Source organism: Streptomyces sp. NPDC020875, from assembly GCF_040641415.1.
GTDB lineage: Bacteria > Actinomycetota > Actinomycetes > Streptomycetales > Streptomycetaceae > Streptomyces.
Genome location: NZ_JBFADP010000008.1, coordinates 115,344 through 165,249 on the forward strand (window position 1 = coordinate 115,344; position 49,906 = coordinate 165,249).

Genomic DNA, 49,906 nt, shown 5'->3' on the forward strand with positions numbered 1-49,906 from the left:
GAGATCGCGAAGGCGCGTGTGGAGATCGAGTTCAACCGCAAGGACAAGAAGGAAGAGGAGGCGTAGCCGTGGACATCGACGTGAAGCTCCTGAAGGGCTTGGCACAGGAGAAGGAGATCCCCTTCGATCTGCTGGTCGAGGCGATCGAGTCGGCCCTCCTCATCGCGTACCACCGCACTCCCGACAGCCGCCGGTACGCCCGGGTGGTGCTCAGCCGCGACACCGGCCATGTGACGGTCTGGGCCAAGGAGGACCCGTCGGACGTGCCGGAGGGGCAGGAGCCCAAGGAGTTCGACGACACCCCGACGGACTTCGGCCGGATCGCCGCCACCACCGCCCGCCAGGTCATCCAGCAGCGGCTGCGGGACGCCGAGAACGACGTCACCTTCGGCGAGTACGCCCGCCGCGAGGGCGATATCGTCTCCGGCCAGGTCCAGCAGGGCAAGGACCCGAAGAACGTCCTGGTCAAGCTGGACGACAAGCTGGAGGCCATCCTTCCGGCTCAGGAGCAGGTCCCGGGCGAGGACTACAGCCACGGACTGCGGCTGCGGACCTATGTCGTCCGGGTGGCCAAGGGTGTACGCGGCCCCTCCGTCACGCTCTCGCGGACCCACCCCAACCTGGTGAAGAAGCTCTTCGCGCTGGAGGTCCCCGAGATCGCGGACGGCAGTGTGGAGATCTCCGCGATCGCCCGCGAGGCCGGTCACCGCACCAAGATCGCGGTCCGCTCGGTCCGGCCGGGTCTCAATGCCAAGGGTGCCTGTATCGGCCCGATGGGCGGCCGGGTGCGCAATGTGATGGCCGAACTGCACGGCGAGAAGATCGACATCGTCGACTGGTCGGACGACCCGGCCGAGATGGTGGCGAACGCGCTCTCCCCGGCCCGGGTCAGCAAGGTCGAGGTGGTGGATCTGGCCGCGCGCTCGGCCCGGGTCACCGTCCCCGACTACCAGCTCTCCCTCGCCATCGGCAAGGAGGGCCAGAACGCCCGGCTCGCCGCCCGGCTGACCGGCTGGCGGATCGACATCCGTCCCGACACCGAGCAGTCCGGTGACGCCGGGGAGCCGGACCGCCGCTGAGGCCGGGACCGGACCGCCGCCGTCGGAGACCGGTACCGGAACCCGATGGGGACCGGTGCCGGGGCCGTTGACCTGTGGGTTCACCGGCCAGGCGGCAGGCGCCCGGCGCACGCCGGGCGCGTACCCCCGGAGATCGACCGGCCACGCGCCGTAGCCGATCAAGACAGATGAGTGTTCGATTTTTGCCCCAAAGGGGTGAGGTCGCTACGGGGAGGTAGACTTAACCGTGTCTGGCCGGACGTATGTCGGCGCATGCCCAGAACGCACGTGTGTGGGTTGCCGCCAGCGGGCGGCCAAAAGCGATCTCCTGCGCATCGTGAAGATCGGGGACGAGTGCGTCCCCGATGATCGCGGTACGCTGCCCGGCCGGGGTGCGTACGTCCACCCCGTAGTGGACTGTCTCGATCTGGCGGTCCGCCGCCGGGCGTTCCTCCGGGCCTTCCGGGCCGGGGGGCCGCTCGACACGGCCGGATTGCGCCTGTCCGTACAGAAGACGGAGCGGGCCGCGGAGCAGGATGTGTAAGAAGAAGTACGGCACGGGTCCCCGTGCGGTCAGGTACCTCGCGAGTCGGAAGTAGGTCGAGATTGCGATGAGCACTCGATGAGTACGCGATGAGTACGCCCATGAAGTAGCGACGGTCCGGCGGTAACCGGACCTCAAAGGAGCGAAGTGGCTAAGGTCCGGGTATACGAGCTCGCCAAGGAGTTCGGTGTAGAGAGCAAGGTCGTCATGGCCAAGCTCCAGGAACTCGGTGAATTCGTCCGTTCGGCGTCCTCGACGATCGAGGCGCCGGTTGTGCGCAAGTTGACTGACGCGTTGCAGGGGTCCGGCTCCGGTGCCGGCAAGACCGCTGCCAAGCCCGGCGCGCCCCGTAAGGCCGCGCCCACCCCCGCCGCCCCCCGTCCGGGCGGTCCCACCCCCGGCGCGCCCTCTCCGGCCGCGCCCCGTCCCGCTGCCCCCAAGCCCGGCGCCCCGGCCCCCAAGCCGGCCGCCGCCGAGGCCCCCGGCAGCACCCCCTCTCCGGCCGCCCCGGCCCCCGGTCCCCGGCCGGGCCCGAAGCCCGCGGCCCGGCCCGGCCCGGTCGCGCCCGTACCCGCGGCGGAGTTCTCCGCCCCGGCCCCGGCGCAGCCCACCGCGCAGCCCGGCCAGTCCGGTCCCCGGCCCGGTGCCTCCGGTCCGCGCCCCGGCGCCCGTCCCGGCCCCGCCGGCGACCGCCGCGACGGCGGTCGTGACGGTGGCCGCGGCGGCGACCGCGGCGACCGTCCCGGGCGCCCCGCGCCCGGCCAGGGCGCCCCGCGCCCCGGCGGCAACCGTCCGGCCGGTCCCCGTCCGGGCAACAACCCCTTCACCTCCGGCGGCTCCACCGGAATGGCGCGTCCCCAGACGCCCCGTCCCGGCGGCCCCCGTCCCGGCGGTGCCCCGGCTCCCGGCGCGCCCCGTCCGCAGGGCGGCCCCGGCGGTGCCCCGCGTCCGCAGGGTCAGGGCGGAGCCCGCCCGACTCCCGGCGCGATGCCGCGTCCGCAGGCCCCCCGTCCCGGTGGCGGCCCCGCGGGCAACCGTCCGAACCCGGGCATGATGCCGCAGCGTCCGGCCGCGGGCCCCCGCCCGGGTCCCGGTGCCGGTCGTCCCGGCGGCGGCGGCGGTCGTCCCGGCGGTGCCGGTGCCGGTCGTCCCGGTGGCGGCGGCGGTTTCGCCGGCCGTCCCGGTGGCGGTGGCGGCGGCGGTCGTCCCGGTGGCGGCGGCGGTTTCGCCGGTCGTCCCGGTGGCGGTGGCCCCGGTGGTGGCGGCGGCGGCTTCGGCGGTCGTCCCGGCTTCGGTGGCCGTCCCGGCGGCCCCGGTGGCCGCGGTGGCACACAGGGCGCCTTCGGCCGTCCCGGCGGACCGGCCCGTCGTGGCCGCAAGTCGAAGCGGCAGCGGCGCCAGGAGTACGAGGCCATGCAGGCCCCGTCGGTCGGCGGCGTGATGCTGCCCCGCGGCAACGGCGAAGCCATTCGTCTGTCGCGCGGCGCGTCCCTCACCGACTTCGCCGAGAAGATCAACGCCAACCCGGCGTCCCTCGTCGCGGTGATGATGAACCTCGGCGAGATGGTCACGGCGACGCAGTCGGTCTCCGACGAGACGCTCCAGCTCCTCGGCGACGAGATGAACTACACGGTTCAGATCGTCTCCCCGGAGGAGGAGGACCGCGAGCTGCTCGAGTCCTTCGACATCGAGTTCGGCGAGGACGAGGGCGGCGAGGAATCGCTGGTCTCCCGTCCGCCGGTGGTGACCGTCATGGGCCACGTCGACCACGGTAAGACCCGGCTGCTCGACGCGATCCGCAAGACCAACGTGGTCGCGGGCGAGGCCGGTGGCATCACCCAGCACATCGGTGCCTACCAGGTCGCGACCGAGGTCAACGGCGAGGACCGCCGGATCACCTTCATCGACACCCCGGGTCACGAGGCGTTCACCGCCATGCGTGCCCGTGGTGCCAAGTCGACCGACATCGCGATCCTCGTGGTGGCGGCCAACGACGGTGTGATGCCCCAGACGATCGAGGCGCTGAACCACGCCAAGGCGGCCGAGGTGCCGATCGTGGTCGCGGTCAACAAGATCGACGTCGAGGGTGCCGACCCGACCAAGGTGCGCGGTCAGCTCACCGAGTTCGGTCTGGTGGCCGAGGAGTACGGCGGCGACACCATGTTCGTCGACATCTCCGCCAAGCAGGGCCTCCACATCGAGGAGCTGCTGGAGGCCGTGGTCCTCACCGCCGACGCGTCCCTCGACCTCCGGGCCAACCCGGAGCAGGACGCGCAGGGCATCGCGATCGAGTCCCACCTCGACCGCGGTCGCGGCGCCGTCTCGACCGTCCTGGTCCAGCGCGGAACGCTCCGGATCGGTGACACGATGGTCGTCGGCGACGCCTACGGCCGGGTGCGCGCCATGCTCGACGACAAGGGCGAGAACGTGGCGGAGGCCGGTCCTTCGACCCCGGTCCTCGTCCTCGGTCTCACCAACGTCCCGGGCGCGGGCGACAACTTCCTCGTCGTCGACGAGGACCGCACCGCCCGCCAGATCGCCGAGAAGCGGGCCGCCCGCGAGCGCAACGCCGCGTTCGCCAAGCGGGTACGCCGGGTGTCCCTCGAGGACCTCGACAAGGTCCTCAAGGCGGGCGAGATCCAGCAGCTCAACCTGATCATCAAGGGCGACGCGTCCGGATCGGTCGAGGCGCTGGAAGCGTCGCTGCTCCAGCTGGACGTCGGCGAGGAAGTCGACATCCGGGTGCTGCACCGCGGCGTCGGTGCCGTCACCGAGTCGGACATCGACCTGGCCATGGGCTCCGACGCGATCGTCATCGGCTTCAACGTCCGCGCGGCCGGCCGGGCCTCGCAGATGGCCGAGCGCGAGGGCGTCGACGTCCGGTACTACTCGGTGATCTACCAGGCCATCGAGGAGATCGAGGCGGCCCTCAAGGGCATGCTCAAGCCGGAGTACGAAGAGGTCGAGCTGGGCACGGCGGAGATCCGCGAGGTCTTCCGCTCGTCCAAGCTGGGCAACATCGCGGGTGTCCTCATCCGCTCCGGCGAGGTCAAGCGGAACACCAAGGCCCGTCTCATCCGGGACGGCAAGGTGGTCGCCGAGAACCTCAACATCGAGGGTCTGCGCCGCTTCAAGGACGACGTCACCGAGATCCGCGAAGGCTTCGAGGGCGGTATCAACCTCGGAAACTTCAACGACATCAAGATCGACGACGTCATCGCGACGTACGAGATGCGCGAGAAGCCGCGCGGCTGACGCCGGGCGGTCGGCCGGGGCCGGTCGGCGGAGATATTCCGTCGATCGGCCCCGGCCGCTGCGTGTACGGTTCCTGTGTCCCTGTCGAACACCGACAGGCGCCCTTGAACCCGAACCGGCGGGACATCCGGATCAATCCATGTTTGTGGGGACGCTCTCCTTCGACCTCCTCCTCGGCGACGTACGGTCGCTGAAGGAGAAGCGCTCGGTGGTCCGCCCGATCGTCGCCGAGCTGCACCGCAAATTCGCGGTCAGCGTGGCGGAGACCGGCGACCAGGACCTCTACCGCAGAGCCGAGATCGCCCTCGCGGTGGTCTCCGGCGACATACGACATCTGACGGATGTGCTCGACCGGTGCGAACGATTCGTCGCCGGACGCCCCGAAGTGGAACTGCTCTCGGTTAGACGCAGGCTCCACGGCGACGAAGACTGAAGGAGACGCCGCCACGACACCGTGGCCCGGCACAGCAGGTAAGAAGGAGAAGGACCAGTGGCCGACAACGCGCGGGCGAAGAAACTGGCGGACCTGATCAGGGAAGTCGTCGCCCAGAAGCTGCAGCGCGGCATCAAGGACCCGCGGCTCGGTACGCATGTGACCATCACGGACACCCGGGTCACCGGAGATCTGCGGGAGGCCACGGTCTTCTACACGGTCTACGGCGACGACGAGGACCGGGCCAGCGCCGCCGCCGGTCTGGAGAGCGCCAAGGGCGTACTCCGCAGCGCCGTGGGCGCCGCCGCGGGCACCAAATTCACCCCCACCCTGACCTTCGTCGCGGACGCGCTCCCGGAGAACGCCCGGACCATCGAGAACCTCCTCGACCGGGCCCGAGCCTCGGACGCCCGGGTCCGGGAGACCTCGTCCGGCGCGACCTACGCGGGCGAGGCCGACCCGTACCGCAAGCCCGACGAGGGCGACGACGAGGACGAGGGCAACACCTCCGCATGACGCAGCGCACCCCCGTGCCCGACGGCCTGGTCATCGTCGACAAGCCGTCGGGCTTCACCTCCCATGACGTCGTCGCCAAAATGCGCGGCATCGCCCGGACCCGCCGGGTGGGCCACGCGGGCACCCTCGACCCCATGGCCACCGGAGTACTCGTCCTCGGCGTCGAACGGGCCACCAAGCTCCTCGGCCACCTCGCCCTCACCGAGAAGGAGTACCTGGGAACCATCCGGCTCGGCCAGAGCACCGTCACCGACGACGCCGAAGGCGAGATCACCTCGTCCGCCGACGCCTCCGGGATCGCCCGCGCGGCCATCGACACCGGGGTCACCGCCCTCACCGGCGCGATCATGCAGGTCCCGTCCAAGGTCAGCGCCATCAAGATCGACGGCAAGCGGTCGTACGCCCGGGTCCGCGGCGGCGAGGACTTCGAGATCCCGGCCCGCCCGGTGACCGTCTCCGCCTTCACCGTCTACGACGTCCGGGACGCCGTCGCCGACGACGGCACCCCCGTCCTCGACCTCGTCGTCTCCGTGGTCTGCTCCTCCGGCACCTACATCCGGGCCCTCGCCCGCGACCTGGGCGCCGGACTCGGCGTCGGCGGCCATCTGACCGCCCTGCGGCGGACCAGGGTCGGACCCTACGGGCTCGACGCCGCCAAAACCCTCGACCAGCTCCAGGAGGAGCTGACCGTGATGCCCGTGGCCGAAGCCGCCGCGGCGGCCTTCCCCCGCTGGGACGTCGACGACCGGCGCGCCCGGCTGCTGGCCAACGGCGTACGGCTCGACATGCCGCCGTACGACCGCTCACCGGTCGCCGCGTTCGGCCCCGAGGAACGCTTCGTGGCGCTCGTGGAAGAAGAGAAGGGCAAGGCCAAGAGCCTGGCCGTGTTCGTCTGACGGCCGTCCGCCGCTGTCCCCCCGCCGCCCCTCCGCCGTCCGGCGAGGGGCGGCGGAGGTCGGTGGAGCGGCCGAAGTGACGGCCGGTTGCGGTCCTCCGCCCGGGACATGGCACCCTTAAGGCTGCGAATACTGGTCTGGTGAAACTGATGGTTCGGCGAGGAGCGGTCACAGTGCAGCGCTGGCGTGGCTTGGAGGACATCCCCCAGGACTGGGGGCGCAGCGTCGTCACCATCGGTTCCTACGACGGAGTCCACCGCGGGCATCAGCTGATCATCGGGCGGGCCGTGGAACGGGCCCGCGAACTCTCCGTACCGGCGGTCGTCGTCACCTTCGACCCCCACCCGAGCGAAGTCGTACGGCCCGGCAGCCACCCCCCGCTCCTCGCGCCCCACCACCGGCGCGCCGAACTGATGGCCGAACTCGGAGTCGACGCGGTACTCGTCCTCCCGTTCACCGCCGAGTTCTCCCAGCTCTCCCCGGCCGACTTCATCGTGAAGGTCCTCGTCGACAAACTCCACGCCAGGACCGTCGTCGAAGGCCCCAACTTCCGCTTCGGGCACAAAGCCGCCGGAACCGTCGCCTACCTCGCCGAACTCGGCGCCACCTACGACTACGACGTCGAGGTCGTCGACCTCTACGTCAGCGGCGAGGCGGGCGGCGGCGAACCCTTCTCCTCCACCCTCACCCGCCGCCTCGTCGCCGCCGGAGACGTCGCGGGCGCGGCGGAGATCCTCGGCCGCCCCCACCGCGTCGAAGGCATCGTCGTCCGCGGCGCCCAGCGCGGCCGGGAACTGGGCTACCCCACCGCCAACGTGGAGACCCTGCCGCATACCGCGATCCCCGCCGACGGGGTCTACGCGGGCTGGCTCACCGCCGACGGCGAACGCATGCCGGCGGCGATCTCCGTCGGAACGAACCCCCAGTTCGACGGGGTCGAGCGGAGCGTCGAGGCATACGCGATCGACCGCGTCGACCTCGACCTGTACGGCCTCCACGTGGCGGTCGACTTCCTCGCGTACATCCGCGGCCAGGAAAAATTCGCCTCGGTCGACGACCTCCTAGTGGCCATGGCCCGCGACGTGGCCCAGTGCCGGGAGCTTTTGGCGTAGCTCCCGGGGTTCTCGGTGTGGGGTTTCCCGTCTGGTGCGGGGCGGTTCGCGCCTCAGGCGCCGGCGGGGCTGTTGAAGATGTGACCGTTACTCCGGCGGTATGCGGGCGGTCTTGTCCGGCGTCGGGAGGGTCGGTGGCCTCCGGGTTCACCTCCTCACGGACGGCGGAAGTGGGGGTCTTCTTTGGGAGACCCGTTTCTTTTCCGCCGTCCTCCCCCAAAGCTGCCTTTGGGGGGACCCCCAGGGGGCGACCCTGCACCCCCCGACCACGCCGACTGGACTTGTCCCCTGGTGCTGGAGCCCGTCCCGGGGAGGGGAAGGGTGCCACCTGATGTGGTCGGTCCACCCGCTGCCCGGTGGTGGGCTTGTCGCGCAGTTCCCCGCGCCCCTGGTTACCTCCGTTGCCGCCCTCCGAAAGGGCGCCGCCCCAGGGCGGGGCTTCTCCTCTAGGGAGTGGGTTCCCCTCTCCTTATCCGGTGCGAGGGAGAGCATTTAGGGGCGCGGGGAACTGCGCGAACGGCCACGGGCGGGCCGCAGTCAAAACACCTCCAGAGGAAGCACCATCCATCCCGCCCGGAGGGCGCCCCCTTGCCGAGGACGGTGCGGGGGAGGTGGTTAGGGGCGCGGGGAACTGCGCGACCAGCCACGACGGTGGGGCGGACCGCGAACAGCATCAGGTCGCCGGGTGAGACCCGGCGTTGTTGGCCTCACCCGGAGGGCCAAGGCGCTGGGGGTCCCCCCATTGCCGAAGGCGTAGGGGGCGGAACTGCGCGACCAGTCACAGGCGGGCCGCAGGCCGCGAACTACATCAGGTCGCGCGGCGCGGCCCGGGGCGTGGCGCTCACCCGGAGGGGCGAGGCGCCACCGGCGTGAGGTGGCAGGAGACCCCCGCGTCGGCGACGCGGCCCGGTGGCGTGCCCCGGCACAGGTCGGCGACGGCGGCCGCCGCGCCGGACGCCAGTGACGGGCAGCGTGCGTGGAAGCGGCAGCCGGGTGGGGGGCGGGTCGGGTCCGGGGGTTCGCCGGAGAGGACCGTCGCGGGGAGCGGGGATTCGGGGAGTACGGAGAGCAGGGCCCGCGTATAGGGGTGCCGGGGCTCGGTGAGGACGGTTTCCACGGGGCCCGCCTCGACGACGCGGCCGAGGTACATGACGGCGACCCGGTCGGCGATGTTCCACGCCAGGCCGAGGTCGTGGGTGACGACGAGCGCGGAGAGCCCGAGTTCGTCGCGGAGCCGTAGCAGCAGGGCGAGGATCTCGCCGCGTACGGAGGCGTCGAGGGAGGCCACGGGCTCGTCGGCGACGAGGAGTTCGGGCTGGAGGGCGAGCGCGCCCGCGATGACGACGCGCTGCCGCTGGCCGCCGGAGAGTTCGTACGGGTAGCGGAGGAAGAAGCGGTCGGGCGGCCGGAGTCCGGCGAGGGCGAGCGCGCGGGCGACGGCGGCGCGTTCGTCGCCGGGTGTCCCGTGTACCCGCAGGCCCTCGGCGACGGCGTCGTAGACGGTGTGCCGGGGGTTGAGGGAGCCGGTGGGGTCCTGGAGGACGAGTTGGGCGCGGCGGCGGTACGCCTTGAGGGCGCGGGCGGTGTATTCGAGGGGCCGTCCGGCGAAGGTGACCCGGCCGGAGGTGGGGGTGACCAGTCCGAGCAGGGTTCTGGCGAGGGTCGTCTTGCCGCAGCCGGACTCGCCGACGAGGGCGACGATCTCGCCGTGGCCGACGGTCAGGTCGACTCCGTCGACGGCGCGCGCCGGGGGACGGCCGCGGCGTCCGGGGAAGGTGACGTGGATGTCTTCGGCGCCGAGCAGGGGGCCCGTCGTGGTGGTCACCGGGATTCCCCTCCGGCGTGGACGCAGGCCGCGTGGTGGGCGGCGCCGACCTGGACGAGGGCGGGTTCCCGTTCGGCGCAGCGGTCGTCGGTCCTGGGGCAGCGCGGCCGGAACGTACAGCCGCCGGGCAGGGCCGACGGGTCGGGCGGGTCGCCGGGCAGTCCCCGGGGCGCGCGCCGGGACGCGGGGTCGCCGACCCGGGGGAACGCCGAGGCGAGGGCCCGGCCGTAGGGGTGGTGGGCGGCGGTGTGGACCGTCCGGGCCGGGCCCTCTTCGACGATCCGGCCCGCGTACATCACGGCCAGCCGGTCGCAGGTCTCGGCGAGTACCGCCAGGTCGTGACTGATCATCAGCAGTCCGATGTCGTGGTCGGCGACGAGCCGTCCGATCAGCCGGAGGATCTGGGCCTGGATCATCACATCGAGGGCCGTGGTGGGTTCGTCGGCGATGATCAGCCGGGGTTCGCAGGCGAGGGCCATGGCGATCATCACCCGCTGGCGTTGTCCGCCGGAGAGTTCATGCGGATAGGCGGCGGCGCGGTCGGGGGGCAGTCCGACCTGGTGGAGGAGTTCGGTGACGCGTTCCCGGGCCCGGGCGGGGGGTGTGGAGCGGTGCAGCAGGATCGGTTCGGCGATCTGGTCGCCGATCCGGTGGACGGCGTTGAGGGAGTGCATCGCGCCCTGGAAGACGATGGACGCGCCCGCCCAGCGGACGGCCCGCAGCCGCCCCCAGCGCATGGTGAGGACGTCCTCGCCGGCGAACCGGATCTCGCCGCCGACGGAGGCGCCCGGCGGCAGCAGCCGCAGCAGCGCCATGGCGAGGGTGGACTTGCCGCAGCCGGATTCCCCGGCGACGCCCAGTTTCCGTCCGGCGGGCAGTTCGAGGTCGACACCCCGGACGGCGGGTACGGCGCCGGGCCCGGAGCCGTAGGTGACCCGTAGGTCCCGGACGGACAGCAGTGGTTCCGTGGTCATCAGCGGGCCCCCAGCTTCGGGTTGAGGACGGATTCCACGGCCCGGCCGCAGAGGGTGAAGGCGAGGGCGACGGCGGCGATCGCCAGTCCGGGCGGGGCGAGGTACCACCAGTGGCCGGAGGAGACGGCGCCCGCCTCCCGGGCGTCCTGGAGCATGCCGCCCCAGGACACCACGGTCGGATCGCCGAGGCCGAGGAAGGCGAGGGTGGCCTCGGTGAGGATGGCGGCGGAGATCCCGAGCGTCGTCTGGGCCAGGACCAGCGGCATCACATTGGGCAGGACGTGCCGGTTCATGATGTGGCCGTGGCCTCCGCCGAGGGCCTGGGCGCGTTCGATGTACGGCCGGGACTCGACGGCGATGGTCTGGGCCCGGACCAGCCGGGCCGTGGTGGGCCAGCTGGTGACGCCGATCGCCACCACCACCGTCCAGACGCCGCGTGACATCACCGTGGCCAGCACGATCGCCAGGACCAGGGTCGGCATCACGAGGAACCAGTCCGTGATCCGCATCAGGGCGGTGGAGAACCAGCCGCCGTAGTGTCCGGCGATCACACCGACGAGGGTGCCGATGGCGACCGAGAGCGCCGCCGCCAGCAGTCCGACGAGGAGGGAGATCCGCGCGCCCCACACCAGCAGCCCCAGCAGATCCCGGCCGAACTGGTCGGTGCCGAGGGGGAACGCGGCGCTCGGCGGTTCCAGCGGCCCGCCGGGTGCCCGGGTGACGCTTTGGACGTCGTCGCCGACGAGCAGCGGCGCCGCCAGGGCGACCAGCGCGATCACGGTGAGCGCCGCCAGGCCGAGCAGCCCGGCGCGGTGCGTACGGTACGCCCGCCAGAAGCGGGCGGCCGACGCGCGGCGCCGGGCGCGGGCGAGGGACGCCGGGGCGCTCATCGGGCCACCCGGGGGTCGAGGAACGGATAGACCAGATCGGCCAGCAGATTCATCACGATCATCGCTCCCGCGAACACCACGAAGAGTCCTTGGACGAGCGGCAGGTCCGGCACGCTCAGCGCCTGGTAGAACAGCCCGCCGAGGCCCGGCCAGGAGAACACCGTCTCCACCAGGATCGAACCGGCCGCCACCTGCCCCAGATTGATGAAGACCATGGTCACGGTCGGCAGCAGCGCGTTCGGTACGGCGTGCCTGCGGCGTACCACCGCGTCCCGCAGCCCCTTGGCGCGGGCCGTGGTCAGATAGTCGCCGCCCATCTCGTCCAGCAGCGACGACCGCATCACCAGCAGGGTCTGGGCATAGCCGACGGCGACCAGGGTCAGTACCGGCAGCACCATATGGTGGCCGATGTCGAGGGCCCGGGCGAGACCGGTCGTATCACCGGACTCCATTCCGCCGGTCGGGAAGAGCCCGGGGACCGGGCCCACGCCGACCGCGAGCACCACGATCAGCAGCAGCCCCAGCCAGAACGACGGCACCGACCAGAGCGTCAGCGCCAGCCCGGTGTTCAGCCGGTCGCCGAGTCCGCCGTGCCGCCAGGCCGCGCGGGTGCCGAGCCGGAGCCCGAGCGCCGAGTAGAGCACCACGGCCACCCCGGTGAGCAGCAGGGTCGCGGGCAGCTTCTCGGCGATCAGCTCCCCGACCGGGGCCCGGAACTGGTACGACATCCCCAGATCGCCGGTGAGCGCGCCCGCGCAGTACTCGGTGAACTGCCGCCACATCGGCTGGTCGAGACCGAACTGCCGACGTAGTGTCGCGAGTTGCTCCGCCGAGGTCGGGGTGCCGTGCGTCATCGCCTTCACCGGATCGCCGGGGACGATCCGGAACAGGAAGAAGCTCGTGACCAGGACAGCGAGCAGGGAGAACGCGGCCCCGGCCAGCCGGGACCCCAGATAGGGCAGATAGCCGCGGGCCCGGACGCGCAGCCGGGCGCCGCGCCCGGTCGCGGCCGTCTTCCCGGGGCCGGTGTCCGTGCCGGGCGCGCCGAGAGTGATCGCCGCGGCGGGCGGGGGAGGGGGTGTGGTCGAGGGAGAGGTCATCGGCTACTCACGGTCCTCCACGGTCGCGCGGCGCCGCAGTACGACGAGGATCGCGAGGACCACCGCGGGTACCAGCGCCGCGCCCAGGGCGAGCAGTATCGTTCGGGCGCCGGTGCCGTCCGGCGTACCGTCACCGGCTCCGGCGGCGGGTACGGCGGACCACCAGCTCCAGTAGCCGTCCTGGCCCCAGATGTTGCCCGCGGCCCCGGGCATCGTCGTGATGGACGCGATCTGGTCGGTGCGGTACGCCTCGACCGCGTTCGGATAGGCGAGGACGTTCATATAGCCGGTGTCGTACAGCCGGGACTGGAGCCGCTTCACCAGCCCGGCCCGGACGGCGGGGTCGTACTCGGCCGACTGGGCGGCGTACAGCTCGTCGTACCGCCGGTCGCAGATGAAGTTGTCGGTGGAACCGGTGTCCCGGGGGGTGGCGGGCAGGGCGGCGCAGGTGTGGATGGCGAGGGCGAAGTCGGGGTCCGGATTGACCGACCAGCCGTCGAACGCCAGGTCGTAGTCGCCCTTGAGCCAGGGGTCGGAGACATTGTCGAGACAGTCGACCCGCAGTCCGATGCCCAGCTCGCCCCACCACTCCCGCAGATACTTGCCGATGGCCCGGTCGTGGGCGTCGACGGCATGGCAGAGGAGCCGGAAGTCGAGCGGACGGCCGTCCTTCCCGGCCCGCCGCCCGTCGGCGTTCCGCCGGTATCCGGCCCGGTCGAGCAGGGCGGCGGCGCGGGCGGGGTCGTAGCCGATCCGCTGCCCGGCGGCCGGTTTCCAGAAGTACGCGGCGTACCGGGGCGGGATATAGCCGTCGCCCTCCACAGCATGCCCCTGGAACACCTTCTCCACCAGGGTCCGCCGGTCGACCGCGTGGAACAGGGCCTTGCGGACCGCCGGGTCCAGCAGCGCCGGATGCCCGCTGCCGAAGGTCTTCCCGTCGCGGGAGCGGGCCCCGGGGTTGGTGGCCAGGGCGAGGAACCGGCGCCCCGGGGCGTCGTTCACCCGGATGGACCGCTCGCCCGCCAGCGCCTTCGCCTGAGCGGGCGTCAGGCCCTGGACGAAGGAGACCTCGCCCTTGCGGAGCGCGGCCACGGCCGCGTCGCCGTCCTTGTAGTACTTCAGCAGCAGCTCGTCGAATTTCGGGGCGCCCCGCCAGAACGACGGATTGGCCCTGAGCCGCAGATACTGGTCGATCTTGAAGTCGGTGATCACGAACGGTCCGCTGCCGACCACCGGGAACCGTTTGTCGTTGTTGAAGGTGGAGAAGTCGCCGACCTTCTCCCAGATGTGCCGGGGGACGATCGGGACGTCCAGGGCGACCATGGTGGCCTGCGGCTTCTTCAGCCGTACCACCAGGGTGCGGGCGTCGGGCGCGGTCACCTGCCGGAAGTTGGCGGTGAAGCTGCCGGAGGCGGTCGCCGCGTTCTCGTCGGTGAGGATCTTGTCGAAGGTCCAGGCCGCGTCGTACGCGGTCAGTGCCCGGCCGTCGGACCAGCGGGCGTTCTGCCGGATGGTGTACGTCCAGGTCAGCTTGTCCGGCGAGGAGCGCCACGAGGTGGCGAGCCCGGGGATCGGGCGGCCGTCCGTGACGTCGTAGTTCGTCAGATACTCGTAGGCCAGCCGGTGGACGGTGGTGGAGACGAGCCGCTGGGCGCGGAACGGGCTGAGCGAGTCGACGCTCTGCGAGACCGCGATCGTCAGAACCTTCCGGCCGCCGCCTCCGCCGTTTGAGTCGCCGTCCCGGCCGTCGTCGGCGGCGGCCGGGAGCGGGGGGAGTACGAGCAGCGCACCGGCCACGGCGGCGGTGAGGAGCCGTCCCGTACCGGTCGCGCGGGGCCGCCGGGACGGGGGCGGGACCCCGGCCGCGGCGGCCGGGCGGCGGGCCGGGTCGAAGGCGGGGGCTGAAGGGACCGATGAGGACGACGGGACCTGGGTGACCATGGCGGTGACCTCGCGTCGGCTGGGTCGGGATCGCGGACGGGCCGAGCCGGGGATCTGCGGGCGATCCGGTCCGGCGCTGGTACATACCCCGTAGACGTCCCGTCGTACCCCCGCTGGGCTGCGGCGATACACCGAGGGCCCGGATCGTTCCGACGATCCGGGCCCTCATTGGTCCACTCCTCTGCCGCCCTACTGCTGAGGGGCCGGCGGTGGCTGCGGCGGCCATCCGGCGGGCGGAACCGCGCCCTGCGATTCGGCCTGTTCCCCCTCGGCGGGCCGCCCCTGCTGGGGCGGAAGCGGCGGATACCCCTGGGCCTGCGGCGGCTGCTGAGCCTGCGGCGGCTGCTGGGGCCAGCCGGACTGCTGCGCCGGGGGAGCGGTGGGCTGCCCCTGCGGCGGATAGGGCTGCTGGGGCGGCAGCTGTCCCCCGTACGGGTGCGGTACGCCGCCCTGCGGATACGGCTGACCGGGTGCCGGCTGGGCCGGATACGGCTGCCCCGGGACCTGCTGGCCGGGGATCTGCGGTCCGGGCGAGCCCGCGGACTGCTGCGGCGGATACGGCTGTCCCTGCTGCGGCGGTCCCGCCGGGGGATACCCGCCGGGTCCCGGCTGACCGGGCTGCCCCGACGGTCCCGGCACGCCGGGCTGAGCGGGCTGTCCGTAGCCGGGCTGGCCCGGCATCGGGGGCGCCATGGTCGGCGGCGGGTTGCCGTTCGCCGTCCACAGCCCCTGCTGCTGCTGGGCGCGGGCGAAGTCCTCGGCGATCAGCGCCGACAGATTGAAGTACGCCTCCCGGGTCTTCGGCCGCATCATGTCGAGGTCGACCTCGGCGCCCGCCGCCAGATGCTCGTCGAACGGCACCACGACCACACCGCGGCAGCGCGTCTCGAAATGCGCCACGATGTCCTCGACCTTGATCATCTTGCCGGTCTCCCGGACCCCGGAGATCACGGTCACGGACCGCTGCACCAGCTCCGCGTAGCCGTGCGCCGAGAGCCAGTCCAGGGTCGTACTGGCGCTGCTGGCGCCGTCGACGGAGGGCGTCGAGATGATGATCAGCTGATCGGCCAGGTCCAGCACCCCGCGCATCGCGCTGTACAGCAGACCGGTACCGGAGTCGGTCAGGATGATCGGGTACTGACGGCCCAGTACCTCGATGGCCCGCCGGTAGTCCTCGTCGTTGAAGGTCGTGGAGACCGCCGGGTCCACGTCATTGGCGATGATCTCCAGACCGGACGGCGCCTGGGACGTGAACCGGCGGATGTCCATGTACGAGTGGAGATACGGGATCGCCTGCACCAGGTCGCGGATGGTCGCCCCGGTCTCCCGCCGCACCCGGCGGCCGAGGGTTCCCGCGTCCGGGTTGGCGTCGATGGCCAGGATCTTGTCCTGCCGCTCGGTCGCCAGCGTCGAACCGAGCGCCGTGGTCGTGGTGGTCTTTCCGACCCCGCCCTTGAGGCTGATGACCGCGATCCGGTAGCACGACAGCACGGGCGTACGGATCAGTTCCAGCTTCCGCTGCCGCTCGGCCTCCTCCTTGCGTCCGCCCAGCTTGAACCGGGACGCGGCGCCCGGGTTCCGGCTCGACTTGGCCTTCTGCTTGTTGTTCCGCAGCAGCCGGTCCGACGACAGTTCGACCGCCGCCGTGTAACCCAGCGGCGCGCCCGGCACGGAACGCTCACGCTGGTCGTGGGTGACGGCCGTCGGCCAGCCGCCGCCGGACCGGGGGTCCACGGGCGGCTGCCCGGCACCCTGGCCGGGACCCGGGTCCTGTGCCTGCGGCGGCTGGTGGGGCAGAGGCTGCTGAGGCGGCTGGGCCTGCTGCGGCGGCGGTCCGGGCTGCGCCGGGTGCGGGAAGCCGTACCCCGGCTCGTGCGCGGCGGGCGGCAGCGGCGCCGACGGCGCGGTGTGCGGCGGCGGGAAACCGTAGCCCTGCGGGGGCCCGGACTGCGGTGCCTGATGGTCCGGCAGCGGCTGGGACTGCGGCTGCGCGGGCGGGACCGGCGGGACCCCGGGCGGTGTCTGCGGCTGGTGCTGGGGCTGCGGGAATCCGTACCCGGTGCCCTGCTGCTGCGGAAGCGGCTGTGCCTGTACCGGCGGCTGCGGCTGCTGCTGCGCGGGCGGGACCGGCGGGACCCCGGGCGGCGTCGCCGGGTGCGGATAGGCGTACCCGGACTGCTGCGGTACGGGCGGCACCGGCGGCGCGCCGTGCGAGGGCGCCGACGGCGGCGGGGCGGACTGGTCGGCGGTCTGCGGGGAGACCGGCCACTGCGGCTCCGACGCCTCGGCGGGCTGGAACGCGGGCGGCAGCGGCGGCAACGCGCCGCCCTGCGGCGGACCCGGTGTCCACGGCTGCGCGGGCGCGGGCGGCACCGCGTCCGGCCGGGCGTCCCACGGCACTTCGGCGGCGGGCGGCACGGAAGGCCCGTCGGGCAGGTGCGGCGCGACGGGCGCGTCAGGTGCGGCGACCGGGTTCACGGGGACGGCATCGGGCTCGAAAGCCGCGGGCGGTACGGCCGGTGGCACCGTGTCGAGGGGCTCGTCGGCGGCGCCGTCGACGGTACCCGGCACCTCGGGGTCGGCCTCCCGGCTCTCCTCGGTCTCGCCGGCGGAGTCCGGGAACTCCGGTACGGCGACGGGCTCGCCGCCGTCCGCGCCGTCCGCCGGTGCGTCCGAGGACCCGTCCGTCGTGGCACCGTCGACCGGCGCGACGGGCGCGTGCGCGGGGGCGGCCGCGCTCTCCTCCGTACCACCGGATCCGCCGTCGACCGCGCCGCCCGCCGCTTCCTCCTCGGCGGCGCGCTCCGCGGCTGCGGCAGCCGCCGCGTCCCGCTCCGCGATCTCCCGCTTCAGGGCCGCGGGCGAGAAGCGCATCGTGGCGCCGCTCTCCACATCGCCGCCGCCGAACGGCTCGGCCGCCACCTCCGGCGGGGCGGCCGGAGCCGTACCACCGTGGCCGTGGACCGAGTTGTCAGCGGCATCAGAGGAGTCCGCGGCGTGAACGGCGGGGGAGGCGGGGGCGGAGTCCGGGCCGGGGACGGGCGGCGGGAGCGGCGCGGCACCCTGCTGCGGCGCCGCCGGGTCGTAGCCGTACGCGGGCGGCGCCGGGGGCGTCCCGGGGCCGGGCGCGGGCGGGTGCCAGCCCTGCTGGGCCGGATAACCGCCGTCCACGGGCGGACCCGGCACCGCCACGGGCGCGCTGTGCGGCGGCGGTGGCGGCGGAGGCGTGGCGCCGCCCGAGGTGTCGCCCGGCGTGTTCTGCGTGTACCAGGCGGGCGGGGTGTAGTCGATGGTGAACTCACCCGTCATCTCGGCGGGATCCGCGTCGGACTCGTCGGCGGGAAGGTCCCAGCCCCCGCGGATCCCGTCCCGATCGCTGTTCACTCTGCCTCCTGGTGTGGTCGAGCACCGATGGGTCCCGGTGCGATGGGCGACCGCCGACTACCGATCGGCCCGGCCGGTACCGTCACTCGGCGACGGGGTGCTCGTGGGTACGGTCCGCCGCTGTCCTCCACCCTAAACGCCAGGGACGACAGCCCGGCAGCCCCGGCGCCGCCACCGGCCCGCGGCCCGGGCCCCGGTACGGTCCGGGGCCCGCCCGGCGCCGCGACCAGAAGGACGAAACGGTACGGAACGCCTCCAGAAGGCGCTTCGGTGCCCGGGTGAACTCCCGGTGAACAGCGCCCGGTCCACCGGTCGGCGACGCCGGACACCGGTAGTACGGAGAACGGCGCGCGTCCCGGGCGCACGGCTCGCACGCCGGGCTCACGGGGCGCCGACGGCCGTCAGGTGAGGTCGAACTCCCCGTCCCGGGCGCCCAGCACGAACGCCTCCCACTCCGCCGCCGTGTACCGCAGCACCGTGTCCGGGTCCAGCGACGAGCGCATCGCCACCCCGCCGCCCGGCAGATGGGCGATCTCCACCCGCTCCTCGTCCGCCTCGGTCCCGGGCGCGCTCAACCACTCGACGTCCGAGATGTCGAGGGCGTACAGCTCGTCCTTCTCCTGCGCGCTGCCCATGGGCCACGCTCCCCTTCGTTTGTGCGCGGACCGCCCCGCACCGGGACGGCCGGACCGTGCGAAGGCCGCCGGTCCGTGCAACTGAAGGGATTTTAGGCTCAACGGGGCCGGGTTCCGGGGGCTGTTCCCCGGAAGATCCCCGACACCCGCGACCCGGCTCCACGCCGTCCGCCCGCCCGGCGAACAGGTGTGCTACACCCGTTCTCGACCCGTACACGTGCCCGACCCGGACGCGCGATCCGTCCTCCGCGCGACCGGACCCGGCCGCCGACTGCCCCGTACGCCTCCGGAGCCGTACCGCCGTACCGCCGTACCGTACGAAACCCTCGTACCGTACGAAACGGACCTACGGGCCCGAGGCCCACGGAACCGCGCCCGCGACGATCCGTGCCCGGGTCAGTCCATCCTTCGGGCCGTGCCCAGCAGCCCGGTCTCCGCGTCCGTACCGCTCGTCATCACCCAGTTCCGCTCGCGGCCCGCGCACCAGAGCGTCACCCCGTCGGCCAGCGTCGGCAGCGCGCCGCTCTCCGCCTCCGCGAGACCGAGGATCCGGCCGATCTGCGCCGCCTCCTGCGGCGACACCCGCTGGACACCGACCAGGGTCGCCGCCCGGAGCAGCCGGGGCGCCACCGGGCTCAGATACGGCAGCAGCGTCAGTACCGACTGCCAGGGCGCCGAGACCACCCGGCCGCGCGGCGGCCGCATCCCGCAGTCCCGGATCACCACGACCGGACTGCCGACCGTCGCGCCCATCGGCGGCACCCGGCCCACCTCGTGCAGGGTGATGCAGTCGAGCCCCGCGCCCGCCGCCTGGGCGAGCGTCGTCCACGCCTGCGGACGCCCGGTCTCCACCGCCACCCGCGCGCCCGTCCCGGCCGCGCGCAGCGCAAGTACTTGTGCCGTCCACAACCCGCCGATCAGCAGGACGTCGTACGGGGTCGACCGGTGGAAGCCCACCATCAGGGCCCGGCCCTCGGCGTCGTCACCGATCACCACGCCGTCGTCGCCCACCGGCAGCGACAGCGCCCCCAGATCGGCGACGGGCATCGTATGACCGGGATGACGGGGCCCCGCCAGCCGTCGCGCGGAACGCGCCGGAAGCAGCCTCATCGCGCACCCCCCAGCGGCAGCGTCGCCAGCGCGCCCGGCAACTGCTCGCGGTCCAGCCGGACCAGGGACACCTTGCCGGTCCTGGCGTGCTGCTCCAAGGTGCGCCGCACCCCGATCAGCTCGGTGTCCGAACCGCCCGTCACCCGGACATGACCCGCCATCGACAGTGCTCCCCGGTGCGTGCCCCGCCGCAGCGTCAGGCTGAACGTGGTGGCGTACGCGGGCGCGGCCGTCAGCAGCGCCACCAGCTTCGGCAGCGGCGCCGCGCCCCGGCCCAGCTCGGGCCAGCGGCCCACCGCGTACGTGGTGTGCCAGCGGTCGTCACAGCGCCACACCCGGGCGGTCTCCGAGGTCCGCCGCTGCGGTACGGCGTCCGGGCGCGACGCCCGGGCCGCCAGCCGGGGGCTCGCGCAGGCGGCGGTCGCCAGGGTGGAGTTCAGCTCCTGCTGGTCCAGGACGACGGCCGAGAACCCGGCCCCCGTCGCCCGGCTCGCGATATGGTCCGCGACCCGCACCAGGCAGCGCTGGGCGCCCGTCACCCCGCCGCCGCGGGCCTCAACCGCCTCCCGGCACAGCTCGGGGTCGAGCTTGACCGCCACCCAGGTCATCCGGAGCGCCGGGGCACCGGTCTTCTCCTGAAGAGGCGTGTACGACAGCCTGGCCACCGACCGCTCCGGCAGATGCGGCGCGGGCGCGGACCGTACCTGCTGCACCAACTGCACCGAGTCGACGACGATGTCGTCCACCTCCAGCGCACCGCCCAGCAGGGAGAGCGGCAGGGCACGGGCACCGAACGCGGGGCGCAGAGCGGCGCCGCTCGCCTCGATCCGTACCACCGCCGTCAGGAAGGAGCCGTCACCGAGCATGCCGACCGTACGGCGGCTCTTGTCGATATAAGGACTGGGGCGGAGCCCGGGGACGCCCTCGACGACCGGGGCCAGTGAGAGATCCGTGTCGGCCGGGGCCGGAGCCGATGCCCTGCGGCGCGATCGCAGCGCCATCGCCGTGGTCGTCCAGTCCTGCGCCGACTGGCCCCTGCGGCGCAGAAAGGCGAGTACGACGAGGACCGCGGCCACCACGGCGGCGGGCACGAGCCACAACTTCCCCGCGACCGCCCCGACGGCGGCGATCACCAGCGCGATCTCCACCAGGGCCAGCTGCCGCAGCTGCAACGGGCCGAGCCGGCTCGTTCGGGACAGCGGCCGGAGCGTCGTCGTGGCGGGCGGGGCACCCGGGCCCGGACGGGGTATGCCGCCGTCCGCCCCGGAACGCGGTCCGCGGCCCCGTGAACCGCCGCGCCCACGGTCGTTGCGCGCGCCCCCCGCACGTCGTCCGGGCGTCCGCCCATTTCGCGCGCGCGTCGCCGTAGCCATCGCCGCGATGCCCCCTCGTGTCCGTAATTCCCAAATTCCGGTGGACGTTGACAGGGCGATCACCCTACCTGAGCGGTAAGTCACGAGCCCCAGCAGGCATAGTAGGGGCCGTACGACGGCGGGCCGATTCGGAGAACGACGGTGAAGCACGGCCCGGTCGCCAAGCGGGGAGAGGGACAAGCGGACAGATGGCATCACGTCGGGACGAACTCAACGCATACACCTTCGCCAAGCGACGGTTGATCGCGCAGTTCCTCCAGCCCAATACGACGGGATCGGAGGAAGGCGCGCCCAAGCCACTGCGCGCGGTCGTCCCCGGCGCCATCATCGGTGTGGTGATTCTCGCCGGATTCGGTGCGTGGGGGATGTTCAAACCGGTGGCGCCCAAAGGATGGGACAAGCCGCGCGAGAACGTGATCATCGCCAGCAAGTCCACCACGCGTTATGTGGTGGTGGAAACCGACGGGAAGAAGCAGCTTCATCCCGTTCTCAACATGGCCTCCGCGAAACTCTTGCTGAATCTCGACAAGGGCAAGGTCATCAAGGTCGACGAGTCGGTACTCGACAGCGGAAAGATTCCACACGGCGCCACCCTCGGAATTCCCTACGCGCCGGACCGGCTGCCGAAGGCGAAGGACGCGGGCAAGGCGAAGCGCTGGGCCGTCTGCGAGCGGCCGGGACCGGGCGGGCGGGCCATCCACAAGGCCGCGTTCATCTTCGCCGACCGTGAGAAGGGCAAGGTCGACGGCGACCACCGGCTGACGGGCGGCGAGCTGCTGTACGTCGAGTCGGACGAGGTCCGCTACGTCGTGGACGCGAGCGGTACCGCGTACCCCGTGGAGGAGAACGAGACCCTGCTGCGGCTGGTCGTCGGCGAGAACCGGCAACCGCAGCGGGTCTCCGAGCAGTGGCTGGCCACCCTCAAGAAGGGGCACCCGATCACCTTCCCGGACCTGCGCGACACGGTCGGCGAGGACGCGGGCGTCCCCGGCACTCTCGAGTCCGACGCCAACCGGGTCGGGATGGTCCTCAAGGCCACCCAGGGCACCAAGGAGCAGCACTACGTGGTCCTGAAGGACCGGGTCGCCCCCATCACCGACTTCGTCGCCACGCTCCTGCTCAACAGCCCCGACCCGGATCAGGTCCGACTGGGCCAGGGCGGCAAGGCCGTCAACGTCAGCGCCGGCGCCTTCCAGCCGGGCGAGGCGTTCGCCGGGGAGAAGAGGTGGCCGGCCGAATTGCCCGACGCGGTCAACACGCCCCGGCTCGGCGAGGGCAGCCGCAACACCGTCTGCAATGTGCTGCGCGAGGCGTCCGCCGGAGGCGCGACGACCCTCAGCACCTGGGCCGGGACCGACTTCCCGGCCGAACTGCCGACCGGTTCGAGCACCGCCTACGTCACCCCGGGCTCCGGACTGCTCTACCGCCAGCTCACCGGCAAGGCGGTCGGATCCGGCTTCCTCTTCCTGGTCACCGACACCGGTCTGCGCTACGCCATGCAGTCCAACAGCGACAGCGCCACCGACGACTCCGGCATCGGAACCACCGAGAAGGAGAAGAAGGAACAGGAGGCCCAGAGCCAGCTCGCCCAGCGGCAGCTCGGCTACAAGGACGTGACCCCGGTCTGGGTTCCGGCCGAATGGTCCGCCTTCCTGCCCACCGGCCCGAGGCTCTCGACCGGCGCGGCCAACGAGCCGCAGGGCTCATGAGGGCGGGCGGCCGGATGACACTCCCCTCCCCGGGCCGGGCCCTGACCGTCTGCGCGGCCACCGCCCTCGCCCTCGCGGCCGTACCCGTCACGGCGGGTGAGGCGACCGCCAGCGGTACCCAGTGCGAGTACCCGAGCAAGCCGTACAAGGGCCGCCCCTGGGCGCTCCAGCGCGTACTCCTCGACGAACTGTGGAAACAGTCCACGGGCAAGGGCGTCAAGGTCGCCGTCATCGACACCGGCGTCGACATCAAACACCCCCAGCTCAGCAAGGCCGTGGACGCGAAGAACGGCCTCAACCTCCTCCCGGAGAAGAACGACAAGGGAGAGAAGATCGAACGCGGCGCCGCCAACGGCACCACCGACGAGGTCGGCCACGGCACCAAGGTCGCCGGGATCATCGCGGCCCGGCCCGCCGCCGACACCGGCTTCGTCGGCCTCGCGCCCGGCGCCACGATCATCCCCATCAAACAGAACGACGCCGAGGGCAACGGCGACGCCGCGTCACTGACGAAGGCGATCAACGAGGCCGTCGACCGGGGCGCGGGAGTCATCAACATCTCCCAGGACACCGCCGACGCAGTCGCCCCAGCCGAGGCACTGAAGGAAGCCGTCGACCGGGCCCTGGCCGAAGGGGTCGTGGTGGTGGCCTCCGCGGGCAACGACGGCTCCGGCGGCAACATCAAGAAGACGTACCCCGCATCGTACGAAGGCGTACTGGCCGTCGCCTCGTCCGACCGGAACAACGAACGGGCCGCCTTCTCCCAGTCCGGCGACTTCGTCGACGTCGCCGCCCCCGGGGTCGACATGGTCACCACGGTCCCGCTCGGCGGCCACTGCGCCGACAACGGCACCAGCTTCTCCGCGCCCTACGTCGCCGGACTCGCCGCCCTCGTCAAGGCCAAGCACCCCAGCTGGAAGCCCCACCAGATCATCGCTCAGATCCAGCAGACGGCGGAGCGCTCCACCCCGGGCCACGACCGGCTCGTCGGCTGGGGGATCGTCGACCCCGTACGCGCCCTCACCGAGGACGAACGCCCCCTGGAGAAGCCCGTCGAGGCCGGCGGACTCGTCCGCGGCAAGGCCCCAAGCCCGGCCCGGTACGACCTGGGCGAGACCGCCCAGGAACGCAACGCCCGGCTCGCCACCTACGTCGTGATCGGCGGAGGAGTCCTGGTCGCGGTGATCTCCGGCGCCGCCGTCGCCCTCCGCGACGCCCGCCGCCGGGCGAGCCGGGTCGCGGGCGGCTGACTCGGGGAGATCCGAAGGAGACCCGGCGCCCCCCGGCCCGGCCGTACCACCGCCATGATGAGATGGTCGGGTGCGGCACCGGGGGACGTCCGGGAAGTGGTGGACCCACTAAGCCACTTGGGACTGTCATAGCCAGTCGTTAGAGTGGTAAGCGGTCTCTTTTCAAGAAGATCGAATCATCACACTGGCAATGTGGTGCAGCAGGAGCAAACGGGGAGGAAAGGGCATAGTGGTCTATCCAGCCGATGGCGGGGGCGGGGGCAGGGCCAGAGGTGACTTCGAAAAGGGTTACCTGGCACTGACCACCTTCCAGAAGCGGGTGAACACCCTGCTCGCCACTTTCAACGGAAGTGCCGCGGGCAAGTCCAAGGTTTCCGAACAGACCGTCAACCGCGGTTCCCTCAGCGGACCCGGCGGAGCATTCGCCGAAGCGGACGGTCTCTTCAACCAGTACAACCGGGTCCACCAGGCCCTGATCTCCCTCTCCCGCAGCCTGGGAGACCAGATCGAGGCCCTCAACATCGCGGTCTACTCCGCCGATGTCGGTACGGACAACGTCGACGAGGAGCGCCGCGTCCGCTTCGCCCAGATCCAGGCCCGCCTCGACCAGGAGCGCGCCGCCGAACGCGAACGCGAGCGCCCGAAGACGGACGCACCGGCGAACACCAACGACAAGAGCGCCGGAACGGAATGGCGGTGACACATGACTGACAACGACAAAGAGCCGGAGCTGACCCCAGCGGAACAGCACAAGCAGGACCTGGCGCGCGTCCAGGCCCAGCTCGGCATCACCGATATCACCCGCGCCGTCACCTCCGTCTTCGGCGGCAACGGAGCCTTCGCCCGAACCGACTTCGAGGGCCACGCGCTCAACGCCATGATCGACATGGTGCAGAGCGCCAACCCCGCCGACCTGGAGAACGCCGGCGACAACCTCTGGCTCGCCCGCAAGGCCCTCAGCGACGCCGCCGAGGAACTCCGCACCAACGTCGGCAAGGTCCACTGGGAAGGCCAGTCCGGCGAGGCGTTCCGCGACTTCGGCAAGGCCCTGGCCGACCACGCCGACAAACTGAGCACGTTCGCGGACGTCGCCGCCACCCAGATCCGCGTCGCCGGCACGGGCCTCGCCTCGGTCCGCAACTCCATGCCGGAACGCGACAACCGCCTCGTCAAGCACGACGCCAAGACGATGCCGGTCCCGGAACGCGTCGACACCAACCCGGACTACGTCGCCGCGAAGAAGGCCGAACAGAACCGCCAGGAGGCCATCAACCAGATGAACCGCCTGGCCTCCTTCTACGCGGTCTCGGAACAGGCCCTGGCGGGGCAGGAGGCGCCGAAGTTCGACAGGGTGCTGAAGGCGGATGTGCCACGGCCCTCGGGCGAGGTCGTCATCGGAGATTCGCCTGCCGAGAACCGGAAGGGAGGGTTGTCGGGTACCCCCGCGACTCCATCTGTCTCGGAGCGCCGGGAAGGTCCCAGATCCTATGGAGAGCCGCCCCGGGCCGAGGTCGGTGGCACGCCGCAGACGACTCCCGGCCGCGACCCGTCGATGCAGATCGACAGCGTCGCGCCTCCCGTGGCGCCGCCCACGAATCCCAACTCGGCGCCGCCTCCCATCATCGCCCCAGGTCCGGGCGGAGGCCCTCCGGTCGTTCAGACCCCGCCCATGGGGCCCCCGGTGGTCGCCACGCCCCCCAACACCTTCAAGCCCGGGCCTGGAGGATCGCCCCCGCCGTTCGTCTCGAAGTCCGCAGGCGGTCCTGGCCAGGGCGGCCAGAACCATGTGACTTCGCGCGCCACGCCGGGTCAGCCGTACGGGCCCGGACGTCAGCCCGTCATCGGTGGTGCGCCTCCGTCGTCGACCGGTGCCCAGAATCCCGTCGGGCGGCCCACCGGGCCGATGGGCCCTGGGGGCCAACCGTCGCCCATGGGACGAGCAAATCCGATGGCCACAGGTCCGGCCGCAGGCGGGCAAGGTCCGATCACGGGTCGTGGAGGGCAATCTGCACAGCCCATGGCCGGACGCCCGAATACGCCGTCCGCCGGATCTCGGGCGGGCCGTGACGGAATCGTCGGCGGTACACCTCAGCGCGCGACCGGAGGGACCAACGCGCCTCGGATCCCTCGTGGCACCATCGTGGGCGCGGACGGCCCGGTCAACGCCCGATCGGCGGCCCGGCCGCAGCCGGGTGTCATCGGCGGCGGGGCGCAGAGCGTCAACGGTGTCGTCGGGGCGCCTCGTTCGGGGAGCAACGCAGGTTCCCGTGGGAGCAGGGGGAACTTCACGACCGGAGGAGCGGGTTTGGTGGGCGGACGCCCCGGCCGAACGCCCTCGGACAGGGAAGAAGAGCGGTCCGAGTCGACTCGCCCCGACTATCTGACGGAAGACGAAGAGACATGGACGGCGCAACGGCGCAATGCCGGACCGCCGGTAATCGACTAAGGACTGGGAAGGTTCGAAGCCACGATGACGGCACGGATGATCCAGATGCGGAAGCGCAGTGCATCTCGCGTTCTTCGGCGAAGCATGGTGTGCACTTTGGTGGCCACCTGCGTCTGGACCGGTGGCGCTTTGGGCACGGCCTCGGCTGCTACAGGACCAGCCGACCAGTGGTACCTCGACGTCATGGGTGCCGACGAGATGTGGAAGGTCACTACAGGCCAAGGCATTACGGTTGCAGTGGTCGATACAGGTGTGAACCCTGCGACGCCGTCACTTCGAGGTCAAGTGATTAAGGGTCTTGATGCAACCGAGGCTCAGGGCGATGAAACCGACGACTATGACGGCCACGGCACCACCATGGCAGAAATGATTGCCGGTACCGGAAATGGTGGAGGGCTTCGGGGACTAGCCCCAGGAGCCAAGATCATGCCGATGCGGATCTCCAACACGGAGTTCCAGAACGAGAACAAGGTCAACGCCCAAGATTCGGCAGATGCCATTCGAGCGGCAGCCGACAGCGAAGCGAAGATTATTAATGTTTCCTTTGCTAGTGAGTACTCCACGGCGGAGGAAAGGGCCGCCGTCGAATATGCTCACGGCAAGGGGAAGCTGCTGTTTGCCGGTGCGGGAAACAATGCGAAGGAGGGGAACAAGCCCCAATATCCGGCGGCGTACCCTGACGCTATTGGAGTAGCCTCGGCTGGCAAGGACGGAACCGTCGGCGAGTTCTCGCAGCATGGTGACAATGTTGACATTGCGGCTCCCGGCAATGATGTCCCAGTCTGGTGCAACAGGTCATTTAAAGGCTATTGCAAGCGAAGCGGCACGAGTGCTGCCACCGCCATCGCCTCCGCCTCCGCCGCGCTCGTCTGGTCCGCCAACCCCGACTGGACCGCCAACCAGGTCCTTCGTGCCCTGATCGACACTGCCGGGCGAAGCTGGGCCAAGGGCACTCGCAGCAACTACCTCGGCCACGGCCTGATCCGCCCCGCGCAGATCATCCTCGACAAAAAGGGCGACCCCGGCGCGCCGGACATCAGCCCCCTCACCAACATGAAGACAGGCCCTCAGGCTTCCCCCGCCCCGTCTTCTGCACCAGCCTCGTCACAAGCGCCCAAGAGCGATTCCGCAGGCGAAGCCGCCGTGGCAGGCTCCAGCAAGACGAGCGAGAAGGATGACAGCAACACCGGCCTCATCATCGGAGGCGCCGTGGCTGTGGTCGTTCTCGCCGGGGGTGCCTTCTTCTTCCTGCGACGGCGCGCTGCCTGAGCGCGGCCCCTCGCAACACCAGCCACTACGCACAACCCAGAGAAACAACAGGGAAAGGAAGACCGGGATATGTCAGCAGTCCAGAAGGTCGGCGATCAGAGTCTCAAGGATTTCCAGGACGAGATCTCTCGGCAGTTCGAGGACGTTAAGGGACAGCTGCAGAACCTGCAGGGTGTCATCGACAGCCTGGAGGGTTCCTGGAAGGGAATCGGTGCCGGCGCCTTCGACGTCAAGCAGGCCGAGATCAACCAGGGCATGGTGCGCATCGCCAAGCTGATGCTCAACTTCCAGGAAGCGATCCAGGTCACCCGCACCACCGCGGGCAACACCGAAGACGAGGTCCGTGCCGCGCTGCAGGGCGTCGACGTGACCGCGGGCTTCTCGGGTGACGCTGGCGCGACCCGCGCCGCGACCTCGAACATCGCCGGCTACTGACAGGCGCCGCGACCCGGCGCACTACAACAGAACCAATTTTCAGAATGGCAGTTGGAGGACGACTCATGGCACAGGGCAATGACGGCGTCATGCTCGTGACGTACGCGTCGCTGGACCAGGCGGCGAGCACGATCGAGAAGCAGGCGCAGCGTCTGGACCAGACGCTCGAAGACCTTCAGAACAAGATCCGTAGCGTCTCCTCCACCTTCGAGGGTGAGGCCAAGACGGCTGCCGACGCGGCTCACAAGAAGTGGGACACCGAGACGCGGCAGATCCACAACGCGCTGAAGGGCATCGCCCGCGCGGTCCGCGAGGCGGGCCCGGCGTACTCGGCGGGTGACAAGAAGGCGGCGGGCTACTTCTAAGCCGTAGCCGACGGGGCATCGGGGTGGGCATGCGCGGGAGATGCCCACCCCGATGCTGTTCACTTTTCTAGTTGGGTTTTGTGTTGCCGCGACAGTCGGCGGACTGGGCAAGGGCGTCACGGTAGGAGAGGAGAAGTTCTCTTACCTTCTTTCCGTCCCGTTCCAGATCATCGTGGGCGATAATGACGACGTGCATCTGCATATCTCTACGGTGGGCCAACTCGGGGTCCGGGCATACTACTTCACTGACCCCGCCCTTTTCTGAGTATGCATAACTCTGGTCGGTGGAAATTACATCAACAAGGTCGGTGTAAGGGTCTTCGCGTACGGCTACTTTCTTCACCGTACTGTCCTTGTCGTTCCAGACTATGCGTCCCGAGATGGAACGCTCGCCGTCCACGACGAGTGTGCAGCGCCTGTAGGCGGACAAGTCTTTTGATCGAAGAGTGATTTTTTCTCCTGGCGGGAGAAGCGGCTCAAGGGCAGCTGTGGGGACCGGGTAGCCGCACAGATCCCTGGGCACTTGGTAAGATCTCTTCTGCGGTTCCTTTGCCTCGCTGCATCCCGATAAGGTGATCGCCAGGCAGGTGGCCGTCACGGTGGCGGCTAAGGTGATACTTCGGTGAATCACTTCTTTGGTACCTCAGTTGTCAGGTCGTCGGACATTTCTGCCGCGCTGTTCGTGGCGTCATTGAATCCGTTGTGGACGCCGCTGAGTGCCCAGTCCTTGACCTGGCTCTGATTGTCCAGGCCGTGAATTCGAGCTGCTTCCTCAGCCGCTAGTTGTACGCGGGCGGCACTTTCCTCCCTGCTGATGGACCAGATGGGTGAGGCTTCCTGGGATGCCTCTTGCAGTTGGTTCGTTTCGGACTGCTGGAAAACATGCTCGAGTACCAGGCTGCTGACAGTTCCCGCAGTGCCCCCGACCAGTGCGCCTGTGAGCGGAGTCGCGACAAAACTGACACCGGCGCCGATTCCGATACCGATGGCGCCCGACCAGGCGTTCTTTTGTTGTGCCACCGAGTTCTGGAAGTCCTGCACCGCCTTGTCGGCAGGGCCGAGAATGGCCTCCTGGCGTCCGATAGCCAAAGCACCGTCTACCTCGCCAGCGCGGCGTGAGATCAGTTCGACGATGTCCTGCGGTGGGTGGGGGTATCGCTGGGCCTGGGGAAGGTTCGGGTCGAGGTGGTAGTCCATCAGATGGCCGATGTATGCGGCCTGGCCGACCTGCACGGCCGCATTGGCCTCGGGTGACTGTCCGATGATGACCAAGAAGCGTGAGATCTCGTGCGGCTTCAGATTTGCTTCGGCCCCCGCGATCGGGAAGAGCTTGTCTGTGTTGCCGAGTGGATCGTTGGCCAGTCCTCGGTTGATGTCCGGCAGATACTCCGACACGATCTGGCCGAAGCTGTCCGCCATCTGCATATGGTCGGTCAGTCGCTTCGTGTCTGCGCTGATCGATTGGACGAGCTTCTCCACCAGCGCCGCCTGCTCCTTCGTGTGAGGCGGGGTGTCCACGGTCGGCATCTCGCCTGCCGGGTGGCCCGTGGTGGCTGCTTCCAGGGCTTGGGCCAGGAAGTCGTGGCCCGCAGGGCTGTCCTTGCCCGAGTGGTCCATGGGCCAGGTGCGCTCTTCGAAGATGTAGTCGAAGTTGCTGAGTTCGGCCTTCTCCTTCCCTTGCTTGAATTCGTGGTCGTCGGACGTGCCGACGAAGCTTTCTCCGAAGAACTGAGTCGCCGCCGCCGGGCTTCCCGAGAGGCCCTTGAGATAGCCGATCAGAGGGTCGACACCGGAGTCCCCTCCCGTGTAGTTGAGGACCGGGGTGACGTGGGCCCGCTCGAACGCGGTCCTCCGGCCGTTGTCGCCCTGTTGCCGTTCCTCCGCCATGAGTGCGGTGCCATAGTCCATGAGGAATTTGTCGTCGTAGTTGCCGAAGCGCATGAGGTTGCTCATCACCTGGAAGCCCAGGGGCGCGTTGATGCCGCCGCCGATCTGTCGGTCGCCCAGATCGATCATGTCGTTCTTCCACCGGGTCATGGCGGGGGTGTCGCTCTGGGACGCGGTGGCGAGGGTGAAGCTCAGGTACTGCTGCAGATCGTCGTAGTCGTCGCCATGGGCTCGCCGGACGTCTCCCGACCGGTGGTCGGTCCCGAGCCCGGCCCAGAACTCGGCCACTCCTCGTGGTCCGACCACGGTGGCGAAGCGTTCCGCGAACAGTTCGTCGTGGGCGTACCGCTTCAGTCCCGCGTTGAGGGCGGCGAACTCGTCAGGGGTCAGGCCCGCCGGGTCCTTGGCGATCTCCGCCAGCCGGTCGGCCGTCTCCAGTGCCTCCGCTCCTGCGTCCCGGTCGGCGTACTCGGCGTCGGAGAAGCCTAGGTCCGCCTGGGCGGCCAGCGCCTTCAGTACTCGTGCCGCGCTGGCGTCGATATCGGCGGCCTTGTTCAGCAGGGCCTGGATCTCGTCGCGGAACCCGATCGTCTCGTCCGGGGTGCCCTCGGGAACCCGCGCGACTTCGGCATCGGCCTCTGTCCCGCCGGCGGGGGACTTCGTGACGGTGAATCCGCCGAAGACGGTGGGAGCGACTACGATGTTCTTCGCCCGGCAGCGTGCCACCACCTCTTTGAGCTTCTTCTGGCAGGTCTTCAGCTCGGTCCGGGTGTCGCCGAGGATGTTGTGGATCGATGTGGCCTGGGTGTGCGCGTCCCCGAACTCTCCGGCGGTCTTCCCGATGAACTGACGGGAGACCGTCGCGTTCACCCCTGCCCAGTTAGCCTTGTGCGCCTGGCCGCGGAGTCCGTCGCGGGCGTCCCGTTCCAGCTTCTCCAAGTTGCGGACGACCTGCTGCCAGTCGCCGACGGCCTGGTCGAGGAGTTCGAAGCTCGCGTCGTGCAGGGCGGTGAAGTTCATGACGAGGCCCCACCGTTGTCGCCGTCCTTCCGCGCGTAGACCCCGTTCGGCGCCCCCTTCGGCGCGTGGTCGTCGTCGAAGCCCTGGTCCAGGGTGGCGATACTGCTCATGGACCGCTGGATCCACCCGTCGTCACCCTGGTGGGTCTTCTGGCTGAAATCCATATGGTTGGAGATATGGGCACAGGCGTCCATCAGCGACCTGAGCTGCTTTTCCCAGCGGTCCGCGACCTGTTGGAGCGCTCCGCCGAGCACGAAATCCTGCGAGCTGAGGTTCGCCGCGGCCCGTTCGGTGCCGGGGATCACGGCCTGCCGTGCCTCGGGCCATAACCGTTGGTAGAGCTTGAACGCGTGGTCACCGACCGCCGCGAGGTTGGTGTGTGTGACTTTGAGGTCCCCTACCCCGGCTTTGCCCGGTCGTTCGTCCTCGGGGAGGCCGTTGAGGCGCATTCCGGTGGAGCCGCGCTCCGCCGCGGACGCCTTGAGCCGGTCCCATTCTTCCCATGCCATCGAGGGCTCCCTCCTGTGGTGACGCCGGATCGGCGGTACGCCCCGGGGCGCGTCGGCACGGGCCTCCGAGGGGCGCGGCGGCGTCGGCGCCCATTACAACGAGTCGCCGCTCCCGGGGGCTCGGAGAACTCGCCGCCGACCGTGAAGCCGACCGGAGAATGGCGCAAAGCCGGACCCCCTTCAAGACCGCCCCGCCCCCGCCTCACCCGGACCCCCGCAAGACCGCCCCCACCTCACTCAGAGCCCCCCACCCGGAGCCCCCGGCCCCCCACCCAAAGCCCCCCACCCGACCCCCAGACCCCCCGCACATGCCGAAGGCCCGCGACCTGATCGTCGCGGGCCCTCGGTTCGGACACCCGTGTCCGTCCCCTCCTGGGTTACAGCGTGTCCTCCGGCATCAGCCCCGTCTGCACCAGCGGGTTCCCCCGCTGCCGCGAGACGAAGATGCCCCGCCCCTGCGGCATCGGACGCATCCGGACCCCGCCGAGGATGTCGCCTTCCTGGGGGTCGCCGGAGAGCAGTACGCCCTGGGCGCCGAGTTCCATCATCCGCTGCATGAAGGGCTCGTACGAGGCCCTGCTGGCGCCCGCCGCGCTGCGGGCGATGATGAACCGGACGCCGACGTCCCGGGCGAACGGCAGCTGCTCGGTCAGCCTGCCGAGCGGGTTGCCGCTGGAGGTGGAGACCAGGTCGTAGTCGTCGACGACGACATAGACCGACGGGCCCCGCCACCAGCTGCGGTCCCGGAGCTGCTGGGCGGTGACGTCGGCCGACGGTGTACGGCGCTGCATCAGGTCGGCGAGGGCGTCGACATGGTGCTCCATCGCGTTGGACATGGGCACGTACTCGGCGAGATGGGTCGCCGGGGTGACGTCGAGCAGCGCCCGCCGGTTGTCGATGACGAAGAACTTGGCCGAGTCGCCGTCGTACCGCTGGGTCAGCTGCTTGATCAGCAGTCGCAGCAGGTTCGACTTGCCCGACTCGCTGTCGCCGAAGACCAGGAAGAACGGGTCGCGCTCGAAGTTGAGCCAGACCGGTTCGAGGTTGTTCTCGTCGATCGCGAAGGCCACTCCGCGCTGCGGGTCGGCATGTCCCGCCGGGAGCCGGTCGGCGGGCAGCTCGCGCGGGAGGAGCCGTACGGCGGGCGCCCCGGGGGCCGTCCAGTGCCGGGTGACCTCCTGGGTCATCGCCGCCGTCGCCTCCGACAGGTCGCTGTCGGAGTTGATGCCGTCGATCCGCGGTACCGCCGCCATGAAGTGCAGCTTCTCCGGGGTGAGACCCCGGCCGGGCACCCCGGTGGGGACGTTCGCGGCGACCCTGCGGTCGAGTTCGGAGTCCATTGTGTCGCCCAGCCGCAGTTCCAGCCGGTTCATCAGGAGGTCCTTGAGGTTGGCCCGGACCTCCATGGAGCGGCCGGCCGAGAGGACGACGTGGATGCCGTAGCCGAGTCCCCGGGCGGCGATGTCGAGTACGGCGGGCTCCAGCGCCTCGTAGTCCGTACGGAAGTTGCCCCAGCCGTCGATGACCAGGAAGACATCACCCCAGGGCTGGTCCGTCACCGAGATGTCACCGCGCGCCCGCATCGTACGGAAGCTGGCGATGGAGTCGATTCCGGCGCTGCGGAAGTACTCCTCGCGGCGGGTGAGGATGCCGTGGACCTCGGCGACGGTACGCCGTACCCGCTCGGGGTCGAGCCGGGACGCGATCCCGCCGACGTGCGGCAGCCCGGCCACCGCCGACATGCCGCCGCCACCGAAGTCGAGCCCGTAGAACTGCACCTCGTGCGGGGTGTGGGTGAGGGCGAAGGCGGATATCAGACCGCGCAGCAGGGTCGACTTGCCGGACTGCGGGCCGCCGATGATCTGCATATGGCCCGCCGCGCCCGAGAAGTCGCGGTAGAGGGTGTCCCGGCGCTGTTCGAAGGGCTTGTCCACGACGCCCAGCGGTACGACGAGCCGCCCCGCGCCCTCGTAGCCGGGCCGGGTGAGGCCCCGGCCCTCCACATTGGCGAGCCCGGGGACGAGTTCGTCCAGCGTCGGCGGGTTGTCGAGCGGCGGCAGCCACACCTGGTGGGCCTCCGCGCCGCGCCCCTCCAGCCTGCGGACGATCACATCGAGCACCGTGTCGGCGAGGGCGTCGTCCTCGGGGGCCCGGGTGTCCGGTACGGCGGGCCGCGCGGTGGGCTGGACGTACCGTACGGGGACCGGCGCGGCCGTGAACCGTACCGGGCGCCGGTCGACGGGCAGCGCCCCGCCCGCGGTGACGACCCGGTCGCCGCCCTCCCGGTAGGTGCCGGAGACGTACGCCGCCTTGAACCGCACCATCTCGTCCGTACCGAACTTGAGATACCCGGAGCCGGGCACGTTCGGCAGGGTGTACGCGTCCGGGACGCCGATGGCCGCCCGGGACTCCGCCGCCGAGAAGGTCCGCAGACCGATCCGGTAGGAGAGGTACGTCTCCAGACCGCGCAGCCGGCCCTCCTCCAGGCGCTGGGACGCGAGCAGCAGATGGACGCCGAGGGAGCGGCCGATCCGGCCGATCTGGACGAACATCTCGATGAAGTCCGGCATCGCCGTCAGCAGCTCGCTGAACTCGTCGATGACCAGGACCAGCGACGGGATCGGCTGGAGCGGGGCGCCCGCCGCGCGGGCCTTCTCGTAGTCGTGGATATTGGCGTAGTTGCCCGCGTCCCTGAGGAGTTCCTGACGCCGATTCAGCTCGCCGCGGATGGAGTCGCCCATCCGGTCGACCAGGGTCAGATCGTCCGCCAGGTTGGTGATCACGGCCGCGACATGCGGCATCTGCGACATACCGGCGAAGGTCGCGCCGCCCTTGAAGTCGGCGAGGACGAAGTTCAGGGTCTCCGACGAGTGGGTGACGGCGAGCCCGAGGACCAGGGTGCGCAGCAGCTCGGACTTTCCGGAGCCGGTGGCTCCGACGCAGAGGCCGTGCGGTCCCATGCCCTCCTGCGCGGCCTCCTTGAGGTCGAGCATGACGGGTACGCCGTCCTCGCCGACGCCGATGGGGACCCGCAGCCGCTCCGACTGGGAGCGGGGCCGCCAGGTGCGGCTGACCTCGACGGAGGCCGCGTCGCCCAGATTGAGCAGATCGGTGAAGTCGAGATTGGCGAGCAGCGGCTGGTCGTCGTCGCCGCCGGTGGCCATCCGCAGCGGTGCCAGCTGGCGGGCGAGCGCCTCGGCCGCCTCGGTGCTCAGCCGGTCCGGCGCCCCGTCGTAGACCATTCCGTGGCCGGACTCCAGCCGGAGCGAGTCGGGGGTGACGACGACGGAGAGCCCGCCGCGCGGCCCGGTCACGTCACCGGGGACGACCTCGATCACGGTGACGCCCTGGATGCCCTCGGGCGCCGCCAGCGGTGAGGTGGGGGAGACCGACTGGCCGTCCAGGACCACCACCACATGGGGCTGGTCCAGCAGGGGCGTACCGCCGCCCTGGAAACGGGGGCGGCCGTCGACCCGGGCGGTGAGCAGTTCGTCCAGCTCCCGGGGGTCGACGGTGATCAGCCGGCGGCTGCCCGCGCCGTCGCCCGCGCCGTCGGCCTGGAGGTGCGGCAGCCATTTCGCCCACTCCCACCGGTCCACCGACTCCCGGCTGGCGGCGATCACCACGACCAGGTCGTCGGGGGAGTGCAGGGACGTCAGCGACGCGATCACGGACCGGGCGGTGGACCGTACGGACTCGGCGTGCCCGCTCACGGTGAGGTGGTAGAAGGCGCGGAGCGACACCGCGAGCGGCAGATCGTCGAGGGTGCTGTGCGCGGTGAGGAACTGCCGCATGGCACTGGCCGTCAGCGGTTCCAGATCGTCGACCGGCGCGGTCTCGGGCGCCATCACGGGGGTGGCCAGCTGCTGGCTGCCCAGACCGATCCTGACCTGGCCGAAGTCGGCGTCGCCGATCCGCCGCTCCCAGACCCGGCTGCCCTCGGCGACCAGCGCCCAGAGCTGTTCGGGCGAGGGGTGGAGGTAGTACTGGGCGTCCCGCTGGAGCCGGGCGGTCCGCTGCACCTGGCGGCGGGTCTGGTTCAGATACTTCAGATAATCGCGTCGCAGATCCGCCAGTTCCCCCTGGGTGCCGCGCCGGTAGCGGACCAGCATGGCGATGGCCATGGCGATCGTCGAAGCGATCATGATCATGCCCATGATCCGCATGATGGGGTTCGGTGTCATGAAGAAGAAGACCACCGAACCGCCCATGCCCAGCATCGGCAGCAACTGCATCAGCGCGCCCTCCTGCTGCCCGCGGGGCAGTTCCGGAGGGGGTTGCAACTGGAGCGGGTTGCCGGGCACCTCGGAAGGCAGGGCCCGTGGTGGGCGCTTGACGACGATCTGACTCACAAGCTCACCAATTCCCTTGCCGGACGGAAATGTTCCTATCGGCGCCCCCGTGGCGACGGTCCCGTCCGCGGTGAGGGATCCTACTTGCGCCCTCCGCGCGAGGTGGGGGGTAGGGTGACGCGACGGCCCTGCGCGCCGGTGCACCCACTGCGGAAACGCCATGGAAAACGGGTCATTCGGAGCGCAATGCCGAACTAGTGGAAAAGGCCAGGGCGCGAGGAATGCGGACCGTGAGTACGTATTCGGACCGTTCGGGCCGGGTGCAAAGCCGGACCTAAGGTGCGTGCCGCCGCGATCGGCCCCGGGTGTCCACCGATACGCGGGCGATCTGTGAAGCCTTCGTACGGAGTTCGTACGAGACCGGTGTACGCGGCGGACAAGACGGCGGCCCCCACCGTACGAACAGCGGTGGGCGACCGGTACGACGATCACAGCGGCGCGCTCGTCCGAGGCCCGCCCGTACGCCGCACACCACGGCGACGGCGGACGGCACCACGACGAACGGACCGGCCGACGGATCGGCGGACCGCTGGAGCGGCGGACGGTACGGCGGCGACCGGTGGACCGGCGTCCCCGGCGGACCACCGTCCGGCGGCGCCACCCGACGCGGACACCGGGCGCCACCGCGCACCGGGCCGACCGAACGGCCACCGCCCCCGGCGGCGGCGCGGCGGACACATCACGAGGGGATGCAGCAGGTGAGTATGACGGCCTCAGCGGCGGCGCACGGATCCGGTCAGCCGGGACCCGTGACCCCGGCCAGCAACGGAACCGGCTTCTGCCGGGTGACGGTCGTCGCACCCGACGGCCGGGTCGACGTCGCCCTCCCCGAGGACATTGCCGTCGCCGACCTCTACCCCGAGATCCTCCGGCTCTCCGGCCAGAGCCCCGACCCCGGCGCCCCCGTCGGCTACCACCTGGTACGCCGCGACGGCACCGTCCTCGACAGCGCCCGCTCCCTCGGCGCCCAGCGCATCCTCGACGGCGAACTCCTCTCCCTGCGCCCGTTCGCCGAATCCCTCCCCCCGGCCGTCTTCGACGACGTCTCCGACGCCGTCGCCACCGCCGTCGCCAAGGACCGCACCCTGTGGAGCGACGGCCTGATGCGCGGCGCCGGACTCTTCGGCGGCTCCGTCCTCCTCCTGCTGCTCGCCTTCGTCCTGTGGACCTCCGACCCCCGCAACGACATGCACGGCCTGCCGGGCGTGCTGGCCGGGGTCGCCGCCGTACTGCTGCTGGCGATCGCCGGAGTCCGCGCCCGGGTCTACGACGACCGGGCCTCCGCCGTCGCCCTCGGCGTCGGCGCCATGGCCAACGCCGCCATCGGCGGCAGCGGGCTGCTGCCCCCCGCCGACGGCGAGGGCATCGGCAAGCTCCAGTTCCTGCTCGCCTGCGCCGCCGTACTCCTGGTCGCCGTCGTCCTCACCATCGTCGCGCCCGGCGGCGACGGCCCCTTCGTCGCGTTCGTCTTCGCCGCCACGATCGGTCTGATCGCCACCTTCGTCGCGATCCTCCAGGAACTGACCCCGGTCGAGACCGCCGCCATGTGCGCCCCGCTCGCCGTCGGCGCCCTCGCCTTCCTGCCCGGCCTCTCCACCCGGTTCGCCCGGCTCCCCATCGGCTTCGACCCGCCCCGTACCACCGTCGGCGACTACGGCTCCGACGACGAGCCCGCCGGACCCGTCGACGGCGAGCGGATCGCCACCCAGGCCCGCCGCGGCCACGAACTCCTGGTCGGCCTCGTCGGCGGCTGTGCCCTGGTCGCCCTGGGCGCCGGAGCGGTCCTCGGCTTCTCCGACAACGTCTGGGGCCAGCTGCTCGCCCTCGCCACCGGTGTCGCGATGCTGATGCGCGCCCATCTCTTCCGCTACACGGCCCAGGTCGGCTGCGCCCTCGCGGCGGGCCTCGGCTGTCTCGTCCTGCTGGGCCTCGGTCTGGCGATCAACCCGCCGATCGAGCTGATGGCGGACGCCCTCAAGGGCGACACGACCGCCCTCGACATCCGTACGGTCTGGCTCACCGCCGCCGTCGCCGGGGTCGCCGCCCTGATCACCGCCATCGGGCTGATCGTCCCCCGGGCGGGGGTCACCCCGTTCTGGGGCCGCTTCCTGGAGATCGCGGAGACCTTCGTCCTGCTGACCCTGCTCCCGCTCTGCCTGGCGGTCTTCGACGTCTACCACTCGATCCGCGCCCTGACCTCGGACTGACCCCCGGCACCCGAGAGCCCGCCCCGGCGCCCTCCGGCTCCGGCCGGGGCCCGGCGCCGGTCCGGCCGAGGAGACTGGTACTCTGGCTGACGGCCGTTTGTGTACGCCCGCCCGGAGTCCCCGGAGCCCTCACGGGCCCCAGCGGGGAGCTGGGCGCAGCGCTCATCGGACCCTCGCCCCCGAGTCACGGAAGTCCCCCTGAGAAAACGCCAGGGGCACTCGCGGGCGCTTCGAATCATCTGAGGAGTACCGAGTGTCTCTCGACGCCGCCACGAAGAAGCAGATCATGGCCGACTTCGGCACCAAGGAGGGCGACACCGGCTCCCCCGAGGTCCAGGTCGCGATGCTCTCCCGCCGGATCTCGGACCTGACCGAGCACCTCAAGACCCACAAGCACGACCACCACTCCCGTCGTGGTCTGCTGATCCTCGTCGGCCAGCGCCGCCGGCTGCTGCAGTACCTGGCCAAGAAGGACATCCAGCGCTTCCGTACGCTGGTCGACCGCCTCGGCATCCGCCGTGGTGCGGCCGGCGGCGCCAAGTAAGACACCGTGAAGGGGAGCGGTTCCCGCGAGACGGGACCGCTCCCCTTCGCTTTTTGCCGTCCTTTTACCGACCTGCGGTATGCATATGCGGTACGTACCGGTTCTTTCGCCGGACGTGCCGCCGTACGTGCCCGCTGTACGTGCGCGACATACCGCCCGGCATTTAGTCTGGTCGCACCGGCCCGGACCGCGCGACCGGTGACGGCGCACGACAACCGTCCGGGCGGCACGAAGAGCTGCGGCAGACGCGGCAACGAACACAGCAGGAGAGGCCGACTCGCCGCCGCCGGTCCTCGGTAGTGGCTCCCGGGAGACTCGAACCCCGGAAGCTTCGATCGAAGACCGGCCCAGTACGAGGGCTTCTCCGCCCGTCCCCCGCCACACGGGCAGGGGACGTAAAGACGCAAACGTAACGCAACGTAACGGAGAACACGCTAGTGGAGAACGAGACCCACTACGCCGAGGCCGTCATCGACAACGGCTCCTTCGGCACCCGCACCATCCGCTTCGAGACCGGTCGCCTGGCCCGCCAGGCCGCCGGCTCCGCCGTGGCCTACCTGGACGACGACACCATGGTGCTGTCGGCCACCACCGCCTCGAAGAAGCCCAAGGACCAGCTCGACTTCTTCCCTCTCACGGTCGACGTCGAGGAGCGGCAGTACGCCGCCGGCAAGATCCCCGGCTCCTTCTTCCGCCGTGAGGGCCGTCCCTCCGAGGACGCCATCCTCACCTGCCGGCTGATCGACCGGCCGCTCCGCCCCTCCTTCAAGAAGGGCCTGCGCAACGAGATCCAGATCGTCGAGACGATCATGGCGCTCAACCCCGACCACCTCTACGACGTGGTCGCGATCAACGCCGCCTCCTGCTCCACGCAGCTGGCCGGTCTGCCCTTCTCCGGCCCGATCGGCGGCACCCGTGTCGCGCTGATCAAGGGCCAGTGGGTCGCCTTCCCGACCCACACCGAGCTGGAGGACGCCGTCTTCGACATGGTCGTCGCCGGCCGGGTCCTGGACGACGGCGACGTCGCGATCATGATGGTCGAGGCCGAGGCCACCACGAAGACCGTCGAGATGGTCAAGGCCGGTGCCGAGGCGCCGACCGAGGAGATCGTCGCCGCCGGTCTGGAAGCCGCGAAGCCCTTCATCAAGGTGCTCTGCAAGGCCCAGTCCGACCTCGCCGCCAAGGCCGCCAAGCCCGAGGGCGAGTTCCCGGTCTTCCTGGACTACCAGGACGACGTGTACGAGGCCCTGGCCTCCGCCGTCAAGGGCGAGCTGGCCCAGGCGCTCACCATCGCGGGCAAGCAGGACCGCGAGACCGAGCTGGACCGGGTCAAGGAGCTGGCCGCCGAGAAGCTCCTCCCGGCCTTCGAGGGCCGCGAGAAGGAGATCTCCGCCGCCTACCGCTCCCTGACCAAGAACCTGGTCCGCGAGCGCGTGATCAAGGACAAGGTCCGGATCGACGGCCGCGGTGTCACCGACATCCGTACCCTCGCCGCCGAGGTCGAGGCGATCCCGCGGGTCCACGGCTCCGCCCTGTTCGAGCGCGGCGAGACCCAGATCCTGGGCGTCACGACCCTGAACATGCTCCGGATGGAGCAGCAGCTGGACACCCTCTCCCCGGTGACCCGCAAGCGTTACATGCACAACTACAACTTCCCGCCGTACTCCGTCGGCGAGACGGGCCGCGTCGGCTCCCCGAAGCGCCGCGAGATCGGCCACGGCGCGCTCGCCGAGCGCGCGATCGTGCCGGTGCTCCCGACCCGCGAGGAGTTCCCGTACGCGATCCGTCAGGTCTCCGAGGCCCTCGGCTCCAACGGCTCCACCTCCATGGGCTCGGTCTGCGCCTCCACCATGTCGCTGCTGAACGCCGGTGTGCCCCTGAAGGCCCCGGTCGCCGGTATCGCCATGGGTCTGATCTCCCAGGAGATCGACGGCCAGACGCACTACGTCACCCTCACCGACATCCTCGGTGCGGAGGACGCCTTCGGCGACATGGACTTCAAGGTCGCCGGTACGAAGGAGTTCGTCACCGCCCTCCAGCTCGACACCAAGCTGGACGGCATCCCCGCCTCCGTCCTGGCCGCGGCCCTCAAGCAGGCCCGTGACGCCCGGCTCCACATCCTCGACGTGATGATGGAGGCGATCGACACCCCGGACGAGATGTCCCCGAACGCCCCGCGGATCATCACCGTCAAGATCCCCGTGGACAAGATCGGCGAGGTCATCGGCCCCAAGGGCAAGATGATCAACCAGATCCAGGAGGACACCGGCGCCGAGATCACCATCGAGGACGACGGCACGATCTACATCGGTGCCGCCGACGGCCCGGCCGCCGAGGCCGCCCGCGCCACCATCAACGGCATCGCCAACCCGACGATGCCCGAGGTCGGCGAGCGCTACCTGGGCACGGTCGTCAAGACCACCACCTTCGGTGCCTTCGTCTCCCTGCTGCCCGGCAAGGACGGACTGCTGCACATCTCGCAGATCCGCAAGCTGGCCGGCGGCAAGCGCGTCGAGAACGTCGAGGACGTCCTCGGCGTCGGCGCCAAGGTCCAGGTCGAGATCGCCGAGATCGACTCCCGCGGCAAGCTCTCCCTCATCCCCGTGATCGAGGGCGAGGACGGCGACGACGCGGCGGACCAGAAGGACGACGCTGCCAAGTGACGTCGCGCGGCTTCAAGGCGACGGCCCGCACCTCCTCGGAGGCGCGGGCCGTCGCCCGTACCCAAACACTTCTCAAGGGCACCGACGGCATCGGCACGGTCCGGCGCACCACCCTCCCGGGCGGACTGCGGATCGTCACCGAAACCCTGCCGTCGGTACGCTCCGCCACCTTCGGGATCTGGGCCCACGTCGGCTCCCGTGACGAGACCCCGGCGCTCAACGGCGCCACGCACTATCTGGAGCACCTCCTCTTCAAGGGCACCGCGCGCCGGTCCGCCCTCGACATCTCCGCCGCGATCGACGCGGTCGGCGGCGAGATGAACGCCTTCACGGCGAAGGAGTACACCTGCTACTACGCGCGGGTCCTCGACACCGATCTGCCGCTCGCCATCGACGTCGTCTGCGACATGCTCACCGGATCGCTGATCGAACAGGAGGACGTCGACGCCGAGCGCGGCGTGATCCTGGAGGAGATCGCGATGACGGAGGACGACCCGGGCGACTGCGTCCACGACCTCTTCGCGCAGACCATGTTCGGCGACACCCCGCTCGGCCGGCCCGTGCTCGGCACGGTCGACACCGTCAACGGGCTCGCCGCCGACCGGATCCGCCGCTTCTACAAGAAGCACTACGACCCCACCCACCTGGTCGTCGCCGCCGCGGGCAACGTCGACCACGCCACCGTCGTACGCCAGGTCCGCCGGGCCTTCGAGAAGGCCGGCGCCCTCACCCGTACCGACGCGGTGCCGCTCGCCCCGCGCGACGGCCACCGGACGATCCGCACCGCGGGCCGGGTCGAACTGCTCGGCCGGAAGACGGAGCAGGCCCATGTCGTCCTCGGCATGCCGGGACTGGCCAGGACCGACGACCGCCGCTGGGCCCTCGGCGTGCTGAACACCGCCCTCGGCGGCGGCATGTCCTCCCGGCTCTTCCAGGAGGTCCGGGAGAAGAGGGGCCTCGCCTACAGCGTGTACTCGTACACCTCGGGCTTCGCCGACTGCGGACTCTTCGGCGTCTACGCGGGCTGCCGCCCGGCCCAGGTCCACGACGTCCTCAAGATCTGCCGGGACGAACTGGACCGGGTCGCCACCGAGGGCCTCGCGGACGACGAGATCGGCCGCGCCGTCGGCCAGCTCTCCGGCTCCACCGTCCTCGGCCTGGAGGACACCGGCGCGCTGATGAACCGGATCGGCAAGAGCGAACTGTGCTGGGGCACCCAGATGTCCGTGGACGAGATGCTGGCCCGGATAGCCGCCGTCACCCCCGACGAGGTCCGCTCCGTCGCCGCCGACGTCCTGGGACAGCGGCCGTCGCTGGCGGTCATCGGCCCCCTCAAGGACCGCCAGGCCGACCGGCTCCACGAAGCGGTCTCCTAAGCTGGGGCCCGACGATCTGAGAAACGCCTCCCGGAGGAACAGAGACTGATGAGCAAGTTGCGCGTGGCTGTCATCGGGGCCAAGGGCCGGATCGGCTCCGAGGCGGTACGTGCCGTGGCGGCGGCCGACGACCTGGAACTGGTCGCCGCCCTCGGCCGGGGCGACCGGCTGGAGACCCTGGTCGAGACCGAGGCCCAGGTGGTGGTCGAGCTGACCACCCCCGCCTCCGTCATGGGCAATCTCGACTTCTGCGTCCGCCACGGCATCCACGCCGTGGTCGGCACCACCGGGTGGACCGAGGACCGGCTCGCCCAGCTGGGCACCGGCCTCGCCGCGTCCCCGGAGACGGGCGTCCTGATCGCCCCGAACTTCTCCATCGGCGCGGTCCTCACCATGAAGTTCGCGCAGGCGGCGGCCCGCTGGTTCGAGTCGGCCGAGGTGGTCGAGCTGCACCACCCGAACAAGGCGGACGCTCCCAGCGGCACCGCCACCCGGACCGCCCAGCTGATCGCCGCCGCGCGGGCCGAGGCCGGTCTCGGACCCCAGCCCGACGCCACCGTCACGGCCCTGGACGGCGCCCGGGGCGCGGACGTCGACGGAGTGCCCGTACACGCCGTACGGCTCCGCGGCCTCCTCGCCCACCAGGAAGTACTGCTCGGCGGCGAGGGCGAGACCCTCACCATCCGGCACGACTCCCTGCACCACAGCAGCTTCATGCCGGGAATCCTGCTCGGCGTCCGCCGGATCGGCTCCGTACCGGGGCTCACCGTCGGCCTCGAACACTTCCTCGACCTCGACTGAACCGGCACCACCGATCGACATGCGCGCGAAAATCACCTACTTCGTCACGGCCGCCGTCCTGGTCCTCTACTTCTTCCTGGTCGGCAGCCGGGGCGTGCTCCTCATCCAGCGGGGCACCCTGCTCACCGTCACCTTCGGGGTGGCCGTACTGATCCTGCCCGTCATCGGCGTCTGGTTCCTCTGGAAGAACACCCGCTTCGTCACCCGGGCCAACGCCCTCGCCGCCGAACTGGACGCCGAGGGCGGACTGCCGGTCGACGATCTGGCCCGTACCCCGGCCGGCCGGATCGACCGGGACGCCGCGGACGAGGTCTTCGCCCTGCGCCGGGCCGAGACCGAGGACTCCCCGGACGACTGGCGGTGCTGGTTCCGGCTGGCGATCGCCTATCACGACGCCCGGGACACCCCGCGGGCCCGCCGGGCGATGCAGCGGGCCATCGCGCTCCATGAGGGCAAGGCGTAGCACACCCGCCCAGGACCCGACCCGATTCGGGCCCGGACGGACGACGGCATGAGAAACCGCGCCGGACCATCATGGTCCGGCGCGGTTTCGGTACGTCCTACGGGTACGGCCCCGGGCCCATGAGCCGCGGCCCCTCCCGGGCCCGCGTCGAGCGGGTTTCCCCGTACGGTCCGGCGGCTTGGCTCAGTGCGTCCGCCCGTACTCCGACGCCCAGGCTTCCACGGTGTCGGCCGCGCGCTCGAAGGCGGTCTCCCGGGAGAGGAAGTCCGCGTTGTGGTCGGTGATCAGCTCCACCGGCTCGTCCCGGCCGGACCGGCTCAGCTGGAGCGCCTGTCCCTGGACGGTCCGCGGCAGGCCCAGCCAGCGCACCGGCCGCTGGACCGTCTGTACCCGGGTCACCCGGGACCAGGCGAGGGTCGAGGTGCCGAAGAAGCCGACCCGGCGCAGCCCGTGGCGGCTCACCCAGACACCCGCCCGCAGCAGCCGCAGCGAGAGGGCGATGATCACCAGTCCGAGGGCGAGACAGACGCCCGCCCCGGACATCGCGCCCGCCGCGGCGATGATCATGGCCGCGATCATCACGAACGAGGCGAGCAGCAGGAGCAGCGCCGCCGCCCCCACCCGCCAGGGGCCGGGCCGGTACGGCCGCCGCCACTGGTCGTGGTCGTCGAAGGGCAGCGCGATGTCATCCGCGTCCGCCGCCCGGGCGTCGGACGCGCGGTCGGCCGTCAGAAAGGTCAGGGGCACGGCTGTTCTCCACTCACCAGCACACTCGAATTGTGGGGGCTGTGACGGGTGAGGCTACCGAGGTGCCCCGGGACCGACCACCCCCGGGGGCCGTGCGGGTCACCGCCGTTCGGCGGCCTCGCCCTGTGACACGCTGCCGCGCTCGGCGTCCCGGGCGGCCCCGGACTCCATCGCCGGGAGACCGAACAGCAGGGCGCCGGCCAGACCGCCGACGATGGTCAGCCCGATCAGCGTACGACCCGCGAGCTGGGAGACCGAGGGACGTTCGCGTGGCGGGGGAGTGACGTTACTGCGGAACCGTTCGGCATCGGCCTCGGCCTCGGCGGCCCGGGCGACGAAGGAGAACGGGACGGCTTCCCGCCGGCGGAACATCGGATCACGCTCCTCGGATCAACGACTGTGATTGCTGTTACCCAGAGAGACGAACAGAACGGTGATTCGGTGCCGGATCCGGGTGAATCGGTCCGGAAATCCTCCCCGGGTGGTCGGCGGAGGGTGGTCTAAGGTGGGTGCCGCCCCCACCCCGCCCGAGGAAGGAACCTCTCAGGTGCCCGATCTGCCGGCCGATGCCGCGACCCCCACATTCCGCGGTGATGTCACCGTCGAGCTCGTCAAGCACTCCGCAGCAGACTCCGACGTGCTGTGGGCGGCCCGGGTGTCGACGGCCGGTGAGCAGTCCCTGGACGAGCTGACGAAGGACCCGGAGCGGTCCAAGGGGCTCATCAACTATCTGATGCGCGACCGGCACGGCAGCCCGTTCGAGCACAACTCGATGACCTTCTTCATCAGCGCCCCGATCCTGGTCTTCCGGGAGTTCATGCGCCACCGGGTGGGCTGGTCGTACAACGAGGAGTCCGGCCGCTACCGGGAGCTGGCCCCCGTCTTCTACGTGCCCGGCCAGGACCGGAAGCTGGTCCAGGAGGGCCGACCCGGCAAGTACGTCTTCATCGACGGCAGCCCCGAGCAGCACAAGGTCGTCTCCGAGGCGATGGAGGACTCCTACCGCCGGTCGTACGAGACCTACCAGGAGATGCTCGCGGCCGGGATCGCCCGCGAGGTCGCCCGTTCGGTCCTGCCGGTGGGTCTGTTCTCCTCGATGTACGCCACCTGCAACGCCCGCTCCCTGATGCACTTCCTCGGCCTGCGCACCCAGCACGAACGGGCCGCGGTGCCGTCCTTCCCGCAGCGCGAGATCGAGATGGTCGGCGAGCGCATGGAGGAGCACTGGGCCCGGCTGATGCCGCTGACGTACGCGGCCTTCAACGCCAATGGGCGCGTAGCGCCCTGATCCCGCCCACCCGAGAGTGGCCGGACCGTCCCCCGGTCGGACCACCGAGCGGTACAGATGTACGGATTATCCGGGTGGAATGTCCGCATTGCGGGCTTTCGTAAACTTCATCTAGGCTGATCAAACGGACCCGGCACTGCTTGAACCCCCGAGCAGGCAGTGCCGGGCTCCGCATGCCACGTCCTACGTCACGTCCCCTCAGGGGCCACACCGCACTGAGCAGCGAGTAGCGTGTTACCCATGGCTCCCATCCCCACTCCGCAGACCCCCTTCGGGCGGGTCCTCACCGCCATGGTCACGCCGTTCACCCCGGACGGCGCACTCGACGTCGACGGCGCCCAGCGCCTGGCGGCCCATCTGGTGGACGCCGGTAACGACGGTCTGATCATCAACGGCACCACCGGCGAGTCGCCCACCACCAGCGACGCGGAGAAAGACCGGCTCGTACGGGCCGTACGGGAAGCCGTCGGGGACCGAGCCTTCGTGGTCGCCGGAGTCGGCACCAACGACACCCGCCACAGCGTCGAACTGGCCCGCGCCGCCGAACGCGCCGGCGCCCACGGCCTCCTCGCCGTCACGCCGTACTACAACAAGCCCCCGCAGGAGGGTTTGTTCCGGCACTTCTCGGCGATCGCCGACGCCACCGAACTGCCCGTGATGCTCTACGACATCCCCGGCCGCAGCGGTGTCCCCATCGACACCGAGACCATCGTCCGGCTCTCCGCGCACCCCCGGATCGTCGCCAACAAGGACGCCAAGGGCGACCTGGGCCGGGCCAGCTGGGCCATCGCCCGCTCCGGACTCGCCTGGTACTCCGGCGACGACATGCTCAACCTCCCCCTGCTCTCGGTCGGAGCCGTCGGCTTCGTCTCCGTCGTCGGCCATGTGGTCACCCCGGAGCTGCGCGCCCTGCTCGACGCCCATCTCAACGGCGACGTCCAGAAGGCCACCGAGATCCACCAGCGGCTGCTCCCGGTCTTCACCGGCATGTTCCGCACCCAGGGCGTGATCACCACCAAGGCCGCCCTCACCCTCCAGGGCCTGCCCGCCGGGCCCCTCCGACTTCCCCTGGTCGAGCTGACCCCCGAAGAGACCGCACAGCTGAAGGCGGACCTCACGGCCGGCGGCGTCCAGCTCTGAACCCGGACACGGCACGACCCGACAACCGAATACGCGCCACCAACTGAATACGTACGACACAGCACGTGCACGAATGTCATGTACGCCGCGCCTCCGAACCGGAGGCGGGGGTGCATGGTGAGGAGAGTCTTTTGAGTCATCCGCATCCAGAACTCGGTCCCCCGCCGAAGCTCCCGAAGGGCGGCCTCCGGGTCACCCCGCTCGGCGGCCTCGGTGAGATCGGCCGGAACATGACGGTCTTCGAATTCGACGGCCGACTGCTCATCGTCGACTGCGGCGTCCTCTTCCCCGAGGAGGAGCAGCCCGGTGTCGACCTCATCCTGCCCGACTTCACCACGATCCGGGACCGCCTCGACGACATCGAGGGCATCGTGCTCACGCACGGCCACGAGGACCACATCGGCGGCGTCCCCTATCTGCTCCGTCTGAAGCCGGACATCCCGCTGATCGGTTCCAAGCTCACCCTCGCCCTGATCGAGGCCAAGCTCCAGGAACACCGGATCCGCCCCTACACCCTGGAGGTGGCCGAGGGGCACCGCGAGCGGATCGGCCCCTTCGACTGCGAGTTCGTCGCCGTCAACCACTCCATCCCGGACGCGCTGGCCGTCGCCATCCGCACCCCCGCGGGCATGGTCGTCCACACCGGCGACTTCAAGATGGACCAGCTTCCGCTCGACCGGCGGCTGACCGATCTGCACGCCTTCGCCCGGCTGAGCGAGGAGGGCATCGACCTTCTGCTCTCGGACTCCACGAACGCCGAGGTACCCGGCTTCGTCCCGCCCGAGCGCGATATCTCCAATGTGCTGCGGCAGGTCTTCGCCAATGCCCAGAAGCGGATCATCGTCGCCAGCTTCGCCAGCCATGTGCACCGGATCCAGCAGATCCTGGACGCGGCGCACGAGTACGGCAGGCGGGTCGCCTTCGTCGGGCGCTCCATGGTCCGCAATATGGGCATCGCCCGCGACCTGGGCTATCTGCGGGTCCCGCCCGGGCTCGTGGTCGACGTCAAGACCCTCGACGACCTGCCGGACCACGAGGTCGTGCTGGTCTGCACCGGCTCCCAGGGCGAGCCGATGGCGGCCCTCTCCCGGATGGCCAACCGCGACCACCAGATCCGGATCGTCCAGGGCGACACCGTCATCCTGGCGTCGTCCCTGATCCCGGGGAACGAGAACGCGGTCTACCGGGTGATCAACGGCCTGACCCGCTGGGGCGCCAATGTCGTCCACAAGGGCAATGCCAAGGTCCATGTCTCGGGTCACGCCTCGGCGGGCGAGCTGCTGTACTTCTACAACATCTGCCGCCCCCGGAATCTGATGCCGGTCCACGGCGAATGGCGTCATCTGCGGGCCAACGCCGAGCTGGGCGCGCTGACCGGTGTGCCCAAGGACCACATCGTGATCGCCGAGGACGGTGTGGTGGTCGACCTGGTCGACGGCCGCGCCAGGATCGTCGGCAAGGTCCAGGCCGGCTATGTCTATGTCGACGGCCTCTCGGTCGGCGATGTCACGGAGTCGTCCCTCAAGGACCGCCGGATCCTCGGCGACGAGGGCTTCATCTCGGTCTTCGTGGTGGTGGACTCGACGACCGGCAAGGTCGTCGGCGGCCCGCACGTCCAGGCTCGCGGCTCCGGTATCGACGACTCGGTCTTCAGCGCCGTGATCCCCAGGATCGAGGAGGCGATCGCCAAGTCCGCCTCGGACGGCGTCGCCGAGCCGCACCAGCTCCAGCAGCTGGTCCGCCGGACCGTCGGCCGCTGGGTCTCCGACACCTACCGTCGTCGCCCGATGATCCTTCCGGTGGTCGTCGAGGTCTGACGCCCGGACCGGCTCCGACCGTCTGACGTCGTGCTTCATGGAGCGGGGCGCCCCGATTTGCATCCGGGCGCCCCGCTCCAGTACGTTTACGGCTCCGCCCGAGCGGGAAACCCGGTTGACCAAGTCGATCAGGACCCTCCCGAAGGGCCGGAAAATCCGACTCAGAATCTCTGATAAAGTCGGAATCGCCGAAAGGCAAAAGCGAGAAGGCTTCTCCAGTCGGTCGCCTGATCGGAATCCAAGTCCGGAAACGGAATGGGAAAACGGTCTGGTAAGGTTGGAAACGCAAGACCGAAGGGAAAAGCCCGGAGGGCCTGGTGAAAAGGGCCTGAAGGAAGCGTCCGTTCCTTGAGAACTCAACAGCGTGCCAAAAATCAACGCCAGATTAGTTGATACCCCGTTCCCGGCCCTTGCGGGTTGGGGATGAGGTTCCTTTGAAGAAACACATACAGCGAGGACGCTGTGAACCGCCCGGACTATTCCTCCGGACGGTTCCGCTCTCGTGATGTGTCGACCCGATTACGGGTAAACATTCACGGAGAGTTTGATCCTGGCTCAGGACGAACGCTGGC

39 protein-coding genes (1 of these 39 running past the window's edge) are annotated in these 49,906 nt (G+C 70.5%); 24 read left to right on the forward strand and 15 right to left on the reverse strand.

Annotation, left to right across the window (positions count from 1 at the left end; genetic code table 11):
* From rimP to AB0G74_RS06990, 8 genes are all read left to right on the forward strand, one after another.
* A protein-coding gene (gene rimP / locus AB0G74_RS06955; RefSeq protein WP_361141493.1) for a ribosome maturation factor RimP crosses the window boundary here: on the forward strand, positions 1–66 show its 3' end. 432 nt of this gene lie to the left of the window's left edge; 66 of the gene's 498 nt are visible here — the last part of the coding sequence; the start codon falls outside the window, past its left edge; the stop codon is at positions 64–66.
* Positions 67–68: 2 nt separating this feature from the next.
* Complete coding sequence (gene nusA, locus AB0G74_RS06960) at positions 69–1,079, forward strand: transcription termination factor NusA (protein ID WP_361141495.1); 1,011 nt, start codon at positions 69–71, stop codon at positions 1,077–1,079.
* 226 nt (positions 1,080–1,305) lie between these two features.
* Positions 1,306–1,602 (forward strand): YlxR family protein, encoded by a 297-nt coding sequence (locus tag AB0G74_RS06965; RefSeq protein ID WP_361141497.1) that lies wholly within the window; start codon positions 1,306–1,308, stop codon positions 1,600–1,602.
* A 147-nt stretch (positions 1,603–1,749) separates the two neighbouring features.
* Positions 1,750–4,857: a translation initiation factor IF-2 gene (infB, locus tag AB0G74_RS06970; protein WP_361141499.1), complete on the forward strand. Its 3,108-nt coding sequence runs from the start codon at positions 1,750–1,752 to the stop codon at positions 4,855–4,857.
* Between the two features lie 139 nt (positions 4,858–4,996).
* Positions 4,997–5,290, forward strand: a complete 294-nt coding sequence (locus AB0G74_RS06975) for a DUF503 domain-containing protein (RefSeq protein WP_358828113.1) — start codon at positions 4,997–4,999, stop codon at positions 5,288–5,290.
* Between the two features lie 57 nt (positions 5,291–5,347).
* Positions 5,348–5,806, forward strand: a complete 459-nt coding sequence (gene rbfA, locus AB0G74_RS06980) for a 30S ribosome-binding factor RbfA (RefSeq protein ID WP_361141501.1) — start codon at positions 5,348–5,350, stop codon at positions 5,804–5,806.
* Positions 5,803–6,702 (forward strand): tRNA pseudouridine(55) synthase TruB, encoded by a 900-nt coding sequence (gene truB, locus AB0G74_RS06985; RefSeq protein ID WP_361141503.1) that lies wholly within the window; start codon positions 5,803–5,805, stop codon positions 6,700–6,702. The genes rbfA and truB overlap by 4 nt, the downstream gene beginning before the upstream one ends.
* A 173-nt stretch (positions 6,703–6,875) precedes the next feature.
* Entirely contained in the window at positions 6,876–7,814 is a 939-nt protein-coding gene (locus tag AB0G74_RS06990; protein WP_361141505.1) for a bifunctional riboflavin kinase/FAD synthetase, read from the forward strand.
* An 841-nt stretch (positions 7,815–8,655) separates the two neighbouring features.
* On the opposite strand, the gene AB0G74_RS06995 is transcribed toward AB0G74_RS06990, so the two are convergent.
* From AB0G74_RS06995 to eccE, 9 genes are all read right to left on the reverse strand, one after another.
* Complete coding sequence (locus AB0G74_RS06995) at positions 8,656–9,639, reverse strand: ABC transporter ATP-binding protein (RefSeq protein WP_361141507.1); 984 nt, start codon at positions 9,637–9,639, stop codon at positions 8,656–8,658.
* Positions 9,636–10,613: an ABC transporter ATP-binding protein gene (locus tag AB0G74_RS07000; RefSeq protein ID WP_361141509.1), complete on the reverse strand. Its 978-nt coding sequence runs from the start codon at positions 10,611–10,613 to the stop codon at positions 9,636–9,638. The genes AB0G74_RS06995 and AB0G74_RS07000 overlap by 4 nt, the downstream gene beginning before the upstream one ends.
* Positions 10,613–11,503: an ABC transporter permease gene (locus AB0G74_RS07005; protein ID WP_361141511.1), complete on the reverse strand. Its 891-nt coding sequence runs from the start codon at positions 11,501–11,503 to the stop codon at positions 10,613–10,615. The genes AB0G74_RS07000 and AB0G74_RS07005 overlap by 1 nt, the downstream gene beginning before the upstream one ends.
* Positions 11,500–12,603, reverse strand: coding sequence for an ABC transporter permease (locus tag AB0G74_RS07010; RefSeq protein WP_361141513.1), 1,104 nt, complete (start codon positions 12,601–12,603; stop codon positions 11,500–11,502). The genes AB0G74_RS07005 and AB0G74_RS07010 overlap by 4 nt, the downstream gene beginning before the upstream one ends.
* A gap of 3 nt (positions 12,604–12,606) precedes the next feature.
* Positions 12,607–14,544: an ABC transporter substrate-binding protein gene (locus tag AB0G74_RS07015; RefSeq protein ID WP_361141515.1), complete on the reverse strand. Its 1,938-nt coding sequence runs from the start codon at positions 14,542–14,544 to the stop codon at positions 12,607–12,609.
* A gap of 189 nt (positions 14,545–14,733) precedes the next feature.
* Entirely contained in the window at positions 14,734–17,928 is a 3,195-nt protein-coding gene (locus AB0G74_RS07020) for an SCO5717 family growth-regulating ATPase (RefSeq protein ID WP_361141517.1), read from the reverse strand.
* Between the two features lie 401 nt (positions 17,929–18,329).
* The gene (locus tag AB0G74_RS07025) at positions 18,330–18,563 is read right to left on the reverse strand and encodes a DUF397 domain-containing protein (protein WP_358828103.1); all 234 of its coding nucleotides are present in this window, start codon (positions 18,561–18,563) and stop codon (positions 18,330–18,332) included.
* A gap of 396 nt (positions 18,564–18,959) precedes the next feature.
* Positions 18,960–19,673 carry a hypothetical protein gene (locus tag AB0G74_RS07030; protein ID WP_358828102.1) on the reverse strand — a complete coding sequence of 238 codons (714 nt, stop codon included), beginning with the start codon at positions 19,671–19,673 and terminating at the stop codon, positions 18,960–18,962.
* On the reverse strand, positions 19,670–21,046 hold the full coding sequence (eccE, locus tag AB0G74_RS07035; protein WP_361141520.1) for a type VII secretion protein EccE: 1,377 nt from the start codon (positions 21,044–21,046) through the stop codon (positions 19,670–19,672). Before eccE ends, AB0G74_RS07030 begins: the two co-directional genes overlap by 4 nt.
* Before the next feature lie 188 nt (positions 21,047–21,234).
* Here eccE and eccB point away from each other — a divergent pair, with 188 nt between their 5' ends.
* The 7 genes from eccB (at position 21,235) to AB0G74_RS07070 (ending at position 28,520) form a co-directional block, all read left to right on the forward strand.
* Positions 21,235–22,755, forward strand: a complete 1,521-nt coding sequence (gene eccB, locus AB0G74_RS07040) for a type VII secretion protein EccB (protein ID WP_361141521.1) — start codon at positions 21,235–21,237, stop codon at positions 22,753–22,755.
* 14 nt (positions 22,756–22,769) lie between these two features.
* Complete coding sequence (gene mycP / locus AB0G74_RS07045) at positions 22,770–24,005, forward strand: type VII secretion-associated serine protease mycosin (protein ID WP_361141523.1); 1,236 nt, start codon at positions 22,770–22,772, stop codon at positions 24,003–24,005.
* A 229-nt stretch (positions 24,006–24,234) separates the two neighbouring features.
* Positions 24,235–24,705: a hypothetical protein gene (locus AB0G74_RS07050; RefSeq protein WP_361141524.1), complete on the forward strand. Its 471-nt coding sequence runs from the start codon at positions 24,235–24,237 to the stop codon at positions 24,703–24,705.
* Between the two features lie 3 nt (positions 24,706–24,708).
* Positions 24,709–26,451, forward strand: a complete 1,743-nt coding sequence (locus AB0G74_RS07055) for a hypothetical protein (RefSeq protein ID WP_361141526.1) — start codon at positions 24,709–24,711, stop codon at positions 26,449–26,451.
* 24 nt (positions 26,452–26,475) lie between these two features.
* Entirely contained in the window at positions 26,476–27,720 is a 1,245-nt protein-coding gene (locus tag AB0G74_RS07060; RefSeq protein WP_361141528.1) for a S8 family serine peptidase, read from the forward strand.
* A 69-nt stretch (positions 27,721–27,789) separates the two neighbouring features.
* The gene (locus AB0G74_RS07065) at positions 27,790–28,155 is read left to right on the forward strand and encodes a WXG100 family type VII secretion target (RefSeq protein WP_358828095.1); all 366 of its coding nucleotides are present in this window, start codon (positions 27,790–27,792) and stop codon (positions 28,153–28,155) included.
* Between the two features lie 65 nt (positions 28,156–28,220).
* The gene (locus AB0G74_RS07070; protein ID WP_361141531.1) at positions 28,221–28,520 is read left to right on the forward strand and encodes a WXG100 family type VII secretion target; all 300 of its coding nucleotides are present in this window, start codon (positions 28,221–28,223) and stop codon (positions 28,518–28,520) included.
* A gap of 67 nt (positions 28,521–28,587) precedes the next feature.
* Here AB0G74_RS07070 and AB0G74_RS07075 read toward each other — a convergent pair whose 3' ends face one another.
* The 4 genes from AB0G74_RS07075 to eccCa form a co-directional block, all read right to left on the reverse strand.
* Positions 28,588–29,043 (reverse strand): hypothetical protein, encoded by a 456-nt coding sequence (locus AB0G74_RS07075; RefSeq protein ID WP_361141533.1) that lies wholly within the window; start codon positions 29,041–29,043, stop codon positions 28,588–28,590.
* A 104-nt stretch (positions 29,044–29,147) separates the two neighbouring features.
* Positions 29,148–31,427, reverse strand: a complete 2,280-nt coding sequence (locus tag AB0G74_RS07080) for a hypothetical protein (RefSeq protein WP_361141535.1) — start codon at positions 31,425–31,427, stop codon at positions 29,148–29,150.
* Positions 31,424–31,936 carry a hypothetical protein gene (locus tag AB0G74_RS07085; RefSeq protein ID WP_361141537.1) on the reverse strand — a complete coding sequence of 171 codons (513 nt, stop codon included), beginning with the start codon at positions 31,934–31,936 and terminating at the stop codon, positions 31,424–31,426. The genes AB0G74_RS07080 and AB0G74_RS07085 overlap by 4 nt, the downstream gene beginning before the upstream one ends.
* A gap of 377 nt (positions 31,937–32,313) precedes the next feature.
* The gene (eccCa, locus tag AB0G74_RS07090; protein ID WP_361141538.1) at positions 32,314–36,288 is read right to left on the reverse strand and encodes a type VII secretion protein EccCa; all 3,975 of its coding nucleotides are present in this window, start codon (positions 36,286–36,288) and stop codon (positions 32,314–32,316) included.
* Positions 36,289–36,992: 704 nt separating this feature from the next.
* On the opposite strand from eccCa, the gene eccD reads away from it, so the two are divergent.
* The 6 genes from eccD (at position 36,993) to AB0G74_RS07120 (ending at position 44,342) form a co-directional block, all read left to right on the forward strand.
* Positions 36,993–38,495 carry a type VII secretion integral membrane protein EccD gene (eccD, locus tag AB0G74_RS07095; RefSeq protein ID WP_361141578.1) on the forward strand — a complete coding sequence of 501 codons (1,503 nt, stop codon included), beginning with the start codon at positions 36,993–36,995 and terminating at the stop codon, positions 38,493–38,495.
* A 253-nt stretch (positions 38,496–38,748) separates the two neighbouring features.
* Entirely contained in the window at positions 38,749–39,039 is a 291-nt protein-coding gene (rpsO, locus tag AB0G74_RS07100; protein ID WP_323370980.1) for a 30S ribosomal protein S15, read from the forward strand.
* Between the two features lie 437 nt (positions 39,040–39,476).
* The gene (locus tag AB0G74_RS07105; RefSeq protein ID WP_361141541.1) at positions 39,477–41,702 is read left to right on the forward strand and encodes a polyribonucleotide nucleotidyltransferase; all 2,226 of its coding nucleotides are present in this window, start codon (positions 39,477–39,479) and stop codon (positions 41,700–41,702) included.
* Positions 41,699–43,078 carry a pitrilysin family protein gene (locus AB0G74_RS07110; RefSeq protein WP_361141543.1) on the forward strand — a complete coding sequence of 460 codons (1,380 nt, stop codon included), beginning with the start codon at positions 41,699–41,701 and terminating at the stop codon, positions 43,076–43,078. Before AB0G74_RS07105 ends, AB0G74_RS07110 begins: the two co-directional genes overlap by 4 nt.
* Positions 43,079–43,126: 48 nt before the next feature.
* Positions 43,127–43,879, forward strand: a complete 753-nt coding sequence (gene dapB / locus AB0G74_RS07115) for a 4-hydroxy-tetrahydrodipicolinate reductase (RefSeq protein ID WP_361141545.1) — start codon at positions 43,127–43,129, stop codon at positions 43,877–43,879.
* A 19-nt stretch (positions 43,880–43,898) separates the two neighbouring features.
* The gene (locus AB0G74_RS07120; protein WP_361141547.1) at positions 43,899–44,342 is read left to right on the forward strand and encodes a hypothetical protein; all 444 of its coding nucleotides are present in this window, start codon (positions 43,899–43,901) and stop codon (positions 44,340–44,342) included.
* Positions 44,343–44,525: 183 nt separating this feature from the next.
* Here AB0G74_RS07120 and AB0G74_RS07125 read toward each other — a convergent pair whose 3' ends face one another.
* Entirely contained in the window at positions 44,526–45,089 is a 564-nt protein-coding gene (locus AB0G74_RS07125) for a hypothetical protein (protein ID WP_361141548.1), read from the reverse strand.
* Between the two features lie 99 nt (positions 45,090–45,188).
* Positions 45,189–45,461, reverse strand: a complete 273-nt coding sequence (locus tag AB0G74_RS07130; protein WP_361141550.1) for a hypothetical protein — start codon at positions 45,459–45,461, stop codon at positions 45,189–45,191.
* A gap of 175 nt (positions 45,462–45,636) precedes the next feature.
* On the opposite strand from AB0G74_RS07130, the gene thyX reads away from it, so the two are divergent.
* The 3 genes from thyX (at position 45,637) to AB0G74_RS07145 (ending at position 49,334) form a co-directional block, all read left to right on the forward strand.
* The gene (thyX, locus tag AB0G74_RS07135; RefSeq protein ID WP_361141551.1) at positions 45,637–46,377 is read left to right on the forward strand and encodes an FAD-dependent thymidylate synthase; all 741 of its coding nucleotides are present in this window, start codon (positions 45,637–45,639) and stop codon (positions 46,375–46,377) included.
* Between the two features lie 240 nt (positions 46,378–46,617).
* Positions 46,618–47,517, forward strand: coding sequence for a 4-hydroxy-tetrahydrodipicolinate synthase (gene dapA, locus AB0G74_RS07140; protein ID WP_361141553.1), 900 nt, complete (start codon positions 46,618–46,620; stop codon positions 47,515–47,517).
* A gap of 131 nt (positions 47,518–47,648) precedes the next feature.
* A complete protein-coding gene (locus AB0G74_RS07145) occupies positions 47,649–49,334 on the forward strand; it encodes a ribonuclease J (protein ID WP_361141555.1) in 1,686 nt (561 codons plus the stop codon).
* Positions 49,335–49,906 lie beyond the last annotated feature (572 nt).

What these genes read in the sequence shown, in the direction of transcription:
- AB0G74_RS06975 (WP_358828113.1), top strand. Translation starts at nt 4,997, where the DNA reads ATGTTTGTGGGGACGCTCTCCTTCGACCTCCTCCTCGGCGACGTACGG.
- truB (WP_361141503.1), top strand. Translation starts at nt 5,803, where the DNA reads ATGACGCAGCGCACCCCCGTGCCCGACGGCCTGGTCATCGTCGACAAG.
- AB0G74_RS07000 (WP_361141509.1), bottom strand. Translation starts at nt 10,613, where the DNA reads ATGACCACGGAACCACTGCTGTCCGTCCGGGACCTACGGGTCACCTAC.
- AB0G74_RS07005 (WP_361141511.1), bottom strand. Translation starts at nt 11,503, where the DNA reads ATGAGCGCCCCGGCGTCCCTCGCCCGCGCCCGGCGCCGCGCGTCGGCC.
- AB0G74_RS07010 (WP_361141513.1), bottom strand. Translation starts at nt 12,603, where the DNA reads ATGACCTCTCCCTCGACCACACCCCCTCCCCCGCCCGCCGCGGCGATC.
- AB0G74_RS07015 (WP_361141515.1), bottom strand. Translation starts at nt 14,544, where the DNA reads ATGGTCACCCAGGTCCCGTCGTCCTCATCGGTCCCTTCAGCCCCCGCC.
- AB0G74_RS07025 (WP_358828103.1), bottom strand. Translation starts at nt 18,563, where the DNA reads ATGGGCAGCGCGCAGGAGAAGGACGAGCTGTACGCCCTCGACATCTCG.
- AB0G74_RS07030 (WP_358828102.1), bottom strand. Translation starts at nt 19,673, where the DNA reads ATGAGGCTGCTTCCGGCGCGTTCCGCGCGACGGCTGGCGGGGCCCCGT.
- eccE (WP_361141520.1), bottom strand. Translation starts at nt 21,046, where the DNA reads ATGGCTACGGCGACGCGCGCGCGAAATGGGCGGACGCCCGGACGACGT.
- eccB (WP_361141521.1), top strand. Translation starts at nt 21,235, where the DNA reads ATGGCATCACGTCGGGACGAACTCAACGCATACACCTTCGCCAAGCGA.
- mycP (WP_361141523.1), top strand. Translation starts at nt 22,770, where the DNA reads ATGACACTCCCCTCCCCGGGCCGGGCCCTGACCGTCTGCGCGGCCACC.
- AB0G74_RS07055 (WP_361141526.1), top strand. Translation starts at nt 24,709, where the DNA reads ATGACTGACAACGACAAAGAGCCGGAGCTGACCCCAGCGGAACAGCAC.
- AB0G74_RS07060 (WP_361141528.1), top strand. Translation starts at nt 26,476, where the DNA reads ATGACGGCACGGATGATCCAGATGCGGAAGCGCAGTGCATCTCGCGTT.
- AB0G74_RS07065 (WP_358828095.1), top strand. Translation starts at nt 27,790, where the DNA reads ATGTCAGCAGTCCAGAAGGTCGGCGATCAGAGTCTCAAGGATTTCCAG.
- AB0G74_RS07070 (WP_361141531.1), top strand. Translation starts at nt 28,221, where the DNA reads ATGGCACAGGGCAATGACGGCGTCATGCTCGTGACGTACGCGTCGCTG.
- AB0G74_RS07080 (WP_361141535.1), bottom strand. Translation starts at nt 31,427, where the DNA reads ATGAACTTCACCGCCCTGCACGACGCGAGCTTCGAACTCCTCGACCAG.
- AB0G74_RS07085 (WP_361141537.1), bottom strand. Translation starts at nt 31,936, where the DNA reads ATGGCATGGGAAGAATGGGACCGGCTCAAGGCGTCCGCGGCGGAGCGC.
- eccD (WP_361141578.1), top strand. Translation starts at nt 36,993, where the DNA reads ATGACGGCCTCAGCGGCGGCGCACGGATCCGGTCAGCCGGGACCCGTG.
- dapB (WP_361141545.1), top strand. Translation starts at nt 43,127, where the DNA reads ATGAGCAAGTTGCGCGTGGCTGTCATCGGGGCCAAGGGCCGGATCGGC.
- AB0G74_RS07120 (WP_361141547.1), top strand. Translation starts at nt 43,899, where the DNA reads ATGCGCGCGAAAATCACCTACTTCGTCACGGCCGCCGTCCTGGTCCTC.
- AB0G74_RS07130 (WP_361141550.1), bottom strand. Translation starts at nt 45,461, where the DNA reads ATGTTCCGCCGGCGGGAAGCCGTCCCGTTCTCCTTCGTCGCCCGGGCC.
- dapA (WP_361141553.1), top strand. Translation starts at nt 46,618, where the DNA reads ATGGCTCCCATCCCCACTCCGCAGACCCCCTTCGGGCGGGTCCTCACC.